The following is a 57,671-nucleotide window of genomic DNA, read 5'->3' on the forward strand; positions in this document are numbered from 1 at the left end:
CTGCATACCCCAGTATCAGCGCCTGTGGTGCACAGCCAAGCAACCACCGCGACCAGCAAGCAAGACGACGTTGCGCCCGCTGCAAAAATGCAAATCCGTGATTTAAACTTCCATTACGGCGATTTTCACGCGCTAAAAAACATCTCTATCGACATTCCAGACCGCAAAGTGACCGCGTTTATCGGACCATCAGGCTGCGGCAAATCAACCCTGCTGCGTACCTTTAACCGCATGTATGACCTATACCCCAACATGCGCGCGGATGGGCAAATCATCCTTGATGGACAAAATATTCTGGACAAGTCGGTCGATGTGAACTTGCTGCGCGCTCGCGTCGGCATGGTGTTCCAAAAGCCAACGCCATTCCCGATGTCTATCTTTGACAACGTTGCCTTTGGTGTACGTCTGTACGAAAAGATGTCCAAAGCCGAGCTTGCCGAGCGCGTCGAATGGGCACTTAAAAAAGCAGCGCTATGGGATGAGGTCAAAGACAAGCTAAACGCTTCAGGGCTGTCACTCTCAGGCGGTCAGCAGCAGCGTCTGTGTATCGCGCGCGGCGTGGCGACCAAGCCTGAAGTGCTGCTACTCGATGAACCAACCTCAGCACTTGATCCCATCTCAACAGGCGCGATTGAAGACTTGATTGAAGACTTAAAACAAGACTACACCATCGCCATTGTGACGCACAACATGCAGCAAGCGGCGCGTATCTCTGACTACACCGCGTATATGTATCTGGGCGATATGGTTGAGATTGGCAAGACCGACCAAGTCTTTACCAATCCCACTCAGCAAGCCACCGAAGACTACATCACAGGACGCTACGGCTAAGCTGCCTTTTGCATGACCGATGCCGCCACTTTTGCGGCATCTTTTTTGTCTTATTATTGCCTTGTAAGGACACCGTTATGCCGCATCAAATGGCGCATACCTCGCGCAGCTTTGACCATGATTTAAAAGAAACCACCAGCCTGTTTTTGGCGATGGGTGCGCTTGTCGGCGAGCAAGTGGCACACGCTATGCGCGCCTTGATAGAGGGCGACAGCATGCTTGCCAGCCAAGTGATTGAGCAAGACAGCCAAGTCAATCAGATGGAGATGCAGGTCGATGAGCATGTCTTGCTGCTGCTTGCGCGCCGTCAGCCTGCCGCGCGTGACCTGCGTTACGTGATGGCCATCAGTAAAGGCGTGGTCGATATCGAGCGCATCGGCGATGAGGCGACCAAAATCGCGCACATGGCAAAACAAGTGGCCGCCGACAATCACAACACTTACTGCCACCACGAGGTACAGCATCTGAGCAATCAGGTGCGCTTGATGCTACACAGTGCGCTGATGTCTTTTGAAAATCTGCAAGCGGAGCAGGCGTTTGAGGTGATGCGTGATGATGGTAGCGTCGATTTTGAATACCAATCGGCGGTACGCGCCTTGATGACGTATGTGATGGCAGACGCCCGCCAAGTCACACAAGTGATGAATCTGATGTGGGTACTGCGCGCGCTTGAGCGTATTGGCGACCATGCGCGCAACCTTGCCGAGTTGGTCATTTATATCAGTAGCGGCACCGATGTGCGCCACAGCGATTTTCATACCGTCAAGCAAGCGGTCGATGCTGCAAAAGACAGCTGAGCCAAGCAGCAAAAAAAAGGGTCTGCCAATGTGAGCAGACCCTTTTTTTAGGCGTTATTTGTTTTCAGGCGTCCACCCTTGTGGGCGCTCGTAGTCTTCGTTGTCCAAAAACTTATTGCGCTGCTCGGTCAAAAATTGCTTTGCCTCAGGGTCCATCATGCTCAGATGATTTTCATTAATCAGCATGGTTTGGTGCTCGAGCCACTCTTTCCACGCCTTGTCCGATACCGTGTCTTGCAGCTCTTGTCCCAACTTGTTGGGGAATGGGGGATAAGACATCTTGGGCAAATCTTGCTTGTATTTGCGACAAAAGACGGTGTTATTCTGTGGATTAAAGGTCTCCGCCATAATCTTCTCCTTCATAGACTCTAGTTATTATAAGGGGCACTTAGTGGTTACTTTACCTGATTCTCACAACAAAAACACCCGCAATATCGCGGGTGCTTGGATTGAGGCGGGCAATGGGGCAAGCCAATCGCCGCTATCGGTGGTGCGTATTACGCCTCTAGCGCATCGATACGGGCGTGCGCGCGCTCAATCGCTTGGCGTACTTGGTTCGGTGCTGTACCGCCCAAGTGGTCACGGGCAGCGAGTGAGCCTTCTAGCGTCAAGTAGTCAAACACATCATCACCAATCGCATCGCTGAACGATTGCAATTGCGCCAAAGACAAGTCGCTTAAATCAACGCCTTCTTGAATGCCAAGGGCAACGGCATTGCCAACGACTTCGTGTGCGTCACGGAACGCCACACCGCGGCGTACCAAGTAATCCGCCAAGTCGGTCGCCGTGGCGTAGCCTTTCATGGTCGCCTCGCGCATGCTGTCTTTGTTCGGTACGATGTTCGGCAGCATATCGGCGAACGCCAATAGCGAGCCTGTTAGCGTATCGACGCAGTCAAATAATGGCTCTTTGTCTTCTTGGTTGTCTTTATTGTACGCAAGCGGCTGGTTTTTCATCAGCGTCAGCAAGGTGGTCAACTGACCGAATACGCGCGCCGCCTTACCACGTACCAGCTCAGGCACGTCTGGGTTTTTCTTTTGCGGCATGATGGAGGAGCCGGTACAGAAGCGGTCAGGAATCTGTACAAAGTTAAACTGCGCGGACATCCATAGGATAATCTCTTCACTCATGCGCGACAGATGCATCATAAGGATAGATGCCGCAGCGGTGAACTCAATGGCAAAGTCACGGTCAGATACCGCGTCTAGTGAGTTTTGGCAAATGCCTTCAAAGCCGAGCAGTTCGGCGGTGATGGTGCGGTCGATAGGGAAGGTCGTGCCTGCCAGCGCCGCGCTGCCAAGAGGCATCTGATTGATACGGCGACGCGCGTCGATGAGGCGCTCAGTATCACGATAGAGCATCTCAAACCATGCCATCACGTGATGCCCAAAGCTCACAGGCTGTGCGGTTTGTAAATGGGTAAAGCCGGGCATGATGGTGTCGGTGTGCTGGGCAGCAAGACCGAGCAGACCCCGCTGCAAGCGGATGAGTAGCGCGATAATGTTGTCGGTCTCTTCGCGCAGCCATAGGCGGATGTCGGTCGCCACTTGGTCATTGCGGCTGCGTCCTGTATGCAGCTTTTTACCGACCGCACCGACGATGTCGGTAAGACGCGATTCGACGTTCATGTGTACGTCTTCTAGGGTCACGGACCAGTTAAACTCGCCTGCCTCAATCTCTGCCAAGACTTGTTTGAGACCATCAATAATGGTCGCAACGTCTTCTTCGCTCAAGATTTGGCATTCTTTTAGCATGGTCGCATGCGCGATAGAGCCTTCGATATCGTGACGGGCGAAACGCTGATCAAAGCCGACGGACGCGGTAAATGCGGCGACGAAGCTGTCGGTCGCCTCGCTAAAGCGTCCGCCCCACATTTGCTGACCGACCATGGTGCTGTTGTCTGTCGATGGGGTATTCATGCTAGAATCAGAGACACCTGAATTTTTATCTTGCTTGGGATTATTAGGATTTGAAGAAGTGGCATTCATATTGGTCTAATACAAGTCAAAAAAATAAGGGCTCCAGTATAGCAAAGGATGAGGTTGCCTTACTAGCTGAGCGCTTAGAGTTTTTTATACCTAGGCTCATGCAGATGATGTCACCTTGGCAGTGGCTGTTGTACCTGTTTTTTTGGTCCTTGTTTGTCACCGTGATTGACCGCCACGACCTTGACACGTGGATGCAGTTCTTGACGCGCTTTTCAGGTCGCGTGGTCAAAAACGTGTTAACCGTCATCCCAGCCGCCTATTTGATTGATTACCTGCGTCCCACTTTTAAGCACATGAGCAGCATCAAAGCGAGCTTAAGCGTGCTCTTTATCTTTACGCTGAGCTCCGCCTTCTGGGTGACTGTGGTCATGCTGATGATGATCAATCTGGGGCTGATGGTTTATGACCGTGCGGACTTTATATTAAATGTCTGTTTGATGATGGTGATTACCGGCGGTTTTGCTTTTGTGTTTTTGCTGTATTTTATGCGTCGCCACCGCGAGATGATGGCGCTGAAGCAATCGTTTGAGCAAAAGCTGGCCGCCCAAAATGACTTGATTAAAGCGCGTATTGCGCCGCACTTTTTTTTCAACACTATCAATAGCCTGAACTCCCTAATCGAGTCCGACCCGCCCAAGGCCGCCGAGCTGCTACAAGACATCTCCGCCTTATTTCGCGCAAGCTTTAGCGGCATTCATGAAATCAGTTTTGAAGAAGAGATTGCCTTGTGTGAGCATTACTTGGCTATTGAGTCGAGTCGCCTGTCTGAAAAGCTGGTGGTGCATTGGCAGTTGCCTGATGATGAGGTGATGTACGACATGGTCATCACCGCATTGACCTTGCAAGGGGTGCTCGAAAAAATGCTCTCCAACGTGGTCGAGGTGACCACCGAGACGATTGTGATTGATATCAAAGCGGTTTGGGAGCAGCACCATGTGCGCGTCACCGTCACCGTCACCCTCCCGAACAAAACCTTTATTGTGCTACACGACTTGCGCCAGCGGCTCGATTTTAGAATCCAAGCCGAGCGCTTGCAGGCATATTTTGGTGAAACTGCCGACATCACCAGCACCGTCAATCGCGAAAATATTGTCACCAGCATTCATTATCCCTTACAAGATGTAGGGTTATGACGGGGTTGTGACTGGGACGTTTGTTAAGAAAATATCAATTTTTGAGCACAATTGATGACCGTCGTCTGCTATATATACCGCTGAGCCAGATAATGGTATATTTTTTGCTGCACTGGTTGCTAGTTATAGAAACATTAAATTATATTGATTAACTCAATATTTACTTGCTTTAATGAAATAGCACTCATTAGCAAATAAGCACCTGATACCCCTTATTGTGCTGTTGCCTGACGCCACTGAAGCAATGTCAAGACGTGAATATAAAAGACATTGCAAAAAATTGTCGTACAATGTGCAGATATCTGTTCATGATGATATATACAATTGCGCTTTATTTGGTAAAGTAGGAAAGACAAAAGCCCATAAGGTTGATTAAAAGAGCCGAAACGTATTTCGGTAGGCTGTAACAGAGGAATTTACATGCGGATTGTAATTTGTGATGATGAGCCACTTGCGCGCGAGCGTTTGGTCAGAATTGTACAAGAATCAGGTCACGAAGTGGTTGCCCAAGCCACAACGGGTGCTGAAGCGGTAAGTGTGGTCAAGGCAAAGCAGCCCGATGTGATTTTACTCGACATCAGAATGCCTGAAATGGATGGGGTACGCTGCGCTCAGGCGCTCAACGACCTTGAGCATCCGCCTGCGGTGATTTTTGTTACCGCTTATGACCATTACGCCATTGCTGCATTTAAGGCGAATGCGATTGGCTATTTGCTCAAGCCCGCCAATAAAGACGAGCTGATTGAAGCTTTGGGCAAAGCCAAAAATCTAAACGCGGCGCAGCTGAACGAGATTCGTAAGCTCGAAGACCCAACCGCGCGTCCGATTCGTGAGCATATTGCGGCGCGTACCCATCGCGGCGTGGAGCTGATTAGCCTAAAAGACGTGTTTTATTTTACGGCCGATCAAAAGTACGTCAAAGTACGCCACAAAGACGGCATCGTCTTGATTGACGATACCCTAAAAGAGCTGGAGCAAGAGTTCGGTGAGCGCTTATTCCGTGTCCACCGCAATGCCATTATTAATCTGAGCTATTTAGATTACCTAGAAACGGTCGACACAGGTCAATATCAGGTGCGTTTTAAAGGCATTAATGAGACGCTTGCAGTCAGCCGTCGCCACTTGCCTGCGCTGCGTGATAAGATACAAAACATGTAATGCACGCTAGCTCGGGCGCATCTGTACATATCATCTACCCCTTATTTATGCTTAAATAGGGGTATTTTTTTGCATCTGTGTTGAGCACCATTATTGAGGTCAGTTATGAGTACCCCACCAAAGCCTGCGATTGATACATTAACCATTGCAACCCGTCAAAGTCCCTTGGCCTTATGGCAAGCGGAGCATATTCGCGAGCGTTTGCTGGCGCTGTATCCGACGCTTAACATTGAGCTGCTCAAAATCGTCACTAAGGGTGACAAAATTTTGGACACCCCTTTGGCAAAAATTGGCGGTAAGGGCTTGTTTGTCAAAGAACTTGAGCAGGCCATGTACGCGCATGAAGCGGATATCGCTGTACACTCCTTAAAAGACGTGCCCATGCAGCTGCCAGATGGCTTGATGCTCGGTGCGTATTGCACGCGCGCCGCACCGACTGATGCGTTTGTCTCAAACACCTACGACAGTCTTGACGCGCTGCCAGAGGGCGCAGTGGTGGGCACCTCAAGCCTACGCCGTCAGTGCCAATTAAAGCACCACCGCCCAGACTTACAGATTAAGACCTTACGCGGCAATGTGGGCACGCGCCTTGGCAAGCTTGATGCTGGCGAGTACGATGCCATTATTCTTGCCACCAGTGGGCTAAAACGCATTGGACTCGAAGCGCGTATTCGCGGCGAGCTGGATATCGATATCTGCTTGCCTGCGGTCGGTCAAGGCGCACTTGCTATTGAGTGTCGCAGTGATGACGACGACGTATTGGCGCTGCTTGAGCCGTTAAATGATGCCCATGCGCGTCTGCGTCTGATGGCTGAGCGTGCGCTGAACCGTCATTTAGAAGGCGGCTGCCAAGTCCCAATTGCGGCCTTTGCTGTACTCGACACCACGGTGCCTGAAGGCGACAGCCAAGCGCCGCAAACTGAGTTGTGGCTGCGCGGACGTGTGGGCGAGGCGGACGGTAGCGTACTGCTAAAAGCAGAAGCGCGCACGGTCGTAAGCGGCTCGCAGGCGCAAATGGAGGCGCAAGCCAATGCGCTGGGCATTACGGTGGCAGAGCAACTGCTGTCGCAAGGGGCGCAAGAGATCTTAAGTGCGCTGAGCGACGACTAGACTGTCTGTGCAAAGGTACATACGCTCATGACAGCCGCTATCAGCCCGCCTGTATTGATTAACACCCGCCCCACTGCGCGTGCGGCGTCTTTGAGTGCTTACTTGCGCGCGCGTGCGGTTGAGGTGGCGGAGATACCCATGCTGACGCTCACGCCGTGTAGCATCACAGCAGAAGAGCACGGCTATTTAGCGCAGTGGCAGGCGGGGGTGTATCAGGCACTGGTGGTCATCAGCCCAACGGCAGCGGCATACGGTCTGGCGGCGCTGCGTGAGCGCTCAGCGGAAGCGCCCTGTCAAGCTCATGTGATTGCGGTGGGTAAGCGGACGTATACCGTACTTCAACAAGCGGACATGCTGCCCACAGACACGCTCACCATGCCTGCTATCAGCAGCAATGAAGGGCTGATTGCGATGCCTGAGATTGCGCAGTTGTCAGCAGGCGCGCGGGTGCTGATATGGCGTGGTCATGGCGGCAGACGGCTGCTGGTTGAGCATCTACACGCTCGCGGAATACAGGTTGACAGCATCGCGTGGTACGCGCGCACGATGCCTACCAGCGCCCAAGCGCACTATCGCGCATGGCAGGCGCAGTATGTCGCGCGTCATGGCAGTAAAGCCGCAACCCGCGCCCCGTGGGTACTGATCAGTAGTGGCGCCGCTTTTGAGCATTGGGTACATACGCTCAGTCACAATGTGCCAACGCAAACGGATGCGCCTGTGTTTGGGCAGCGGCTGACCGACTTTCGCTACATCGTGCTTGGGACGCGTCTGACACAACTGCTGACAGAGCAGCAGCTCGTTTGCGTCACAGTAGAGGCGCTCGACCCACCGCTGATTTACGATGCGATGCAGCAGACCACTGCCTAGAGCTAAGGCAGTATGATTTTATCTTGGCGCTATCTGTGATTCATAGATAGGCTTCACAGACTCATTAATGGTGCAGCTTTATGTCTACGCAGTCAGATTCTTCTCAAACCCCATCAGCGGGGCAGCAGCGCCGACAGGCGACCAGTCTGCTGCTGTGGCTACAGTGGCTGGTGCTGCTGGTTTTGCTGATCGCGGTGGTGTGGCTGTACGTCAGCCAGCAGCGCTTTGAGCGCAAGATGCAAGACCGCTTACAAAGCAATGAGCAAGTGGTCGGGCGTTTAAACGATATGGACGATCGTCTGTTCGCCATCAGTCAAGCCGCCGCGCCAGCACCAAGCGCAGCGCCCAACAACCAAGCCCAAAATCAGCTCGCCTTGCTGCGTATCCAAATCAAAGCAGTCGATAGCCTGCTGCTTGACAATGACTATGCCTCTGCGGTTGAGCTTTTGCGCGGATTACAGTGGCAGCTGTCGCAAGGCAGCAATGAGATTGCCCCTGCCTTGACCATCGTGCTGCGCCAAAGCTTGAGCAAAGACATCGAGCGCCTGCAAGCCAAAGCTGCACAGCCGAGCCCTTGGCAGCTACAAAACCTTGCCATTCAAAACCTGCAGCGCTATCTGTACGCGCACAAAACCAAAATTCGAGACGGCAATCGCACGACCGTGCAGCCGCTTAGCGCGCGCGAGCTGGTCGTCTCTGAGGTGATTATGACGCTTAATCTAGCGATGCAGTCGAGCAATATGCACCAAAAAGACCAGCTTATCAGTCATCTGACCCAAGCCCGCGAGCAGCTAAAAGTGCTGGTGGACAGTCAGCCGCGCCAGCCTGATGCTAAGGATAAAGATAAAGACGCCTCGACAGAGAATGCACCTTCTACCGCGAGCAATCTGTCTGCCTTACCCGCGCCGCAAAGCTTTTCAGACGTGCAGCGCAGCATTGATGTGTTGATTGCTGCCGCGCCGACACCGACGCCTTTATTTACCAATCAAGTATTGGCAGAGCCAAAACGCTAAGATAATGCGCGCAGTGGGTTTGATGATGTCAAGGTCAAGGTTTTGCATCGCCGCTGACGGCGGTTGTACGTGATGATAGAGACAATTTTTTTATTGATCAGATACCATGAGGTTTTGCCATGTCTGCACCCAATGCCACACCCAGCACGCCTGACGCGCTACACGACTATCCTGTGATACACACGCAGCTTATGCAGTGGGGCGAGATGGATGCGTTCAATCATCTAAACAACGTGGTCTACTACCGTTATGCCGAGTCGGCACGTATCGCCTATTTGCAGGCGCTCGGTATGTTTGATGGCAGTATGGTCACCGTGCTGGCACAGTCGAGCTGTCAATATATGCGCCCTGTTACCTATCCTGATACACTACTGATTGGTGTGCGCTGTCAGCGCTTGGGCACGACCAGCATCACGATGGGTTATAGCTATTACAGCACAGCGCAGCAAGCGATTGTCGCCACTGCTGAAGCGGTGGTGGTTCGTCTGGACAGCAACGCCGCGCACAAGCTGCCGTGGTCAGATGACGAGCGCCAAGCGGTAATAGAGTTAGAACGCAGCGTCGGGCATGCGCCTGATATCGCTTGATATTTAATTTAGGTCGTAAAAAAACCCATCATCACGATGGGTTTTTTATGTGTACGCACTGAACAGCGATAAACGTAGCGTATGGTTTACGCGTCATCGCTTGGCGCGGCGACCGACTCCACCACGTTCAGCTCAAAGCCTGATAGGGCATGAAACTTCATGGGTGAGGACAGCAGACGCATATCACGGATACCAAGATGACGCAAAATCTGTGCGCCCACACCGATGCTGCGGTACGGCTGCTGGCTGATGGTGGTCAGTGACTGGTTGTTTGCCGCACGCTCGAGCGCATCGCCCAAGTCTACAGGCTCATTGCTGGCAATCCAGACCAGCGCGCCACGGGGTGACTGGCTGATTTCTTTAAGCGCTGATTGGACGCTCCAGCCGCCGCGCCCTGTGGCATCGCTCTTGGCAGCGAACAGGTCACGCAGCGGATGAAAACCATGTACGCGCACGGTGCTCACGCCTTCGGTGACATCGCCTTTGACCAATGCCAAATGCGTCTCGTCCGCACCGAACTCGCGGAAGCGGTGCAAGGTAAAGGTACCGTACTCGGTGTCAAAGGGCTTGGCATCGACTTCTTCGATGGTCTGCTCATTGGCAATGCGGTAATTGATCAAATCGCTAATCGTACCGATTTTTAGGTTATGCTCTTTGGCAAATACTTCAAGGTCAGGGCGGCGAGCCATGGTGCCGTCGGCATTGATAATCTCAACGAGTACCGAGGCAGGCTCAAGACCCGCAAGACGCGCCAAGTCGCAGCCCGCTTCGGTATGACCTGCGCGGTGCAGTACGCCGCCGTTACGCGCTACGATGGGGAAGATGTGCCCTGGCTGTACCACATCGCTCGCTTTCGCGGTCGCCGAGACAGCCGCTTGAATGGTACGCGCACGGTCGGCCGCCGAGATGCCCGTCGTCACGCCTTCGGCCGCTTCAATCGATACGGTAAAGTTAGTGCTGAATTTGGCTTCGTTGCGATCAGACATCAGCGGCAATTCAAGCTGGCGTGCGCGTGCTTCTGATAGGGTCAAGCACACCAAGCCGCGCGCATGAGTAATCATAAAGTTGATATCGTCAGGGCGTACGTGTGTGGCGGCCATGATCAGGTCGCCTTCATTCTCGCGGTCTTCATCATCCATAAAGATGACCATCTTGCCTGCGCGGATGTCATCTAAAATCTCAGGAATGGTATTTAAAGTCATAGTTATCTCAGTCATTTATGATGCATGGTGATGCATTATGGGTTATCTGCAATCAGCCTGTCCGCTGTGCATGCCCACCGCGCTTTTATAGGCACAAGCGCTGATGCGTCATGGGTGGCACATACGAAAAATGGTGATATACAGGCATGCGGTTATTCTAACGATTTTTTTGAGGTTTTGCTGTAGTGTCCGTCTACCTTATGGTCGATTCGTCTGTTTGCGGTGCGTATCAGAACGCCCCGCCTGCCGTCGCCTGAGCTGCTACCTGTTTTAATGCCGTTTTTTGAGCCAATGCATGAATTTTTTGCTGTGCTGCTCGCGCTGATTGTCCGCATACTCATAAAACCGTGTGCCTGCCAGATTTTCAGGCAAGTACGCTTGCGGGTGGTAGTGATGCGGATGGTCATGCGGGTAGATATAGCCTTGACCATAGCCTTGCTGGCGCATCAGTTTGGTCGTGCCATTACGCAGATGCATCGGCACAGGTGACGCGTCTTTTTCAGCGAGTGCCATGGCAGCATTGATGGCTTTGTAGGTGCTGTTGCTTTTGGCACTGGTCGCCAAATACACCACCACTTGCCCCAAGATAATACGCGCCTCGGGCATGCCGATAGACTGTACGCTACGCAGCGCTGCATCGGCAAGCAGTAAGGCATTGGGGTTGGCATTGCCAATATCTTCACTGGCAGCGATCACCAAGCGCCGCGCGATAAAGTCCGCAGGCTCACCCGCCACCAACATCCGCGCCATCCAATACAGCGCCGCATCAGGGTCTGAGCCGCGAATCGACTTAATCATGGCTGAGACGATGTTGTAATGCTGCTCGCCATCTTTATCGTATTTGATGAGCGCACTTTGCGCCACGCTGCTGACCAGCGGGTCATCAATGGTCAGCGTGCCCTTACTGCGATCGGCTGTTTGCACCGCGATTTCTAGGATATTGAGCGCTTTACGCGCATCGCCATGTGCCAAGTCCGCGATGGTGTCCGAGGCTTTGAGGTTAATATCAAGGGTTTTAAGTATGTTGTCCTCAAGTGTCGCCCGCTCGAGCAATTTAGCGATTTGACCGTGTGTCAAAGGTTCCAAGCGATAGGTCTGGCAGCGAGAGAGCAGGGCATTATTGATACTAAAAGAGGGGTTTTCTGTGGTCGCCCCAATTAAGGTAATGTCGCCTGCTTCGACCGCCCCAAGCAAGGCATCTTGTTGACCCTTATTAAAGCGGTGTATCTCATCAATAAACACCACAGGTGCCGATAGGCTCAGCGTGTCTTTGCTCTCTAACACCTCGCGCAGCTGCTTGACGCCTGTGGTCAATGCCGATAAAGAATGAAACGGACGATTGACCGCATCGGCAAGCAGCATGGCAATGGTCGTTTTGCCAACGCCTGCCTCACCATGCAAAATGATGGAAGGCAAGTGTCCATGCTCGACCAGACGGCGCAGCGGTGCGCCCTTTGACAACAAATGGCGCTGACCAATCACCGCATCCAGAGTCTTTGGGCGCATTCGTTGGGCAAGGGGTATATCGGTAGGCGAAACAGCAGGCATAACATCCTCAAGCGCGTGGTCAGGGGCTGACCATCATAAAAACAACGTGTTTGGTATTCGATAAGCGGTAGCTTGCATAAGACGGGCGATATCCAGTTATCAACTCAAGGATACCATGCGCCTTATCATAGACAGTCGGCTGACTACGTGCAATTAATGGTTGCCATCCATCCGTAAATCAATAGATGTCCGCTAGGGTAGCGCAGCTGTAGCAAAAAGCCACCTGACAAATGTAGGAATTGTGTCCATACATCAGTGCTGCGTGAGGGATAGCAGCGCAATCCTGATGGCGTGCTGCTAAAATAAGCGCATCATTTTATTGGTTCATTGTTTATATCACTTAGGAGCGTATGTATGCTTAAAGAACGTCTGCGTATAGCCCGTATCAGCGACGCCCTCACTCTACGCGCGCGGCATCATGCATGGCGCTATCCGCAATCGCGCGCCTTGAGCGCAGGTGAGCGCGCGCTTGCACAATCGGTGTTCGGCGATGCGCTACAGCTCGATGACATCCGTCTAAAAACCACATGGTGGGTGCTGAAAAACTACGCCGTCAGTCCAAACGGCAACATTTACTTTCACCCTGATGACTGGACAGTCGACTTTAGCAAAAAGCCCTTGTTGACCCAAAGCTGGTTGATTCACGAACTCACCCACGTGTGGCAATATCAGCACGGCATCAAGGTCATACGCGGGGCGCTGCGTAGCCGCCGCTACAGCTACCAGCTGCTACCGAACAAGCCTTTTTTATCCTATGGGGTAGAGCAGCAGGCACGTATGGTGCAAGATTATTTTATCTTATCAAAGCGCAAGCAAAACTGTGACGCGCTCAGGGCTTGTATTCCATTTTTAAACACAAATATAGATACTTAACCCCAACGTGCAAAATGTTTTGAGTTGTTAAGCCTACATTTACAGTAGGACATGCAATCACTACTAACGAGATGCGATAAGGCAACAGCGCCGCGCTATACTCAACTGATTGATTGGTCGCCCCCTTTGGCTGCTAGAGATTGCCAAGACACGTCGTGACGACTACCGACCATCCGCTGTAGCACATTTTGACGCCTTGATTTGACTCACCAATAGGAGCTGCGCTGTGATGTTTACCCACTCGACCTCGATGCCTGACCATACGGCAACCACCCGCCGTAAAAAACGCCTGCTGTATACCGCCATGCTTTCAGGGGTCTTGTCACTCAGCGCCTGCCAACAGCAAACCGAGCCTGCGCCCACGCCTGAGAGTGACACCAGCGCAGAAGATACCGCTGCCAAGCCCATGACCCCAAGTGAGTCCGCCGCCGCGCGTATCGAAGCGTTTCAGCCGCGCTATGTGATGCAAAAACAAGCCTTACAGCGCCGCTTGCAGGCAGAGTATGAGTCACTACAGGCAGCCGATGCGACAGGCACACCAAGCCCAACCAGCAATCAAGAGGCAAGCGATACCGCACCGAACGCTACTGCGGACAACACATCAGCCGCTGACGCATCAAGCACCGAAGCGCCAGCCGCTGACGCACAAACCGACAGCACCAGCGCACAAGCGATTGCACAAACTGCCGATACCAATGCTGCCGTCAGCAGTGACAGCGACGCAGAAACTATAGATGCAGAAGACATCAATACCAGCGTTGAAGCGGGTGAGCGCGACTTGGCGGTACTACAAAAGGTCACCCTTGAACCTCGCGCCCCTGAGCAGCTCGCGGAGACTGACATCATCGAGCAGTATCAAGACGCGATGAAAGCGCTATACGCGCCTGCCGATACCCCGCTCACCGCCGCGCAGATGAACACCTTGCTGAATATTGCCTCTTTGGTGCCCAGCCTATTTGAGCATACCGAGATTGCCGACAGACTGGTATTAAAAAGCCCCGCGCTGGCGCGGTTGGTGGTACAGCATCAGGTATGGCAACAGATCGAAGCGCAGCAAGCCATCGACATGCAAAATATGAAAAAAGCGCAGCAAGCAGAGTTTGAAACCTTAATGGAAAAGTTCAACAGCACCATCAAAGACTACGATGAGCAGATTGAAAAATACGAGCAGACGCTAAAGAGCTACCAGCAAGAATAACGCTGGCAGGCGCGCGTTGCTATAAAACAAACACGCACAAAAAATCCCGCACATGGCGGGATTTTTTATTATATGCAGTACTTATTTGCGGTCTTCGATGTTTACGAAGTCGCGACGCGTCTCGCCAGTATAGAGCTGACGTGGACGACCGATGCTAAACGGTGCGCTGTGCATCTCAAGCCAATGGCTGATCCAGCCTGCAGCACGTGCCAAAGAGAAGATGACCGTGAACATTGAGGTTGGGATACCGATGGCTTTTAGGATGATACCTGAATAGAAATCCACGTTCGGATACAGTTTACGCTCGATGAAGTACGGGTCTTCTAGCGCAATTTGCTCAAGTTTCATTGCAAGCTCAAGCTTAGGATCGTCGATACCTAGGGCTTCTAGTACTTCATCACAAGTCTCTTTCATGACTTGCGCGCGTGGGTCGAAGTTTTTGTAGACACGGTGACCAAAGCCCATCAGTTTGACTTCACGGCGTTTTACTTTTTCCATGAATTCTGGCACATTTTCGACCGTACCGATTTCATCGAGCATTTTTAGTACCGCTTCGTTCGCGCCACCGTGCGATGGTCCCCACAATGCCGCGATACCCGCTGCGATACACGCGTAAGGGTTGGCACCTGTTGAGCCTGCCAAACGTACGGTTGACGTTGAGGCGTTTTGCTCATGGTCTGCATGCAAGGTAAAGATGCGGTCCATGGCTTTGGCGATGACTGGATTAACTTTATAGTCCACATCCGCAGGGGTCGCAAACATCATGTACAAGAAGTTCTCAGCGTAATTAAAGTCATTACGTGGGTACATGAACGGCTCGCCTTGTGAGTACTTATAGCTCATCGCAGCAAGGGTTGGCATTTTGGCGATTAGACGGATGGCCGTGATTTCGCGGTGCAGCTCTTCACTGACGTCAAGCCCTTCGTGATAGAACGCAGACAATGCGCCGACCACACCGACCATGATGGCCATAGGATGCGCGTCGCGGCGGAAGCCTTCAAAGAACTTACGCAGCTGATCGTGTACCGCGGTGTGCTTGCCAACTTTTTTATAAAAATCGTCTTTTTGTTCTTGATTGGGCAAGTCGCCATGCAATAGCGCGTAGCAGACTTCAAGGTATTCTGCGTTTTTAGCCAATTGGTCAATCGGGTAACCACGGTGTAGCAGCTCGCCTTTGCCACCATCGATATAGGTGATTTTTGATTCAACAGGGGCGGTGACCTTAAAGCCTGGGTCATATGACCAGTAGCCTGCTTCTTGGAAGGCGCTGGCGTCAAGCACAGGGCGTCCTAGCGTACCGTGCATGACAGGAAGGTCGTATTCTTTGTCATCTACAACCAATTTTGCATTGTTATCAGCCATGAATTGTTCTCCATTTATTGTAGCTGGTTAAACCATAACGCTTGTTTGAACGTTTTTTAACGTTGCCGTTCATCCAAAAAAGAAAGAATGAACATAAATTTGACAGTTATTAGAGTGAAATCATATTAGCAGCTATCGTGCTTGATTTGAAAAAAGTTTTGGCAGGGGGTACTGCAAATCCTTGATAAATAGGGCACTGACAGATTAAGTCATTTGTATCAAAATATGTATTACCTCTCATTTAGTAAATAAATACCAAATGGGTGAGCATCACTAAAATTTGTATAGCATAATTTAAGCCATGCCGACCAAAACAAGCGTGCTGACGCCTGCTATAGCGTCGTTTGTCAAAATAGCGGGCAAATTAACAAAACATACCCGCAAATCGGGTTATAATTATCACTATCTTGGCAAAACGTGAGCCATTATATTGCTGGCACCTGCCTAATTGTTGAAATTTACATGATATTCATTATTTAGTGGATAAATTTGTAATTACTTCTCAGTCATTTTATAATTAGTGCAATTTGACTGATATTAGCTTCGCTACATTTGCGGTATGTTCAGGCAAACCGATTGATCACACAAAGCATTGACTTATATTTTGTTACGTTTGCAGGGTTAGTCTGAGATTTATCGATAGGTGAAATGCAGGCGTGGCAACGGCTTCTCTGGTAGCGTTTATTGCGACCGTTTGTTTCTGACGACGCTGTGTTGTCTTTTTTTTACCCATGATTTTGCTTGATGGCTACCCATATCGTGTAGAAATGGGGTTATTGTCGTCGGCTCATGTCAAGAAAAGGACAGATAACGACCAGACAGAGGCTGCTTGATACGGCTGGTGCTCACGACCTATTCGCCCTTTTCATACCCCAAATTTAGCGCAAACTAAGCCAAGTCAGCTAGCTCTTCCTTATTTTATCCGTCTCGTGTAGCACTATGGGTGCGGCAGCAATTGCCATACCGCTCATCCGTCGTTACAGGAGTATAACCGCAAAAAGGATGCCCGCTGTGAAAAGCAACCGACCTATTAATCTATCTATGAGCCAAGTGATTAGCGTCAATGCAAAATCACCGATCGCGATTGCCTCTATTTTGCATCGCATCTCTGGCATTATTTTATTTTTACTTATCCCTGTCATGCTGTGGCTACTACAGACCTCTTTGGCGTCGCCTGAGAGCTTTGCTACCGTGTTTGACAATATCCTAGTGCGCTTTTTGGCGTGGGTGTTTGTTGCCGCCATTGCTTATCACTTTGTGATGGGTATGAAGCACTTGTTTGCTGATATGGGAATGAACGAGGAGCTTAAATCTGGTCGTACTGCGGCTGTGGTGAGCTTTGTGATTGCAGCGATTTTAATTGTCGCGTCATTTGTTTGGGTGATGTTCTAATGATTAAAAATGATTCAGGAATCAAAAGCGCCACAGGTCTTACCGGTTCAGGCTCGCGTGACTGGATTGTACAGCGTATCAGTGCGGTCGTCTTGGCGGTCTATAGCGTGGTTATGCTGGGCTTTTTCTTAACGCATGGCAACGTCGGCTTTGCTGAGTGGTCAGGCTTTATGAACAGTCTGCCGATGCGCTTGTTTAGCCTGGTGGCGATTATCGCGCTTGCCGGTCACGCGTGGGTTGGTATGTGGACGGTATTCACCGACTACATCACCACCAGCAAGCTGGGTGCAAAGGCATCAGGTCTGCGCTTGGTATTGCAGGCGCTGATGATTATTGCCATTTTTGTTTATCTGTTCTGGGGCATTATGATTTTTTGGGGCAATGGCTTTGCCGCACCAGTCGTATAATCTCAAAACAGCGCATGTTTTATCTTTTTCAGCGACACCTGTAGCGGCGCGCGATAACGTCTATCGCCGCCTTGCAGTCAAGCTACCATAAAGTCATCATCAGCACCACACATGGTCGGCGCGTTTGGTATGATGGCTATGCACATTTCAGTAAGTGGTTGCAAGACTTTGATAATATGGCTGTTTTTATTGTTTATTCAGCGTACAATAGAGAAGGCCGATAGGCGCAGCACCAAAGCCTTGTATTTACTTAACAAGCATTAGGAAAACCGTAATGGCGACAAAACAAGATAATACCATCAGCAACATCAAAACCCTCAACTATGATGCCGTCATCGTTGGTGGTGGCGGTTCAGGTATGCGTGCCTCATTACAGCTCGCAGAAGCGGGTATGAATGTTGCGGTGATTACCAAAGTATTCCCAACGCGCTCGCACACCGTAGCGGCTCAGGGCGGTATTGGTGCCAGTCTTGGTAATATGAGTAATGACAACTGGCACTTTCACTTTTATGACACCGTAAAAGGTTCAGATTGGCTCGGCGACCAAGACGCAATTGAGTACATGTGCCGCGAAGCACCAAAAGTGGTGTATGAGCTTGAGCACATGGGCATGCCGTTTGACCGTAACGAAGACGGCACTATTTATCAGCGTCCGTTTGGTGGTCACACCTCAAACTATGGCGAAAAAGCGGTACAACGCGCGTGTGCTGCAGCTGACCGTACAGGTCACGCGCTACTACACACCTTGTACCAAAAGAACCTACAACAAGGCACGCAGTTCTTTATCGAATGGATTGCGCTTGATTTGATTAAAGACGCCGATGGCAACATCAATGGTGTTGTGGCGATTGAGCAAGAAACTGGCACTGTGGCTGTCTTCCAATCACCCATCACGGTGCTTGCTACTGGTGGTGCTGGTCGTATCTTTGCCGCTTCAACCAACGCCTATATTAATACAGGCGACGGTATTGGCATGGCGGTACGTGCAGGCATTCCACTCCAAGACATGGAATTTTGGCAATTCCACCCAACGGGTGTGGCGGGTGCAGGCGTACTGCTGACCGAAGGTTGCCGCGGTGAAGGCGCAATTCTACGTAACAAAGACGGCGAAGCCTTTATGGAGCGTTACGCGCCGACCGTAAAAGACTTGGCACCTCGTGACCTCGTATCACGCTCAATGGACCAAGAAATCAAAGAAGGTCGCGGCTGTGGACCAAATGGCGAATACATCGTGATGGATATGACCCACCTAGGCGTTGAGACCATCATGAAGCGTCTGCCATCGGTATTTGAGATTGGCAAAAACTTCGCCAACGTGGACATCACCAAAGAGCCGATTCCAGTGATTCCAACCATTCACTATATGATGGGCGGTATCCCGACCAACATTCACGGTCAGGTGGTGATGCCAGATCTAGAAGCGGGTACGGATGAAGAAGGTCTGTACGCGCACGGCAACGTCGTCAAAGGTCTATACGCGATTGGTGAATGTGCGTGCGTCAGTGTCCACGGTGCCAACCGTTTGGGTACCAACTCACTGCTTGACTTGGTGGTCTTTGGTCGCGCTGCGGGCAAACACATCGTTGATGAATACCATCAAAATGACCACACGTACAAGCCGTTAGATCCGCATGTACTTGACTACACAGTCGGTCGTTTGAACAAGCTACAACAGTCTACTGAAGGCTATAACGCTCAAGACGTGGCGGATGAGATTCGCGCGACCATGCAAAAGCATGCCAGCGTATTCCGTACCCAAGCCTTGATGGACGAAGGGGTTGAAAAAATCCTAGCACTTGAAGAAAAAGTGAACAACATCCACTTGGCGGACAAGTCACAAGTCTTTAACACCGCGCGTATTGAAGCCTTAGAAGTGGACAACCTATACGAAGTTGCCAAAGCGACCATGATTTCAGCCGCTCACCGTCACGAAAGCCGTGGCGCGCACAGCGTTCTTGATTATGACCGCCCAGGCGATGATGATTATGCACCAAACGGTCGTAACGACCATGAATGGATGAAGCATACACTGTGGTACTCTGAAGGCAACCGTATTATTTATAAGCCTGTACGTAAGAGTCCATTGACTGTAGATTACATCGAGCCTAAAGTTCGCGTCTACTAATCCTAGACTCCGTACGACAACGCTTAATCGTTTTATCCTTTATTTTTTACCAAACAGGTGATTGCCAGCGATAGATGCCCACCCAGCGATGCTTATTTTATCTGCTGGGACGGCATGTCTCCATTATCCGCCCGCAAATCACCTATGTGTGGAGTTTAGCATTATGAGCCGAGGTACTCGCACCATCGAACTTTATCGCTACGATCCTGATAAGGACGCAGCGCCACGTATGCAAACGTATACGATTGAGTTGTTAGACTCTGATCGTATGTTGCTTGACGTACTACTACGCCTCAAAAAAGAAGATGAGACCATCACATTCCGCCGCTCTTGCCGTGAAGGCATCTGTGGTTCAGATGGCATGAACATCAATGGCAAAAACGGCTTGGCATGTTTGATTAACATGAACACCTTGCCTGAAAAAATCACCATCCGTCCGCTACCAGGATTGCCTGTGGTACGTGACTTGGTGGTCGATATGAACCAGTTTTACGAGCAGTATGAAAAGGTACATCCATACCTAATCAACGACCAGCCAGCGCCGCCAACCGAGCGTTTGCAGTCGCCAGCTGAGCGTGAAAAGCTAAACGGTCTGTATGAATGTATCTTATGTGCTTGCTGTTCAACCAGCTGCCCATCATTTTGGTGGAACCCTGATAAGTTCCTAGGGCCATCAGCACTGCTGCATGCGTATCGCTTTGTCGCTGACAGCCGTGATGGCGACACCCAAGCACGTTTGGCACGTCTTGACGACCCGTTCAGCCTATTCCGCTGCCGCGGTATCATGAACTGTGTGTCTGTATGTCCAAAAGGCTTGAACCCAACACAAGCGATTGGTCATCTACGCAACATGCTGATTGATATGGCGGGTTAAGGACGTGATGTCTTGATGCCATAGAAACACCGCCAACTGTGGGCGGTGTTTTTTTGTATATATCAACACCCGCATGATGGACATTAAAGGCTAAGATAATGGCTTTATAGTCGCCATTATTGACGGGTGTCGCCCTTGTACATAGCGGCCAATAGGCGCACAATAGGCATCGATTCGCGCTCAAGCAATGCCCGATTTTTTTGTATATAAACGCGCTTCTGATAAGAATTAGCAACATTGAACGGGCAAACAGGGTGTAAAACCGAAAATACAAAAATGCTATGATGGCAGCTGTTTTAAGCCATCATAAAGCCGTCTGTCATACAAGGTGCAGCGCGGGGTGAAACGGGTCTAAACGCCCGTCACTATCAAGCAAGTACCCTATATAAAGATTGGCTGGTTAAATACCCATTATTGGATAAACAAACTGTATTAGCACTCATATACATGTTATAATTGATAGCAGTGTATGTTCGGTACAGACAACAGCGTTTGTCGATTAATCGATGAGTACCATCGCTGTGATTGGGGCAGATTTGCGTCAATCTTATGAGAGGTCGGTATAGACGTTTTGGTCGTTAAGTGGTCATATAAAGCCTTTAGCATGATTGATATGGATAAAGGTGGGTGAACCAACAGCGGCCAATAGCCATATACTGTGCTGGTCAGCACTCGATGGTTTGGTATTACTAAGCACGATGTTACGATTAGTATCATTGGTATTTTTAGAAACTCGTATTCAAGGTTATACGTTGATTGGTATGCATGCCTGACATACGATGGATTACACAACGACAAGCTTGATTCCATTCATTTATCTATCAAATAGACGATTATTATGAATAGTAAACCTAAAGATTCAGCTCATACTGAACTTGCAGCTGACAATGCCCTCTATATTGAATCCCTTTACGAACAATTTTTAACCGACCCAAACAGCGTCGATGCCACATGGCAGCAGTATTTTGAGCAGTATCAATCTGCCAATGATGCCAAGCACAACGCCATTAAAGATCAGTTTTTGTTGCTTGCCCGCAATCAAACGGCAAACAAAGGCACCATCGTGGTCGAAGGCAATAACAACGGCCACTGCGTTGACCCAAAACAAATGGGCGTGCAAAAGCTCATCTCGGCGTACCGTCGCCGTGGTCATCGCCGCGCACAGCTTGATCCCCTCCAGTTGACCCCTCGCGCTGATATCGAAGACTTGACCTTGGCTTTTCACGGTCTGTCAGAGAGCGATCTTGATACCGTATTCCCAACCAGTGATTTGAACATTGGCAAATCAGAAGCCAGCTTGCGCGAGATTATCGAAATCTTAGAGCGCGTATACTGCGGCAACATCGGTGTTGAGTACATGCATGTCAATACCAGTGAAGAAAAACGCTGGATGGAGCGCTATCTTGAGACCAATCACGGTCATATCAAATTCGATCAAGAAAAACGTCTGTCTATCCTTGAGCGCTTAACTGCCGCTGAAGGTCTAGAGAAGTACCTTGCACGTAAGTACACAGGGGTAAAACGTTTTGGTCTAGAAGGTGGCGAGAGCTTTATCCCTGCGGTGAATGAAATCATTCAGCGTGCGGGTGGCTATGGCACCAAAGAGATGGTTATCGGTATGGCGCACCGTGGTCGCCTAAACCTATTGGTAAACATTTTGGGTAAAAACCCAGCCGACCTGTTCGATGAGTTCGATGGCAAAGTACAGCCAGAAAAAGGTTCAGGCGATGTAAAATACCACAACGGCTACTCATCAAACGTGATGACCCCAGGTGGTGAAGCGCATTTGGCCTTGGCATTTAACCCATCGCATCTTGAGATTGTCTCTCCTGTACTCGAAGGCTCAGTCCGCGCGCGCCAAGTTCGCCGCAATGACACCACAGGCAATATGGTATTGCCAATCGTGGTGCATGGTGATGCAGCATTCGCAGGTCAAGGCGTGGTACAAGAAACTTTCCAGATGTCACAGACCCGCGCGTACACCACAGGCGGTACTGTACACATCGTTATTAACAACCAAGTGGGCTTTACCACCAGTCGCCAAGAAGACGCGCGCTCTACAGAATACTGTACTGATGTGGCAAAAATGGTGCACGCGCCTATTTTGCACGTGAACGGCGACAACCCAGAAGCGGTGGTCTTTGCCTCACAGCTTGCGCTTGATTATCGTCACGAGTTTGGCAAAGACATCGTCATCGACTTGTTCTGCTACCGCCGTAATGGTCACAACGAAGCCGATGAGCCATCAGCAACCCAGCCGCTGATGTATGCGGTCATCAAAAAGCTGCCAACCACACGCGCACTATACGCGCAAAAGCTGATTGCTGAAGGTGTGCTGACTAAAGAAGTCGAAACCGAATACGAAGACAACTATCGTGAGTCACTTGACCGCGGTGAGTATGTGGTCAACTCGCTCGTCCTTGAGCCAAACAGCAACCTATATGTCAATTGGAAGCCTTATCTGGGTCACGACCTTGTCGATGACTGGGATACAGGCGTTGATATCGAAAAGCTAAAAGCATACGGCCGCCGTATGGCAGAAGTTCCTGAAGGCTACAAATTGCAGCGTCAGGTACAAAAAGTCGTCGAGCAGCGCCTTGCCATGCAAACAGGCGAAGAGCCGCTCAACTGGGGCGCGGCAGAAACGCTAGCCTATGCCTCATTGGTGGATAACGATGACACGCTTGTGCGCATCACGGGTGAAGACGTGGGTCGTGGTACTTTCTCGCATCGCCATACAGAGCTGTATAACACAGCCGATGGCAGCATGTACGTACCGCTTGCGCACCTAAGCGACACCCAAGCGCGCTTTGCTACTTACAACTCATTGTTGTCAGAAGAAGCGGTTCTCGCGTTTGAATATGGCTACGCGACCACCGTGCCAAACGCATTGGTCGTTTGGGAAGCGCAGTTTGGTGACTTCGTCAACGGCGCACAGGTCGTCATCGATCAGTTTATCTCAAGTGGCGAGACCAAGTGGCAGCGCGTTTGTGGTCTGACCATGCTCTTGCCACACGGCTTTGAAGGTCAAGGCCCTGAGCACTCATCAGCGCGTCTTGAGCGTTTCTTACAGCTGTGTGCTGAAGACAACATGCAAGTCATCACCCCAACCACGCCTGCGCAGATTTTCCATGCCTTGCGTCGTCAGGCAGTACGTCCAATCCGTAAGCCATTGATTGTGATGTCACCAAAGAGCTTGCTACGTCACAAACTGGCAACCTCAACGCTTGATGAGCTGGCGAATGGTAAGTTTGAAACCGTATTGCCTGAGATCGATACGCACAATGCTGACGCTATCACGCGTCTGGTGGTCTGTGGCGGTAAGGTATACTATGACCTACTAGAGCAGCGCCGTGCATTGGGCCTTGATCACGTGGCGATTGTACGTGTTGAGCAGCTATACCCACTACCAGAAGCGCGCCTAAACGCTGAGATTGCAAAATACAGCAATCTTGAAGAAATCGTTTGGACGCAAGAAGAGCCGCTCAACCAAGGCGCTTGGTACTACCTCGCTCCTGAGATGTATCGTCTGGTAAGCGATCACGCCACTGCTGCCAAATTGCTAAAACCTGTTGCACGTCCAGCCAGTGCTGCACCTGCGACAGGCTCAGCAAAACTGCACGTCCAACAGCAGCAAGCATTGATTGCTGGTGGTCTTGGTATTGAAGTCAGTCAACTTGCACAATAACATTCACTTATTCAGGTGATGATGGTTTGCCGATAATGACTGCGCTAAAGGGTATTTGTATTGTTATGCCCTTTAGCTGTTATCAACCGTCTATCACAACTTATAATAAATAGCGGTATCCAAATCCAAGGAGTATATCGATGGCTGAGATTAAAGCCCCCGTTTTTCCAGAGTCAGTTGCCGATGGCACCATCGTTGAGTGGCACGTAACTGAAGGTCAACAAGTTAGCCGTGACGAGCTATTAGCTGAAATCGAAACGGATAAAGTGGTATTAGAAGTGGTTGCCCCAGACAATGGCGTTGTCACCAAAATCGTAAAGCAAGTCGATGACACCGTTGAGTCAGACGAGCTGATTGCTGAATTTGAAGCGGGTGCAACCGCTGGTGAAAGCGCAGCGCCTGCCGTTGATACTGACCAGCCAGCAGCCCCAGTACAGCCAAAACAAGCGGCTGACGGTGGCGAGCCTGAGCAAGCCCCAGTTGGCAATGAAGACGATCATAAAGATCAAAGCCCAGCGGTCAGAAAAGCGGCCAAAGAAAGTGGCGTTGATCCAAAGAATGTCGAAGGCAGCGGCCGCGGCGGTCGTGTGACCAAGTCTGACATGGCAAACCCAACGCTAAAATCTGACAGCAGCATCACAACTGACAGTGGTCGTCCTGTTGCAGAAGCTGTGGGCGAGCGTAGCGAAAAACGCGTACCAATGACCCGCTTGCGTAAGCGTGTTGCTGAGCGTCTATTGTCAGCGACTCAAGAAACTGCGATGTTGACCACGTTTAACGAAGTCAACATGAAGCCTTTGATGGACATGCGCGCCAAATACAAAGACAAGTTTGAAAAGCGTCATGGCGTACGTCTAGGCTTTATGTCATTGTTCGTAAAAGCGGCGACAGAAGCGCTAAAACGCTTCCCAGCAGTGAACGCGTCACTAGACGGTGACGACATCGTATACCACGGCTTCTACGACATCGGCGTTGCCGTATCGTCAGACCGCGGCTTGGTTGTTCCTGTACTTCGTGACACCGATCGCATGAGCATGGCTGATGTTGAAGGCACCATCCGTCAGTTCGGTAAAAAAGCACAAGAAGGTAAGCTTGGTCTAGAAGACATGACTGGCGGCACGTTCACCATCTCAAACGGTGGCGTATTTGGTTCACTCATGTCAACGCCCATCCTAAACCCACCACAAACCGCTATCTTGGGCATGCACGCTATCAACGATCGCCCAATGGCAGTCGATGGTAAAGTTGAAATCTTGCCAATGATGTACTTGGCATTGTCTTATGACCACCGTATGATTGATGGCAAAGAAGCAGTACAGTTCCTTGTCACCATCAAAGAGTTGGTCGAAGACCCAGCCATGTTGCTGCTTGACCTATAAGGGGATAAGCTTGTATCGGTCGTGACTGATACAAGCTTTTTAGCTTAGGCGGCATCTGTGTTTTTTACCAGCTGCTGCCAACAAGCTGCTGCGTTTTTACACTTTAAATAGACCGCATTGGTCACTGTTAAAAACCAGCGCTCTCATACACAACAGACAAAAAATGGATACGTATTATGAAAGAAAATTATGATTTGGTCGTCATCGGCGGCGGTCCTGGTGGTTATGAAGCGGCTATCCGTGGTGCACAGCTGGGCATGAGCGTGGCGTGTATCGAAAAGCGTCTATACAAAGGCGAGCCAGCACTTGGCGGTACTTGTTTGAACGTCGGCTGTATCCCATCAAAAGCGTTGCTTGACAGCTCACACCGTTATGAAGCCACCAAGCACGAGCTTGGCGAGCACGGCATCAGCACAGGCGATGTGGCCATCGACATCGAGCAAATGATTGCGCGTAAAGAAGGCATCGTTAAGCAATTGACTGGCGGTGTTGCCGCGCTACTAAAAGGCAACGGCGTAGACTGGCTACAAGGCTGGGGTACCCTCGTTGACGGTAAAGGCGCGGACAAGCAAATCAAATTCACCGCCCTAAGTGATGAGAGTGAAACCACCATCACTGCCAAAAACGTCATCCTAGCGGCAGGCTCAGTGCCTATCGAGATTCCAGTAGCGAAGACGGACGGCGAGCGTATCGTTGATTCAACAGGCGCGCTAGACTTCACTGAAGTACCTAAGCGTCTTGGCATCATCGGTGCAGGCGTTATCGGTCTTGAGCTTGGTTCAGTATGGCGTCGTCTGGGCGCAGAAGTGGTGGTCTATGAAGCACTACCAACCTTCCTTGCGGCGGCAGACAAAGACGTTGCCAAAGAAGCAAGCAAACTGCTGAAAAAACAAGGTCTAGACATCCGTGTTGACACCAAAGTAACCAACGCTGAAGTGCAAGGCGACGAAGTGGTTGTGACCAGCGAATACAAAGGTGATTCAGTAGAAACCCGTTTTGACAAGCTGATCGTTTGTGTCGGTCGCCGTGCTTACTCAGAAAAACTACTTGGCGAAAACAGTGGTCTACAATTGACTGAGCGCGGCTTGGTTGATGTTGATGACCAATGCAAAACCAACCTAGACGGCGTCTACGCGATTGGTGACTTGGTACGTGGTCCAATGCTTGCGCACAAAGCGATGGAAGAAGGCATGATGGCGGTTGAGCGCATTCATGGCGAAAAAGCACAAGTCAACTATGACACCATCATCAATGTCATCTATACCCACCCTGAGATTGCATGGGTAGGTATGACAGAGCAAGAAGCGGCGGAAGCGGGTTATGAAGTCAAAACAGGCTCATTTAACCTAGCTGCTAACGGTCGTGCGCTTGCGCAAAGCGAAGCACAAGGCTCTATCAAAGTCGTTGCCGATGCAAAAACCGATCGTCTACTAGGCATGCATGCCGTATCTGTTGGCGCAGGCGACATCGTGCACCAAGGCATGATTGCGATGGAATTTGTCTCAAGCATCGAAGACTTGCAGCTCATGACATTCGCGCATCCAACCGTATCTGAAGCGGTACACGAAGCGGCATTGTCAGCAGATGGTCGTGCGATTCACGCGATTCAGCGCAAAAAACGCAAATAAGGTATTATCCATAACGGGCGGTGATGTCAGGCTGGTATTTAAAGCACGGGCATCATCGCTATGTTGTGCGCGTCCCTGTGTTGGGCGCATCGTTCCACTTTTCTTAATGGTAAATAACAAAGGATACAATCAATGAATTTACATGAGTATCAAGCCAAAGAGCTACTAAAAAGCTATGGTCTGCCAATTCAAGAAGGCATCATTGCCCACAATGGCGAAGAAGCTGCAGAAGCATTTGACAAAACCCCAACCGACATCGCTGTTATCAAAGCACAGGTGCATGCTGGTGGTCGTGGTAAAGCGGGTGGCGTAAAGCTGGTTAAAACTCGTGAAGAAGCCAAGCAAGTGGCTGAAGAACTTATCGGCACCAACCTTGTGACTTACCAAACAGACGCAGAAGGTCAGCCTGTAAACTTCGTATTGGTTGCAGAAGACATGTACCCAGTACAAACTGAATTGTACCTTGGCGCCGTTGTTGACCGTTCTTCACGTCGTGTGACGTTCATGGCGTCAACCGAAGGCGGCGTTGAGATTGAAAAAGTTGCTGAAGAAACCCCAGAAAAAATCTTCAAAGTCATCGTTGATCCATTGGTTGGCTTACAGCCATACCAAGCGCGCGAAGTGGCGTTCAAACTGGGTCTTGAAGGCAAGCAAATCAACCAGTTTGTAAAAATTATGACTGGCGCGTATCAAGCATTCGTTGAAAATGACTTTGCGCTGTTTGAAATCAACCCACTAGCAGTACGTGAAAACGGCGAAATCGTTTGTGTTGACGGCAAAATCGGCATCGACTCAAACGCCCTATACCGCTTGCCAAAAGTAGCGGCGCTACGCGACAAGTCACAAGAAAACGATCGTGAGCTAAAAGCGTCTGAATTTGACCTCAACTATGTTGCGCTAGAAGGCAACATCGGCTGTATGGTTAACGGTGCAGGTCTTGCTATGGCGACCATGGACATCATCAAACTGTACGGCGGCAAGCCAGCCAACTTCCTAGACGTAGGCGGCGGGGCGACTAAAGATCGCGTTGTTGAAGCCTTCAAAATCATTCTTGAAGACAGCAGCGTTGAAGGCGTTTTGATTAACATCTTCGGTGGTATCGTACGTTGTGACATGATTGCAGAAGCCATCATTGCAGCGGTTAAAGAAGTTGACGTGCAAGTGCCTGTGGTTGTTCGCCTAGAAGGTAACAACGCTGAAAAAGGCGCACAGATCCTAGAAGAATCAGGTCTAAAACTGATCTCAGCACAAGGTCTGTCTGACGCTGCTCAAAAAATTGTCGACGCTGTACAAGCGTAATTGCCCCGATGTGATGGCGATGTGCCCTTTATTGGTACAGCCATCACAAGACAACCGAATACAAGGAAAACATAATGAGTGTATTAATTGATAAAGATACCAAAGTATTGGTACAAGGTTTTACTGGTAAAAACGGTACGTTCCACTCTGAGCAAGCCATCGAATACGGCACCAAAGTGGTTGGCGGTGTTACCCCAGGTAAAGGCGGTCAGACGCACCTAGGCTTGCCAGTATTTAACACCATGAGCGAAGCCATGGAAGCGACACAAGCTGATGCTTCTGTAATCTACGTACCAGCACCTTTCGTTCTTGACTCAATCATCGAAGCGGTTGACGCAGGCGTGAAGCTGATCGTGGTTATCACCGAAGGTGTACCAACCATCGATATGCTAAAAGCCAAGCGCTACATCGAAGAAGCGGGCGACGTGCGTATGGTCGGTCCAAACTGCCCAGGCGTTATCACCCCAGGTCAGTGCAAAATCGGCATCATGCCAGGTCACATCCACTTGCCAGGTAAAGTGGGCGTTATCTCTCGCTCTGGTACCCTAACGTATGAAGCGGTTGCTCAGACCACCAAGCTAGGCTTTGGTCAGTCAACCTGTATCGGTATCGGTGGTGACCCAATCCCAGGCATGAACCAAATCGACGCACTAAAACTGTTCCAAGAAGACCCACAAACCGAAGCCATCATCCTAATCGGTGAAATCGGTGGTACGGCTGAAGAAGAAGCAGCAGCCTACATCAAAGAAAACGTTACCAAGCCTGTTGTTGGCTACATCGCTGGTGTGACTGCACCTGCTGGTAAGCGTATGGGTCACGCTGGTGCGATCATCTCTGGTGGTCAAGGTACTGCTGAAGACAAGTTTAAAGCCTTTGAAGATGCGGGCATCGCGTACACCCGCGACCCATCAAAAATCGGCGAAAAACTAAAAGAAGTTACCGGTTGGTAATCTCTGGCAGTTTCTAGACTGTAGCGTAGATAAGTGCGCTGCACTTGTGCTACACAAAAGACACTTCTGTTATGAAGTGTCTTTTTTTTTGCTGCTATACTGAGGACTTTGTGATTTTTAGAACCGCAAACAACACACTATTCAACGAATAATAATGAGGTAGATATGACGACGGTAACGCACGCAGTGATTCCTGTGGCAGGCTTTGGCACGCGGATGCTGCCGCTATCCAAATCGGTGCCCAAAGAGCTGTTGCCACTGGGTAATCGTCCTGCCATTCACTATGTGGTAGAAGAGGCGATTGCCGCAGGGATTAAGCATATTGTGCTCGTCGGTCATGCGCAAAAAAGCGCGATTGAAAACTACTTTGATATTAATGCCGAACTAGACACCCAGCTGCGGCAAAAAGGCAAAGACGATCTTGCCGACAGCTTAAATTGGCTGCCTGAAGATGTGAGCATCTCAGTGATTCGTCAAGGCAAACCGCTGGGACTGGGACACGCGGTATTGGCTGCGCGTCCGATTGTGGGCACCCATAACTTTGCTGTGCTACTGCCTGATGTGGTGCTTGATCCATTCACCACCGATATGCAGACCGACAATTTGGCTTATATGCTTGGGCAGTTTGCTAAGGATGGGCAGTCACAGATTTTGGTGGACAAGGTTGCGGACAGTGAGGTGCACAAATACGGTATCGCACGCTTAAGCGAAGACAGCAAGGTGTTAAAAACAGAAAAAGAGGTAGGCAACCAGTCGTTTAACGTGGCAGGCTTTGTGGAAAAGCCCGCGCTTGCGGACGCGCCATCGCGCTTGGCCGTGGTGGGGCGCTATGTGTTTGACCAGCAGATTTTTGATTATTTGGCAAACACAACAGCCTCGGTTGGCGGTGAGATTCAGCTAACCGATGCTATTGATGCGCTGATTGCCACTCAAGGCGTGCAGGTGACCACCATGCGAGGCGCAAGCTATGACGCAGGTGACATGCATTCATATATGCAGGCATTTATCTATTTTGCCAAACAGCAACTGGGTGATGCAGACTGATATGGCACAGAGTACGCACCCTTACCGACAAGCGCGTGCTTCAGCCGCGTGGCAAACCCTACAAGACTTGGCCAAACGCCCATGGCCGCTTGAGGCGCTGTTCGCCACAGACACGATGCGGGCTGAGCGTTTTTGTGCCAAGGCGCCGTCATTGTATATGGACTATAGCAAGCAGTGTATCAATGATGAGGTGTTGCAGGCGCTGCTTGATTTGGCGGACAGCTGCGATTTGCAAGCACGTATCGATGCCCTGCTGAGCGGTGAGAAGGTCAATACTAGTGAGCAACGTCCTGCCTTGCACACCGCCTTGCGTCTGCCTAAAACTGCCAACCTCACGATAGCAGATACAGATGTGGTACAGGATGTACAAGAGAGCCTTGCGCAAGTCGAGCACTTAGCAACACGTATCCGCGAAGGCACGTGGCGTGGTTTTTCGGGTAAGGCCATTACCGATGTGGTCAATATCGGTGTGGGCGGCTCGGATTTGGGACCCTTGATGGTGACCTCAGCGCTAGAAGACTGGGCAGATACGGATATTGCGGTACATTTTGTGTCCAATATGGATGGCAGTCAGCTGGACAATGTATTAAAGCGACTCAATCCTGAGACCACCGTATTCATTATCTCGTCCAAATCGTTTTCTACTGTAGATACCTTATCCAATGCCCAAACGGCGCGTACATGGCTGTTTGCTGCTGCAAAAACGCGACTTGGCAGTGATGACAGTGTGCTACGGCGGCATTTTATTGGTATCTCTACCCATGCTGCACGTATGAGCGCATGGGGCATTCATCCTGAAAATCAGTTGAAGTTTTGGGAGTGGGTTGGTGGACGCTTTTCACTGTGGTCGGCCATTGGGCTGACGGTAGCGATCCGTATCGGTATGGACAATTTTCGTGAGCTGCTGGCGGGTGCGCACAGTATGGATACGCATTTTGCCACGACACCTTTTGCCAATAACTTACCTGTACTGCTTGGTCTGCTTGCGGTATGGAACAGCAGCTTTTTAGACATTCATGCACATACCGTATTGCCTTATGATGGGCGCTTGCATGCGCTGCCAAGCTATCTGACGCAGCTTGAGATGGAGAGTAATGGTAAGTCTGTGACGCACCAAGGTCAGACCATCGACCACAATACGTGCCCAATATTGTGGGGCGAGATTGGCTCAAACGCGCAGCACGCCTTTTATCAGCTGCTGCATCAGGGCACTCAGCAGGTATCGTGCGACTTTATTGCGTGCGTCGCGCATTACTGCAGTACCGCAGCCAGTCGCAGCCTACAGCAGCAGCATCAACTGGCGCTTGCCAACTGCTTGGCACAAAGCCGCGTTTTGGCTTTTGGCAATGCCAGCGAAGACAAAGACAGTGACGCAGACCGTCACAAACACTATCGCGGCAATCAGCCGTCGACCACGCTACTGCTGGATGCACTCACCCCCTATAGTCTAGGCGCCTTAATTGCACTGTATGAGCACAAGGTCTATGTGATGGCGAGCATTTGGGATGTGAACCCTTTTGACCAATGGGGCGTGGAGATGGGCAAAGCGGTCGCCACCTCAGTATATGGGGTACTGGCTGAGCGTGCGCCTGCCGACTTTGATGCCTCAACCAATGCGCTGTTACAGCACATTCAGCAGTATCAAGCACAAACGATGCCTACAGCAGAAAGATACAGCGAGGAGTAACGACATGACTGAGGAGATGGTACTGCCAAGTGCGGCATGCGTACTGATTGGGCATGGTATCGAAGCCATCACCAGCGCTGTGGTGCTGGCAAGTCTTGGCCATCGCGTGCATTTGTATGCCGACAGCAAGCAGCTTGAGAGTCAGCTACAGCAGTATGCGTTTGAACACCATTTACAAGCCCTATGGCAAATGTATTATGGGCAAGCACTGATTGTCTGTAAGCCGCTGCCTGTAGCACCTGAGCAGGTACTACAGGCTTATGAGGTAACCGCCAGCAATCGCAGCATACCGACCATGACAGTAAGTTTGTACTGGTTGTTTTTGGACAATATCGCGAGCGTTTGGTCGGATGCGGCATGGATTGCCGCGTTCAATCGCAGCAATCAAGCGCAATGCCCTGTGGTATTGAGCGGTATTCAACCGATTGGCAGTGTGGCTCGGCATGCGGATGCGTTGCAGCGCGCGTGGGTGTACTATGTGCCGTTTGTATTTTTACAAGATGGCGAGGCTTTTGGCTCAATGTTGGCACCTAAGCTTTGGCTGCTGGGTGAAAAGACCGCTGACAGCCGTCACCATTTGACGCCATTATTGCCCTTAATGCAGCATGCGCGCGCGTGCCATACGGCGGATATTGCTACGATTGAGTTTGCGCGTAGCAGTATCATGACCATGCTCGCCACTCGCGTGAGCTTTATGAATGAGATGTCGCGTCTCGCTGATGGACTTGGCGTTGATATTGACAATGTCGGACGTATTATGGGGCTAGATACGCGGGTTGGTAGCAGCTACTTGCAGGCGGGTTGGGGCTTTGGTGGACATACGCTACCGACCGAGCTGCGTACCATGCAACAATTTGCCACGCATCACGGCATTGACACGCCGTTGTTGTGCGCGACCGACCATATCAATACTGACCAAAAAGAGCTGATATTTCGCAAGTTTTGGCAATATTTTGATGGTTTTATTGAAAATAAAACCGTGCTGATTTGGGGCGGCAGTTATAAATCAGGCTCAGGACGTACCGCAGGTTCGGCCATTCATCCGCTGCTGCATCTGCTTTGGTCATACAACATCACCACCTTGGTATATGCTGATAAAGCGCGTGGCGCGCTGTGGCAGACATACGCGCATCAGCCGTTACTAACCTTGATTGACAGTCCCTATGACACGCTCGATGTGCAGGCAGTCTTTATCGTTAATGCACTGACTGAGCAGGTGGACATTGCTCGCTTAAACCACTATGCCATGCCGATTTTTGATGCGCAGAATCTGTTTACCCCTGCGCAGATTGCCCAGCTGACGGGTGACTATGTTGGCATCGGACGACGCAAGGACAGCACCTCGCACTAACTGCTGTCCGTTACGCCTTGTGATGCATTTATGCCGCGTGCGCGCCTTGGCTGGTAAGCCAGTCTTGTAAATGGGTGATTTTTTCAGCCAACAAGCTTTGGTCGCCACGGGTTTCAATGTTAAGACGTACCAAAGGCTCGGTGTTTGATGCGCGTAAGTTAAAGCGCCACGCGCCAAAATCCATGCTCAGCCCATCTAAGGTGTTGACCTCTGGCGACTGCTCGGCAAAATGTGCCGCGATATTGTCAATAAGCGCGGGTGCATCGGTGTGGGTCAAGCGAAAATTCAACTCGCCTGAGCTGGGGTAAGCGCTGATGTAATCATCAACCAATTCTGACAGGGGTTTTTGTGTGGTGGAGAGCAGCTCGGCGGTCAATAACCACGGAATCATGCCGCTGTCGCAATAGCAAAAATCACGGAAATAATGGTGCGCCGACATCTCGCCACCATAGACGGCTTTTGACTCACGCATCACTTGTTTAATAAAAGAATGCCCCGATTTGCTCATCGCGGCTTGCCCAGCATGCGCTTTAATGACCGCTTCGGTGTTATACAGCACCCGTGGGTCGTAGACGATGGTTTCGCTTGGGTATTTGTTTAAAAACGCTTGCGCGAGCATACCCACCACGTAGCTGCCATCGATAAAGCGTGCGTTTTCATCAAAGAAAAAACAGCGGTCAAAATCGCCATCAAAGGCAATGCCCATATCAGCATCGTGCGCGAGTACCGCCTCTTGGGTGGCGACACGGTTGGCAATAATCATCGGATTGGGGATGCCGTTTGGGAAGCTGCCATCGGGCGTGTGATGCATGGTGATAATCTCAAGTGGCGCACCTGCCGCTTGCAACGCCTCAATAAGCTTATCCACCACAGGAGCTGCGCTGCCGTTGCCTGAATTGATGACCAGTTTTAGCGGACGCATTTTTTTAGTATCGATAAAGCTCATGAGCTTTTGGATGTAGGCGCTTTTGTCGGTATTGGTACGTTTTTGTCCGCGTGCGCTGGCGGTGAATTCGCCTGATTCCGCCAAGGCTTGAATCTCAGCAAGTCCTTCATCGCTGCTCAATGGCTTGGACTGCTCGCGTACCAGTTTTAGCCCATTATAATTGATCGGGTTATGACTGGCAGTCACTTCAATCCCGCCAAGTGCCTGCATATGACTGGTGGCAAAATATACCTCTTCAGTGCCCGTCATACCAATATCAAGCACGTCCATACCTGCATCCATGATGCCTGCCATTGTCGCTGCGGCAAGCTCGCTGCTTGACTCCCGAATGTCGTAACCGACCACTACAATAGGCTGTAGGCTCTGCCATACTGACGCGTCACCTTGAGCATCATCATTGTTTTGATGGTCCAAAAACCGCGCACGCAGAATCTGGGCAAAGGCGCGCCCGATACGATAGGCAATATCAGCATCTAAAGTAACGCCTAGCTCACCGCGCACATCGTACGCTTTGAAACAGCTTATGGTGATGGGTGAAAAATCACTGGGGTCACGCGGGGCGGGGACAACAGAAGAATCAGACATACAAACAAAACTCCAAAGAATCGATAAATAAAAGACGCATCGTGATTGCGCGCTTGACGCAAAAGGCAAGAGACCCCCGTCCCTCTGCATTCGATGATACACTATCTTTATTCTATTTGCGTTACGGTCTGTCCGCCGTGATGCCGTCACCGATGCTAGGATATATTCATGTCAAATTCTGCTGTTACCCCTTATTTTAAAACTGCTCACGCGCCAGCGCCTGCGGTTGGTACACCGCCTGCCAGTGGTCAAATGTCTGACCTGATTGCGCTGATGGCGCGTCTGCGCATTGATTGTCCGTGGGACAAAAAACAAGACAATCACAGCCTGATTCCTTATGCATTAGAGGAAGTCTACGAGCTGGTTGATGCCATCCAAGACAACGATGATGAAGACATCGCAGGTGAGCTGGGCGATGTTTTATTGCAAGTGGTGTTTCATTGTCAGCTGTACGCCGAGCAGGGACGTTTTGATTTTAAGGACGTCGTACAAACCTTGCAAGAAAAGCTGATACGCCGTCATCCGCACGTCTTTGATGCCGAAAACTTGCCTGACAAAGACGCAGTCAAAGCGCGCTGGGATGAAATCAAAGCCATGGAGCAGGCGGCGCGCGCCAAACGCGGCAAACCAAGACGCACGCTGGATGCGACCAAAGCAGGCAGCGCCTTAATGCAAGCGCAAGACATGCAAAAACAAGCGTCCAAGCTGGGCTTTGATTGGGACGGTGTGGCAGGCGCAGTAGAAAAATTGGATGAAGAAATCGATGAGCTAAAAGCGCTGATACCTGCTGATGATAAGACAGACACCTTAAGCGCAGACACCCGCCGCGCGCTCGAAAAAGAACTGGGCGACTGCTTTTTTGCCCTCGTCAATGTAGCGCGCAAGCTCGACTTTGATGCCGAAGCCGCCGCGCTGACCTGCGTGCATAAGTTCAAATCGCGCTTTTCTCATATTGAAACCCAGCTTACGGCCAAAGGCAGCTCAGTTGCAGCGAGCAACTTGGCGGAGATGGAAGCCTTGTGGCAAGACGCCAAACGCCATGAATAGCACATCTGTATGGTGGGTATGGCTACTGGTGCTGTTTGGCATAAGCAGTGCGGCAAACGCGCGAACGCCGCCGCTGTGCTACGCCGATGCAAAAAGCGCCTATAAAGCCATGACCACGCAAGCGCAAAAGCAAGCAATAAGCCTAGAGAGCCAGCCTATCAACATCAACCGCGCAAGCGAAGCGGAGCTGACCACCTTGCAAGGCATTGGCAGCAGTAAAGCGCGCGCCATCATCTTATACCGTGAGATGTTTGGCGGTTTTGCTAAGCCTGAGGACATCACCAAAGTCAAAGGCATTGGCGATGCCACTTTTACCAAAAACCGCGCACGCATACGCGTTACCGATTAGCCCGATGGCGCATAAGGTAGCGCCCAGCATTGGCCGCTTGAGGGCATTTGTACGCCGTTTGACCCTCCGCTGACAAAATAGCCACGAACATCGCGTCATAACACCCCAAGCGCCTGCAAAATTTGTTAAACTAGCAGGTACATTTGCTTCATGAATACCGTGTTTGTGAGGGATGTCAAGAGTACCGGCAAGGAGTATGTGCATGGCCGAGCGTGCCGCCAAGCAGTTAGAACTGAACAAATCTGAATTACCCAATTCTATCATTGAAGTTATCGCTACCCTGTCTCGCGCAGGTTTTGACGCTTATATCGTCGGCGGTGGTGTCCGTGATACCTTATTGGGTCTGCGCCCCAAAGATTTTGATGCCGTTACCGACGCCAAACCACACGAAGTCAAAGACGTGTTTGGCAAGCGCTGCCGCGTCATCGGTCGCCGCTTTCAACTGGCGCATGTGTATTCAGGACGTGACTTGATTGAAGTGGCGACGTTTCGTGCGCCGCCAACCAATGACGCGCACACCACCCAAGAGGGAATGCTGATACGTGACAATGTCTGGGGCGATATTAAGCAAGACTTTGCCCGTCGCGACTTTTCCATTAATGCGCTGTATTACCAGCCATTAAAAGGCATCGTGCATGATTTTTGTGGTGCGGTCGATGACATCAACAGCAAAACCTTGCGCTTGCTGGGTGATGCCCCTGTGCGTATCGAAGAAGACCCTGTGCGTCTACTGCGCGCACTGCGCTTTAAGGCCAAGCTGGGTTTTGACTTTGATGACGCGCTTGCCGCGCAGTTTCATGATGACAACTGGGCGCTGCTTGACCAAATATCGCCGCATCGCTTGTATGATGAATCGCAAAAAATGTTCACAGGCGGCTACTTGGTACCGCTATTGCCGCTGCTTTTTGAGTCAGGCGCGATTGAGCATTTGATTATCTATCCGCCAAGCGAGCCAACCGCACTGGTGCAGCAAGTGGCGGTCAATACCGACAAGCGCATTGGTGCAGGCAAAAGCATTAACCCTGCCTTTTTTTATGCCGCGCTTTTGTGGGACAACTACCTGTATCAGTTAGACAAATTTAAAAAGCGCAACATGCCTTTTGCCGATGCACAAATGCAAGCGGCGAGCAAAGTCATTGACCGTCAGCGTATCAAAACCGCCATTCCAAAATTCGCTGAGCAGTTTATCCGCGACATTTGGCTGCTACAGCCTAAGCTCTCCGCGCCGCGCAGCAAGCAGATTGTCCAGCTTGCCGAGCACCCACGTTTTCGCGCTGGTTTTGACTTTTTACTCTTGCGTGAAGAGTGCGGCGACAGCCACCCGTTGGCAGAATCGACCAATGGCATGGGCGCATGGTGGCAGCATTACCAAACGCTCTCAGAAGACGAGCAGCAAGCAGCGATTGCCAACTTTGATGACAGCATTCGCCGTGGTTCGCATAAGCGCAGCCGCAATCGCAAGCGCCAAAAAGACGCCATACCGTCACCAGTACAGTCGGTCAGCGTAGAGACGCCGCAAAAGCGCGGCAACGCGACACGTGGCTCAAAACGTGCGCGCTCGCAGCAAAACAAGCAAGACACGCACGAGCTACAACAGCTCCAGCAGCTGTCACTTGCCAATCATGACAGCGCTCAAGACGCGAGCAATCGCCCGCAGCCTTTGTTCGTGGCCAATAAAACCCCTGTCGTGCCAAAATTGCAGCGGCAAACGAGCGCACGCGTAGCGCCACCTGTCAAAGACAAAGAAGCATTTGCTGATAAAAAAGTAGCGCCTAAAAAAGCGGACTCTACAAAAGCTGCGCCCAAAGTCGTTGCAAAAGCGCCAAAACCTGCGCCCGATACGCTGCCGCCAGTAGTGGCACAGACGCCAAAAGAGGCGGGCAATAGCCAAACGCCTATCCCTGCCAAGCGTCGCCGCCGTGCCTTGTCGCTAACACAAGCGCCTGCGCCTAAGACACAAGACGAAGCGCCCAAGCAGGCAGCAGAAGACGCGCCAGCAAATACGCCGACCACACCTGATGCGCCTGCCATGCATGCCGCAGATATTGACGTGCCAAAAACCCGCCGTAAGCGCAGCAGTCGTAAAGACAATACGCCAAACGCAGGTAACGCGGATACGCAGCATGATGCACAAGGCAGCACGCAAAGCGCGACCACGGCCAATAAGCCCTCTGACCAAGCGCCAAACAAGCCAAGCCGTCAAGCAAAAAACAGCGATACCAGCAACAGTAACGGCAGTAGCGATGCACCCGCTACCAAAAAGACCCGCAAAAAAGCTGTCGTGAGCGCTGAGCACAGTAGTGCCCAAGACAAAGGGCCTATCCCTGCCAAGCGTCGCCGCCGTGCAGCAACGAGTACTGAGCAAGGTTAAACTGAGGACACGCGTATGACGCACACCACGACCCCAGTAGCAGAAGCGCCGTGGGTAACGGCTTATATCGGACTTGGCAGCAACTTAAGCAATGCGCTTGGCACACCGACCGAGCACATTCAGCGGGCGGTGGTGGCGTTTGCCGCGCATCCGCATATTCGTGCGGTGGTCGCCTCGTCGCTGTACCAATCTGTACCGATGGGGCCACAAGACCAGCCTGATTTTATCAATGCTGCGCTGCGCCTTGAGACCACCTTGTCTCCGCTGACACTGCTTGATTACTGTCAGCTGCTCGAGCAGCAAGCCGCGCGTGTGCGTGAGCGCCGTTGGGGCGAGCGCAGTTTGGATGTGGACATCTTGCTGTATGCTGAGCAGCAGATTGACGAGCCGCGTTTGACTGTGCCGCACTGCGGTTTGCATGAGCGTAATTTTGTGCTGCTGCCTTTAACTGAGCTTGGCGCGCAGGCGCTGATTGATGGCAAGCCACTTGCCGATCATCCGCTTGCCAATGATTGGCAAGGCATCAAACGCTTAGCCACAGAGGTATAGCGCTTCTTAGCATGAGCGCTTGCGCCAAAGAGCACAAGCGGTGACACAACGCACGATACTGAGTAGATTATGACGACACTATCGACCCTCAATAATTTTAAAAAAAACGGCACCAAATTTACGTGCTTGACCTGTTATGACGCCATGTTTGCGCGCATGATGGACAATGCCGAGATTGACAGCATTTTGATTGGTGACAGCCTTGGTATGGTGGTGCAGGGGCACAGCTCAACCGTTCCTGTGACGGTAGCCGATATGGCGTACCACACCGCCAATGTGGCACGCAGCAATCAGCACGCGCTGATTATTGCTGACCTGCCGTTTATGAGTTACAGCACACTTGAGGACGCCATCAACAACAGCCGCACTTTGATGCAAGCAGGCGCGCATGTGGTCAAATTAGAAGGTGGCGCAGCGCTGTGCAATATCGTCAGCACCCTTGCCAAAGCAGGCACGCCAAGCTGCGTACATCTTGGCTTAACGCCGCAGTCGGTCAATGTCTTTGGCGGTTATAAAGTCCAAGGACGCGCTGAAGACGCCGCTGCGCTGCTACTTCAAGATGCCAAAGCAGTTGCTGAAGCAGGCGCGGCGCTTTTGGTACTCGAATGCGTGCCAGCAGCACTTGCCAAAGCCGTCACCGAGGCGGTAGCGATTCCCGTTATTGGTATCGGTGCAGGCGCGGACACAGATGGGCAGGTGTTGGTAATGCACGATATGCTCGGGCTGCGTCATGGGCGCGTGCCGCGTTTTGTCCATGACTTTTTGACCGATGACAACAACCGCGAGCGCAGCATCGAAGGCGCGTTTCGTCTGTATCAAGAGCAGGTGCGCGCTGGCGAGTTTCCGCGCGCTGAGCACCAGTTTGATTAACCCTTAGAGACATAGTGTGGGCGTGCGTGTCATGCCTTGTGATGAATCTGTTTAATGAGCCTTATAATGCCAACGACGTTTTCTACCATCTCAGCGCTGCGAGCTGCCCTACACCCCATGCGCTCGCATCAGCGTATCGCCCTTGTACCAACGATGGGCAACCTACACGAAGGACATATAGAGCTGGTCAATATTGCCAAGCAATATGCCGATATTGTGGTGGTCAGTATTTTTGTTAATCCCACACAGTTTGGGGTCGGTGAGGATTTTGACAGCTACCCGCGCACGCTAGACGCCGATGTCGAAAAACTTGCGCAAGCGGGGGCAGATTTTGTGTTCGCCCCAGAGGTGGCGGAGATGTACCCGATATTGCCGCTGGCAACCTCAGTGCGCGCAGGTGACATCACCGCTGAGCTGTGCGGACGCTCACGCCCCACGCATTTTGATGGGGTGGGCATTGTGGTGTCCAAGCTGTTTAACATCGTACAGCCTGATGTCGCGGTTTTTGGACAAAAGGACTATCAGCAGCTGGCGATTATCAAGCAGTTGGTCATTGATTTGAGTTATCCTGTGCATATCATCTCCGCGCCCATCATTCGTGCGCCCGATGGTTTGGCATTGTCCTCGCGCAATCAATATCTAAACACCGATGAGCGTACGCGCGCGCCCAAACTGCACGCCACATTGCAGCAGCTTGCCACCGAGCTGCAAAATAATGCGCCACTCACCAAGGACAACTTGGTATCCGCCATCACGCAAGCCGCCGAGCGCTTGAATGAAGCAGGGTTTGAGATTGATTATTTAGAAGTGCGTACCCAAGCCTTGCAGCCTGTATTTGCCGAAGAGCGTTCTGAGTCAGACAGCGACACTGACCCCAAAGTCTTGGTAATTTTGGCTGCGGCGTGGCTTGGTCGTGCTCGTTTGTTGGACAATATCGTGGTCACACTGCACTGACCGTACATCACGCACGCCTTTGGTCATCAGCGATTGTTGATGACTGTGACAAACACGCACAAGGACAGGTCATGGATAAGGTCAACCCGCAGCATGCTATGCCAAGCGACAACGATAGCGACATGCACAGCGATACGGACATCAGTATCTTGGTGGTGTCGGGGCGTTCAGGCTCTGGTAAGACCTCTGCGCTGAACACGTTAGAAGACTTTGGCTATTACACCATTGATAACTTGCCGCTGGCACTGGTGCCTGAAGTGGCCGCCAAGCTGATTAACGACAGCGGCATTCACCGCATTGCGCTTGGCGTGGATATTCGCTCGCCGCGCGCCGATTTGAGCAAGTTTGGCGCGATTCGTGATACGCTAGAGCAGACGCATGGCAAGCAAGCGGTGCGCGTGGTGTATGTGACCGCGCAAGAGAGCATCTTGGTGGCGCGGTTTAACGCCACCCGCCGCGTGCACCCACTCATGAGCGGCGACAATGAACACGCCATGTACAATCTGCCAGGCGCGATTAAAAAAGAGATTGAACTGTTAGAGCCTATCGCCAGCCGCGCTGACATCAAGATTGACACCAGCAAGCTCAATATTCATGAGCTTAAAGAGTGCCTGCGTGACCGTTTGGGCGTCGCCAATAAGATTGTCGTCAACCTATTGTCCTTTGGCTTTAAATACGGCAGTCCCATCGATGCCGATTTTGTCTTTGACGTGCGTATCTTGCCCAATCCGCATTGGAACCCGCAGCTGCGCGGCTCAACAGGAATGGATGCAGAGGTGGCAACCTTTTTTGCCGACTATCCTGAAGTGGCGGAAATGAGCGATGACATCGGCGTGTTTTTAGCGCGCTGGTTGCCCGAATTTTTATTGAACAATCGCCACACCGTCACGGTCGCTATTGGCTGTACAGGTGGCAAGCACCGCTCGGTATTTATCACCGAAGCGCTAGCAGGCTATCTGAGCACCAAGCTGCCAGCGGAGATGATGATATCCGCCAAACACCGTGAAAAGCATCGCTGGTAAGCCAGTGCTGCGTTTAATGCCACAAAATACAGAGAACAGATATGATTGATTGGTCAGAACACGACATGCGCGTCTCGCGTACCGAGCTCAAAAAAGCCCACGAGCGCTTGCAGCTGCTTTCCGTGCCACTGGCTGAGCTGTCCAAAAAACAGCTCAAAAAAATCCCCGCCAGTGATTATTTCATGGCAGAGCTGATGGCACTGGCTGAGCTTACCAGTGCCAATGCCCGCAATCGCCAAATCAAGCGCGTGGGCAAGCTGATGAGTGAAGAAGACCGTCATGCGCTGGTCAATGCCTTGTTTAACATCGTGTTCGCGCGCGAGCAGGTTTCCAAAATCGAAAGCTGGTATGGGCGTCTGAACATCAATGACGAAGGCACCATGAAGCAGTTTACCAAGCAGTACAAAGCCTCAGAGCGCAACAGCTTGTATCAGCTGCTGTTGTGGATTGAGTACGCCAAGCACTTGCAAGATGACGAGCTGCTACAAGAGTCTGAAGCCGATTTGATGAGCTATATTCGTGAAGTGGCGCTGCTGTCACAGCTCAAATAACGCCCTGAGCGCGGTTTTGCCGTAGGCAAAAAAAAGCCAAACGTGATGTTTGGCTTTTTTACGTGTATAAGCGTCTGCGTTTGTGGCGCGCTTATTTTTTCTCAGCGCGGGCTTTGTCGACCAAATAATCCACCACTTTGGCGACTTTTGCGTCTTCACCAGTGACTACGTATTTGCCTTGTACCACAACGGCAGGAACGCCTGAGAGCTGATAGCGTTTCGCGCCTGCTTGTGAGCGACCGATTTTGGTGCCGACAGCAAATGAGTTGTATAGGCTGTTGAATTTCTTAGCGTCTACGCCTTGTGATGCATACCACTTGCTGAGTGACTTTTGGTCAAACAGTTTTTGGTTGCCTTTGTGGATGGCGTCGAACAGCTTGTCATGGGTTTTGTCTTCATAGCCGAGCAGCTGGGCGGCGTAAAAACCACGCGCATTGGCTTCCCAAACAGGGTTTAGCGCTGCTGGGGTTTTAAAGAACGCCACGTCTTTGTCTTTGGTCTTCGCCCATTTTTCCATGTGCGGGTTGAGCTTGTTACAATGAGGGCAGCCGTACCAGAAAAATTCGCGTACGATAATGGCGTCGCCGCTGATATTCTCAGGATTGTCTAATACACGGTAATCTTTTCCTGCAACATAATCGGCGGCTTGTGCACCCATGCTAGATAGCCCAATAGCACACGCCAAGCTGGTCAATGCGATGACACGTTTCATACGGTTTCCTTGGAAATAAATATGCGGATAAAAATACAACGCATAAATGATAAAGGGTTCATGATAATCTGTATATAGTAACGTAAAATAATGCCAATCGCACACCTGATTCTTAAGGAACGGTTGTAATGCTGTGAGCCATTATTGAGAAAATCTAACTACAGCGCAAGCATCACCATAGTGTCATAAAGACACAATTGGTGACGATGTGTTTACGACAAAGCGGCTATGCGCGTGCTAACATGAAGCGCGTGAACGCGCCTGATAATGACAATAAAGGAACCCTCTATGAGCCAAGCCCATGACGTATCATCTGCCAACGTCGACCCAAGCGAAGTCAATAAATTTAACAAATTGGCAAGTGAATGGTGGGACGATAAAGGGGCATTTGCCACCTTGCATCAAATCAATCCCCTGCGCCTAAACTGGATAGAAGAAAACATCAAACGCGGCTATCAATCGGCAGACAAGCAAAAAACAGCCGCACAAGGGCTGGTGGGCAAACGCGTATTGGATGTGGGCTGTGGCGGCGGCATCTTGGCAGAATCTATGGCTCGCCGCGGCGCGGACGTCACTGGCATCGACCTTGGCGAAGAAAACCTAAAAGCAGCAAGCCTCCATGCAGAGCAATCCGAGCTGACCGACACCTTGCGCTATCAGCACATTGCCATTGAAGCGCTGGCGAAGACGCATAAAGAAGCGTTTGACGTCGTTACGTGTATGGAAATGCTCGAGCACGTGCCTGACCCAAGCGCCATCGTACAGGCGTGCTACGAGCTGCTCGCGCCAGGCGGCGTGTGCGTGATGTCGACCATCAACCGCAATCCAAAATCGTATCTGTTCGCCATTATCGGTGCTGAATACGTACTGCGCTTGCTTGACCGCGGCACGCATGACTATGTCAAATTCATTACCCCAGCCGAGCTTGATAAAATGAGTATTGACGCAGGCTTTGCCCGTCAGGACTTGATCGGCCTGCATTACAACCCCCTAACCAAGCGCTATTGGCTCGCTCAAAATGTCGATGTCAATTATATGCTCGCGGTATACAAGCCGCTCAGCGCCAATAGTTAATCGTTAATAATATGAAGAGCCTTTGTTATGAGCCAATTTGTAAAAGCTGTGTTGTTTGATTTGGATGGCACTTTGATTGACACTGCCGCCGATTTTGTACGCATCATTAACACCATGAGTCAACAAAATGGTTGGCAAGTCCCGCCAGAGGCGCAAATCCGTGAGCAAGTCTCAGCGGGTGCGTCTGCGATGGTCAAGCTGATGCTGGAGCACAATCAGCAGCTAGCGCTCACCGATGAGATGCTACAGACCTACCGCGAGCAGTTTTTGGCGGATTATGCCGCAGACATCTGTGTGGACAGCCAGTTGTTTGCCACGCTTGATGAAGCGCTTGCGCGTTTAGAGCTGAACAACATCCCATGGGGCATCGTCACCAATAAGCCGCGCCACCTTGCCAATGCACTGCTCGAAGCGATGGAACTCGATAGCCGCTGTGCGGTGCTCGTTTGTCCTGAAGACGTCTCGCGCAGCAAGCCTGACCCTGAGCCGATGTATATGGCGCTCGAAAAACTGGGCATCCCGCGCGGTGCGGCAGCCAGCGTGCTTTACGCAGGCGACCACGTGCGTGATATCGAAGCAGGCAACGCGGCAGGCATGACCACCATTTTGGCAGCTTACGGCTACATTCCGCCTGAAGATCAAAGCAGCCTTAAAAAATGGGGTGCCGACCACATCGTGGAGACGCCTGAAGCCTTGAGTAAGTTATTGGCATCCAACCAATTTGAATACCTATAACCCCCTCTGCATCGCGCCTGTCTGTCCTGATGGGCGCCTTTCGTTTTCGTTTTTATTATTCATAAAATTTGTAGTGAGAATCTCATGAGTGACCAACCCAACACCGCATCACAACCGACCGCCAGTGCGCTCAGTCACGACGACATCCGTCAATTTGTGCCAAGTGACCACTGTCTGGATGGCAAAATCATCTTGGTGACGGGTGCGGGCGATGGTATCGGACGCATTGCAGCGCTGACCTACGCGCGCTATGGCGCAACCGTGCTGCTGCTTGGGCGTACCATGAGCAAACTCGAAGCAGTATACGATGAGATTGAAAGCGCGGGTGGCAAACAGCCTGCCATGCTGCCGATGAATCTCGAAGGTGCCAGCTATGCAGAAATGCAGCAGCTTGAGCGCTTGATTGATAAAGAAGTCGGGCAGTTGGACGGCATTTTGCACAATGCAGGTATTCTGGGCACGCTTACGCCGCTTGAGATGTACGACGTCGATACTTTTGATAAGGTGATGAAAGTCAACTTTCATGCCACCTTTATGCTGACCCAAGCGCTATTGCCACTATTAAAAAGCGCAAAAAACGGCTCGGTGGTCTTTACCAGCAGCACGGTCGGCACGCACCCGCGCGCATTTTGGGGCGCGTATGCCTTATCCAAGCAAGCGGTCGAAGGCATGAGCGATATCTTTACTCAAGAGACGCAAAACACCACCAACCTGCGCTTTAACTGCATCAACCCAGGTGCGACGCGTACCAATATGCGCGCCCACGCCTATCCTGGCGAAAACCCCATGAGCCTAAAAACGCCTGAAGAGATTATGCCAGGTTATGTGTGCCTCATGAGCGATGCCAGTATCGGTACGCGCGGGCAAGTGGTCGCTTTGCAGCCTAAAGACTAAACCCTCACCGCCTGATTGAAATCGCCCTCAGCTGCCCCCATCTATTTGTTCTAAAAGCAATTATTAGCCAAATAGAATAAAATAAGGAATAATTATGGCAGGTGGTTGGGCGCGCGATGGCGCAGAACACGAACAAATGGATGCCACCGTCAATGACGCACTAGAGCGTGCCAGACGGTCAATGCCAAAAGGCGAAAGCCGAGAGTTTTGTGATGAATGCGGCGAGCCGATTCCAAAGGCGCGGCGCGAGGCAGTGCCTGGGGTCCAGCACTGTATCGGCTGCCAAGTCGAGCTGGAAAAAGACGCGCAAGCTGCTGAGATATACAATCGGCGCGGCAGTAAAGACAGCCAGTTGCGTTGATAGCGTTCAATGTGAATAGCGTAGCATCAGGCGTAAAGCTAAAGTTTAAGATGGACTAGGCAAAACCAAATCCATCAGCGCCGTATCATAAGGCGTCCAGTCGATAGGGGTTTTCCCACGGCTGGGCGCTTTTTTATGCGCGTTATTTTCTTGGTTGGTATCATCTACAGAGACGGACAATATCACCTCAAGGCGGTTGTCCGCTTGCGGCGTGGTAGTGCGCATGGATAAGCTGTCAGGGGTGAAGTTCAGCTGTTGCCAGCCTGTATTGGTACGCACCACGCCTTTTATGCGCTGCCAGTCGGGTAGGGCGAGCAGCCAATCTTGCAACGCATTGCCGTCAAATTGCCAGTCGCTTGGCAAGCGCCAACCTGAAATCAACACGCCCTCTTGCATGTCATGGTAGCGATAGGGCAGTGTCTCGGTGTCTGTACCGTCGGCTGTTGGCGTATTCATCGTCACTTGCTGCGGCGACTGTAAACCAAAGCGCTGTACATGCTGCGTTTGTTGCCCAATCAGATGGCTGGGTGTGTTTAACAGCTCTGACAGTGCCGCTGACGTCTGCTTTTGCTCAGCGTCATCATGACTGTCCCAAATCAGCCGCGCATTGGCATTGAGCGTCTGTATCCAAGCTGCCAGCGCTTCGCGTTCGTCATCATCCAATGCCTCATAGCGATTGACCAGCACCACATCAGCAGCTTTAATGTGGGCGCAGTAGCCGTCATGCTCGCGGTATTTTGGCTGCTGCCACTGTCCCGCGTGCAGTACGGTCATCACCGCGCGCATGGATAGCGTATTTTTCCAGTGCGGCTCGCTCAATTGCTGGGTCAATACTTTGGGGTGCGCCAGTCCCGTCGGCTCAATCAACAAGCGCTCGGGACGATGCTCGGCAAGCAGGCGCATAATGGCAATCTGAAGCGGCAGCTGGCTGGTGCAGCAGATACAGCCGCCGCTGACTTCACGAATGGCAATAGCCTTATCTGCCGCCGCGCCATCGACCAGTGCCCCATCAATACCAATGCGCCCAAACTCATTGATTAGCAGCGCCCAGCGCGCATCAGGCACTTTGGTGGCGAGTAGGCGATTCATCAGTGTGGTTTTACCCGCACCCAAAAACCCTGTCACCAAGGTGCAGGGTATATTGTGAATCGGTAATGATGGTGTCATAACGGCAGACCTAGCGGCATGGATAAGACAGATTAGCCAACCAGCCCCTTATGGCGCTGGTGTTGCAGTCGGCTCGCTATCGGCATCCGACTCGTCAGGGACGAACACATAGCCCACGCCCCATACGGTCTGGATATAGCGCGCTTGTGATGGATTGTCTTCAATCAAGCGGCGCAGGCGCGACACTTGCACATCAATAGAGCGCTCCATTGCACCCCATTCGCGTCCGCGAGCAAGGTTCATCAGCTTATCGCGGGTCAATGGCTCGCGTGGGTGCTGCACGAGTGCTTTTAATACCGAAAACTCACCTGTGGTCAAGGTCACCACGTTGCCTTCGCGTTTGAGCGTGCGCGTGGACAAGTCCAGCGTCCAAGGACCAAACTCAACCACTTCTAGCTGATAGCTTGGCGCGCCTGGCAGCTCACGATTTTGACGGCGCAGTACCGCTTTAATACGTGCCAACAGCTCTTTTGGGTTAAAAGGCTTGGGCAAATAGTCGTCCGCACCCGCCTCAAGACCTGCGATACGGTCAGCATCGCCACCTTTTGCGGTCAGCATAATGATTGGAATGTCGCCATTGTCTTCGCGCAGGCGCTTACAGATGCTGATGCCATCTTCGCCAGGCAGCATCAAATCGAGCACAATCAGAGAAAACAGCTCGCGCTGGATTAATTTGTCCATTTGGCTGGCATCATGCGCGGTACGCACCACAAAGCCATCGTCTTCCAAAAAACGCTGCAACAGTGAGCGCAAACGGGCGTCATCATCAACCACCAAAATACGCTGCGTCATAGTATCGGTATTATCAGTCATGCAAACAGTCCTTTAATAAGCGTTATTATTGTTCAAGGTTATGCATCGGTTTGGTGTAATGGTTATCTTTAAACCAAGCATGGTCAAAACAAATCAACACAAGAATATAACCCCTCACCTTTAGTGTATAAGATTGCATCATTAAATGCATCACCTGCATACACAATTGCTGTATGGGTTTGTTTAAAAGCCCTGTCAAATCAGTCACTACGCGCCGATTTTGTAAAAAAAGCCGTATAAAATCATCAGCGTATAAAAAGGATTTTTATTCATGCAGCTTTTGTTATAATGCCAAACTACATTTTAAAGCGATTGATACGGATATGAGTAGCACTGATACCCAACAGCCTTCAGAAGCCCAAGCCGCAACGCAGGGTTTAGATGCAACCACACACGCGAATATTCATAATAAATTGGCTCGCGCGCTTGGCATTAAGACTGCTCAAGTTGATGCGTTCGTCCAAATGTATGACGAGGGCGCAACCGTGCCTTTTATCGCGCGTTATCGTAAAGAAAAGACCCAAAATCTGGATGACACACAGCTGCGTGCGCTCGAAAAAGCACTGGTCTATGAGCGTGACATGGCCGTACGCCGCGCCAAAATCACTGAATTGCTGCGCGCTCAAGGCAACCTGACCGATGCCCTGCAAGACCGTATCGACAACGCCGAATCGAAACTTGAGCTCGAAGACATCTATCTGCCATACCGCCCGCGCCGCCGCTCATTGGCCGCCAAAGCCCGCGCCGCTGGCTTACAAGTGGTCGCAGATGCGCTGCAAAACCAAGCCATTACGCCAACCGACGCACTTGCCGATTATCAGCTGCCTGCTGAGATTGTCGATGACAGCGGCAATGTGATTGAGGTGGACTTTAGCGACGCGGACAAACAGCTGGCGGGCGCAGAAGCCATCATCATTGATGAGTGGACGCAGTCGCTAGAGCTACTCGATACCTTGCGCACCAGCTTTGCCAAAACGGCAAGCATCGTCTCAAGTGTCGCAAGCGATGAAAAACGTGAAGTCGGCGAGAAGTTCAAAGACTACTTTGAGCACAGCGAAAGCCTTGCCAAACTGCCCAATCATCGTCTGCTCGCCATGCTACGCGGTCGTCAAGAAAACGTCTTGGCGCTCAAAATCGAAGGCGAAGATGCGCCGTTTATCGAGCGTATTACCCAGCATTTTGATATCGACAGCACCACGCCTGATGCGCGCCGCACCTTCTTATTGGACGCCGCCAACCGTTTATGGAAAGAAAAATGGCGTCCGCACATCGAGCACCGTCTATTGACCGAAAAGCGCCTCGTCGCTGAAGCCGATGCCATTGACGTGTTCGCGAGCAACCTTGAGCACCTGCTCATGAGCGCGCCAGCAGGCAGCAAAGTCATCCTTGGCGTCGACCCTGGTATCCGTCACGGCGTAAAAATGGCGCTGATTAACGCGCAAGGTCACGTGATGAGCGACAGTGAAGACAAGCCTGTGGTCGCAACCGTCTATCCGTTCGCCCCTGACAACAAAATGACAGAAGCCAAAGCGGTCATTAAAGACTTGCTGACCACCTATAATGTCGATTTAATCGCCATCGGTAATGGCACTGCCAGCCGCGAAACGGACGCGATGATTAAAGAGATTTTAAGCAGTGACAGCGCCATTCAAGCAACTGCTGTCATCGTCAATGAATCAGGCGCATCGGTCTATTCTGCCAGTGAGCTTGCCAGCGATGAGCTTACGGGACTGGACGTGTCGGTACGTGGCGCGGTCTCTATCGCCCGCCGCTTGCAAGACCCATTATCTGAGCTCGTCAAGGTAGACCCAAAAGCCATCGGCGTTGGACAATATCAGCACGACGTCAACCAAAACCAATTGGCAGACCGTCTTGATAAAGTCACTCAAGACAGCGTGAATGCGGTCGGTGTGGACGTGAATACCGCAAGTCCTGCTATCCTAGCGCACATCGCAGGTCTAAACCGCAATGTGGCACAGCAAATCGTCAACTACCGTCAAGAACATGGCGCGTTTGCCAGCCGTGAAGCGCTCAAAAACGTGCCGCGCTTTGGCGCAAAAACCTTTGAACAGGCGGCAGGCTTTTTACGCGTACGTGACGGCGACAATCCTTTGGATGCCACAGGCGTGCATCCTGAGAGCTACGCCCTCGTTGACAGCATGCTTACGCAGTTGGACAAAACCTTGCCAGACGTGCTTGGCAATCAAGCGGCATTAGATGGCATTGACACCAGTACGATTGAAAACAGTGATGGCAATGTCAGCCTACGCGCCATTGTCTCAGAGCTTGCCAAGCCTGCACACGACCCGCGTCCTGAGTTTAAAACCGCCAGCTTCCGCGATGATGTGAACAGCATCAAAGACTTGCAAGAAGGTATGGTGCTCGAAGGCGTCGTGACCAACGTGACCGCCTTTGGTTGTTTTGTTGATGTTGGCGTACACCAAGATGGCTTGGTACACATCTCGCAGATGGCAAATGACTTCGTCGCTGACCCTATGAACCGTGTCAAACCGGGTGATATCGTCTCAGTACGCGTCATCTCGATTGATGAAGCGCGCGGACGTATTGGCTTTAGCATGAAGCCTGAAGGCGAGGGCAAACCTGCCAAAAAAGATACTGCCAAAACCGAGCGCACGCCGCGCCCACGTCGCAATAACAGTGGTAGTGGCAGTAGTGCCAATAATGACGGCGCACAAAACAAACGCCGCAGCAGCAATGAGCGTGGTAAGCGTAAAGAGCAAGGCGCGTCAAAATCGCCACGCAATAATGCCGCTGAGCAAAAGCCCGCCGCCAACAAAATCGGCACTTTTGGCGCACTGCTACAAGAAGCGGGCGTGACCAAAGGTAAATAATGCGTCAAGCATTTTAAAAAACGCAGACACTAAAAAAGGCAGCTCATGGGCTGCCTTTTTTATTGCTAGAAACAGAGTCAATCCGTATCAAGCACGTTCTTCATCACGCATTAGCGCACTGAAAAGCGGCGCGTTTCGTTGAATTCTACTTCTGCAGGCTGCGTGGCAAGCAGCTCACCGCGCTTGTCTTTTTTCTTTTCTTGTAAAGTAATCGGTACTGGCGTGCTGCGCTGGTCAGCAGGGGTCACGTTGCCTGCTTGCATTTCACCCTCTAATAATGGCTCATTGCTCTCAGTCATCGCTTGTTGACGCGCCATGGCTTGTTGTTGTGCCATCGCTTGATCTTCGGCAGCCATACGCGCTTGCGCCGCGGCTCGATCAGCTACTGCCATTTTTGCACGTGCTTGTGTACTCATTTGCTCTGTACGTGCTTTTTCTGCCATTTGCACTTGGGCAGGCTCAGCCATTTCCATGTCATCGTCCATGGCCATCTCGCTGTCCATTTCCGCATTCATGGTCATATTGGCACTGGCATCGACATCTTCATCAATCTCAACGCGACCAGGCTGGGTGGCTACAAGCTCGCCGTCTTCATCCATCATTTGCTGTTGTAAGGTGTTTTGTGCAGGGGCAGTGCGCATATCTGCGGGCATGATGTCCGCTTGGTTGGCAGGTGCTGCGGTGGCCAGACTTGGGATGGCAATAGCAGCCGTCATCATAATAGATAGGGGTAACTTACGGTTTTTCATACAAAATCCTCCAAATAGACGGTAGGGTAGCTAGGCGATATGCCCACTTATGAGGTTATTAATATAAAAACATAAGGCACACGCATAGCGGGTCAATGTTAACCATCATCAGACTAACAGCACAGACGTGCAGTTTTCAGTAGTGAAAGATTGACCAGCGTCACGGTTTTGTCTGTCTGTGTGCGATTCGCGCAATACTCTGTTATGACTTAGTAAGCAGAGCGAGGGTTAAGAAAAATACCGTTAGTCGGTAAATGCTTCGTTTTATCTTTGACTTTAAAAAAAGTTAAGCTATATCTATGATATCTAAGCTTTTTAGTTTGCCTAAACAATTTGCTAAATAACTTCATTTACTATATACACACCGAATCGCAGACAGAATAACGCACACAATGAAACACAATATCAAGGACTTATGCTTTATGGGCAGTATGTGTTATCTGTATAAATAATTACGCGTCAAGCACATGAAAGCTCAAACCCGCATGCGCCTCTAAACGCTCAATCAACGCCTCACCCATAGCGCTCGCAGGTGTCCAAAACCCACCGCCTACGTCTGATTTGGGTACGTCTAGCAAGCACAGTGCCGATTGCGCCAGCATACGTGCGGTACTGCCATAGCCTGGGTCTTTATCGCCTGTGACTTCGGTCGTCAGTGTCTTACCAGCCGCCGTCTGCCCAAAAAAGCGCAAGGTATAATGCCCTGCTTCTTGTGCATCTTTCGATGGACCGCTGCCTGCTTTGGGCAAGATATGCTTGGATAAAAAGTCACGACTGCGCGCAAAGCTCAGCGCGGTGGTCAGACCGAGCAGTCCTGCGCTCATGCCATAGCTTTGCACTTGACCTTTTATCCCATCTGCCATCCATGTCGCCTCGTCATATAAAAAGTCGCGACCATAGGCATAGTCTTGTAGTTGGTTGCTGCGATGCACCACGCGGGTATTGATGCTCGCCATCACAAATGGCGCAACCCAATGCTCGTGCTCATGGTCATAGCGCGGCTTAGTGACGTTTTGCTGCTTGATGCTTGGCGGGTTGGCATCGTTGTTCAGCAAATACGGATTGCCAAGTTGGCGGCGGCGCTTGGGGTCTTTACTGGCTTCGGCAAATAGTGTGGTCATCGACGCAATCGTTCCGCCTGAGATGCCACCTTTGGCCTCGACCACACGCATCTGGATCTGCTGACAGACCGCGCCGAATGCCTCCTTTGCGCGCGCTTGGGTAAAATATACGCCCAAATCAGAGGGAGTCGAATCAAAACCGCAGCAATGGACGATGCGTGCGCCGCTTTCTTTGGCAGTATCACCGTGCGCATCCATCATGTCTTTAATAAATAATGTCTCACCCGTCAGATCGATATAGTCCGTGCCGTGTTCTGCACACGCCGCGACCAAAGGCGCACCATAACGCAAATAAGGGCCGACGGTTGAGATAATCAGGCGCGTCTGCTTGACCATAGTGGCAAGTGAATCGGTATCGTTGCTATCGGCGATGATGATATCGGTCGCTGTCTGTAATGTCTGCTGCAACTTTTTGAGGTTATCGGCATCACGCCCCGCTAGCGCAATACGCGCCTTGCTATCAGGCTGCGCGGTTAAAAACGCTGACAAATAGCGCGCGGTAATCTGCCCGACAAAACTGGTCGCACCATACAGCACCACATCGTAGCGCGCCTCGTGCGTTTTGTTTTGCGGCTCGGTTTTCTCGCTTGTATGGGCAGTCGTCGATGAGGTCATAACATGCTCTTTTTATTGATTATCGGCATGATGCGGGCGTGTTGCTCAAGTATAGCAGCACTACCACAATCGAAGCAGCTAGGGATATGGCGCAGTCACAAAACTGACCATAACACTGTCAATAGGACTACATAGCTTACACAACGTGGCGTGATTTTTACCAAAAGGAACGTTGTTTTTAAAAAAAGGTTGCTACTCTATAAGCATAAAGCAAAATGAAAAAAACGAACGTTATTAAGCCCTTTGCCGATAGATAATTTGATATATCACGGCGCATGTTTTAAACATCTAAGCTTAATGACCCACACCCTATTAATAAAAGGACGTTTTTAAAACGTCAATAACAACAACGATACCGTCAGCATGATAAAACCATTTACAACCACTGCTGACCACATCATTTAAGGAGAATACTATGTTTCGCTGGGCTATTATCTTCGCCGTTATCGCATTAATCGCAAGTTTGTTAGGATTTGGTGGCGTTGCCGGCTTATCAGCCAACCTTGCTTATATTTTCCTAGCCGTTGCGGTCATCTTGTTCATTGTGGCCTTTGTTAGCCGCAAAATGTAAGTTGTCAAAAGACTTACTTATGACGGTTACCCAAGTACACATCTATCTGAGTCGCCGTCAGTGATAAAAAAAACGTCCTACAGTTAGGACGTTTTTTTTATGGTTTTTATAAAGAAACGCTTACGCGAGCAAAATCAGCCTGCTGTTGTTTCTTTGTTGCGTGAGCTGATGATATATTCCATGCGCTTTGCTAAGCGAATATCGTGGCTGGTGATACCGCCCGTGTCGTGTGTCATCAGGCGCACTTCAACCACGTTATAGATATTGCGCCATTCAGGATGATGCTCTAAGGCTTCGGCATAAAAGGCGGCCTGCGTCATAAAGCTCATAGCTTCGATAAAATCGCCAAAATGATACGTCTTAACGATGCTGTTGCCATCGCGCTGCCAGCCTGCCAAATCTTCTAACTGCAAATCTACTTGTTTGTCCGATAAGCTACTCATAACAGGTTTCCTTTTTTTAATTATCATTGACGATGAACATGACCAAAGGTGACAGAATCAGATATAAAATCAAATGGTGGGGGCGGGTCGTCCTTGTATTGGGGTGCATAGCACTTTGATAAGGATGGTTCATAATGAATGCAATGCATCAATGATGAACCATCAACATGACCAAATCAGGGGCAAAAAGCGATCGATTACCGATAAAAAAACCTACAACTAATCAAAGCGCATGGTGACGATAATGAAAACATCATCAAAGCGCTAGTGATTACCAATAGGTAGGGTCGTTTGCTAAAAAGTACCGAGCAACGATACACGCCGCGCTTATTTGGTCAAATCTTTATACTCAGGGTGTTTTTCAATATATGATGCCACAAATGGGCACTGAGGAACGACTTTTTTATTCTCACTTCGGGCATAGTCGAGCGCATGCGCCACAAGGGCTGAGCCGATACCGCGTCCACCAATCGCGTCAGGCACGATGGTGTGGTCATAAACCAAGCGCTCGCCTTGAATCTGATAGCTGATATAGGCAAGCGTGCCATCGACTTCGGTCTCAAAACGGTGCTTGTTTAGGTTGTGCGTGATATCAAGGACGGTGTTGTCCGCTTGGTCTTGGGTCTGTGATGATGCAGTAGACATAAAAATTCCTATGGGTTATTGATTGTTTATTGTGCGTTATGACGGATGCGGCTTTGATTATCGTTATTTTTGCCGCGCAGTAATCATTATGGAGACAAAGTAGACAAATTTCTAGTTATAATGCGTTGCTTCTGGTAACGATAGTTAGCCCATATGTTGATGCTGAGCAAGTATTCTTACCCAAGATGTGAGGTGTGCACGGTAGCGCCATGCTTTGGTCAAAGCTGCCGCGCCATATAAGTGGACAGGACATTAAAAGGTATGAATCGATTGCTAAAGCGCGCAATATCGCGGCATTGCTTGCAGCGCCCCCGCCACAATGCGATAATGAAGCACAATTTTTTATCCTGATAATCGGCGCAGGCTATAGCTCTTTATGCGTCTGCCTTTTTTTATCTGACATCATTTAGCGGAGTGCTAATGGCACAATATATCTACACGATGAACAACGTGTCAAAACTTGTTCCACCCAAGCGTGAGATTTTAAAAAACATTAACCTATCGTTTTTTCCTGGCGCCAAAATCGGTGTCCTAGGTATCAACGGCGCGGGTAAATCAACCTTGCTACGCATCATGGCGGGCGTCGATACCGAGTATACGGGTGAAGCACGCGCACAAACGGGCACCAAAGTGGGCTATCTGCCACAGGAGCCGCAGCTTGATGAAAGCAAAGATGTGCGCGGTAATGTCGAAGACGGTATGCGTGAAGCGCTAGACGCGCTGGCACGTCTGGACGAAATCTACGCCGAATACGCATTGCCTGATGCCGATTTTGACAAACTTGCTGAAGAGCAGGGCAAAATGGAAGACATCATCCAGTCGTGGGACGCGCACAACCTAAACACCCAGCTTGAAAAAGCGGCTGACGCCCTGCGCCTGCCAGCTTGGGATGCGGATGTCAGCAAACTGTCTGGTGGTGAAAAACGCCGCGTGGCGCTGTGCCGCCTATTGCTATCGCGTCCTGATATGCTGCTCCTTGACGAACCGACCAACCATTTGGACGCCGAATCGGTTGCGTGGCTTGAGCTGTTCTTACAAAACTACAGCGGTACTATCGTTGCCATTACCCACGATCGCTACTTCCTTGACAACGTGGCGGAGTGGATTTTGGAGCTGGACCGCGGGCATGGCTATCCTTACGAGGGCAACTATACCGAGTGGCTAGAGCAAAAGAACAAGCGTCTAGAGCAGCAGCAAAAGCAAGAAGAATCGTTTGCCAAAGCGCTGAAAAAAGAGCTTGAGTGGATTCGTAAAAACCAAAAAGGTCAACAAGCCAAGTCAAAGTCACGTGTCCAGCGTTTTGAAGAGCTGAACTCAAAAGAGTTCCAGCAGCGTAACGAAACGGCGGAAATCTATATTCCACCTGGTCCACGTCTGGGCAACAAGGTTATCGAAGTCAACAACATCTCAAAGTCATTTGATGATCGCTTGCTTTATGAAGACCTCAGCTTTAACGTCCCTGCGGGCGCCATCGTTGGTATCATTGGTCCAAACGGTGCGGGTAAAACCACGCTGTTCAACATGATTACGGGCAAAGACGAGCCGAACACTGGCTCGGTTGACCTTGGTGAGAGCGTCAAAGTCGCTTATGTTGGTCAGGTACGCGACAACCTAGACGACAGCAAAACTGTCTGGGAAGAAGTGTCAGACGGTCTGGACATGATTACCGTCGGTGACTACACCACACCAAGCCGCGCTTATATCGGTCGCTTTAACTTTAAAGGGCAAGACCAGCAAAAACGTGTCGGTCAGCTCTCAGGTGGTGAGCGTAACCGCTTGCAACTGGCAAAAACCCTAAAGCAAGGCGCGAACGTACTGCTGCTCGATGAGCCCTCGAACGACTTGGACGTCGAAACCTTGCGTGCGCTAGAGGACGCGATTCAGGTATTCCCAGGCACCGTGATGGTCGTATCGCATGACCGCTGGTTCCTTGACCGTATCGCCACGCATATTTTGGCGTTTGAAGAAGAAGGTCCAATCTGGTTTGACGGTAACTATTCAGAGTTTGAAACCTACCGCAAAAAGCAGTTGGGCGCGGACGCAGGTCCAAAACGTATGAAGTATAAGAAAATCAGCAAGGCGTAATCGTCTGCTTTGATGCTTAAATAAAAAAGACCGCTTGTGATAAGCGGTCTTTTTTTTATTTATAAGACAATAGCCATGCTTTTTTATAAGCAGGGTTGC

General features: G+C 50.9%; 50 protein-coding genes. 37 read left to right on the forward strand and 13 right to left on the reverse strand.

What is annotated here, in order from left to right:
• Positions 1-87 precede the first annotated feature (87 nt).
• Both pstB and phoU read left to right on the forward strand, forming a co-directional pair.
• Complete coding sequence (pstB, locus tag JMW05_RS06795; protein WP_227691551.1) at positions 88-831, forward strand: phosphate ABC transporter ATP-binding protein PstB; 744 nt, start codon at positions 88-90, stop codon at positions 829-831.
• 77 nt (positions 832-908) lie between these two features.
• On the forward strand, positions 909-1,628 hold the full coding sequence (gene phoU, locus JMW05_RS06800) for a phosphate signaling complex protein PhoU (RefSeq protein ID WP_201504571.1): 720 nt from the start codon (positions 909-911) through the stop codon (positions 1,626-1,628).
• A gap of 54 nt (positions 1,629-1,682) precedes the next feature.
• Here phoU and JMW05_RS06805 read toward each other — a convergent pair whose 3' ends face one another.
• Both JMW05_RS06805 and argH read right to left on the reverse strand, forming a co-directional pair.
• A complete protein-coding gene (locus tag JMW05_RS06805; protein ID WP_201504572.1) occupies positions 1,683-1,976 on the reverse strand; it encodes an oxidative damage protection protein in 294 nt (97 codons plus the stop codon).
• 149 nt (positions 1,977-2,125) lie between these two features.
• The gene (gene argH, locus JMW05_RS06810) at positions 2,126-3,616 is read right to left on the reverse strand and encodes an argininosuccinate lyase (RefSeq protein ID WP_406947459.1); all 1,491 of its coding nucleotides are present in this window, start codon (positions 3,614-3,616) and stop codon (positions 2,126-2,128) included.
• A 104-nt stretch (positions 3,617-3,720) separates the two neighbouring features.
• Here argH and JMW05_RS06815 point away from each other — a divergent pair, with 104 nt between their 5' ends.
• From JMW05_RS06815 to JMW05_RS06840, 6 genes are all read left to right on the forward strand, one after another.
• Complete coding sequence (locus tag JMW05_RS06815; protein ID WP_227691468.1) at positions 3,721-4,749, forward strand: histidine kinase; 1,029 nt, start codon at positions 3,721-3,723, stop codon at positions 4,747-4,749.
• A 420-nt stretch (positions 4,750-5,169) separates the two neighbouring features.
• Positions 5,170-5,907, forward strand: coding sequence for a LytR/AlgR family response regulator transcription factor (locus JMW05_RS06820; RefSeq protein ID WP_201504574.1), 738 nt, complete (start codon positions 5,170-5,172; stop codon positions 5,905-5,907).
• A gap of 105 nt (positions 5,908-6,012) precedes the next feature.
• Complete coding sequence (gene hemC, locus JMW05_RS06825; protein ID WP_201504575.1) at positions 6,013-7,017, forward strand: hydroxymethylbilane synthase; 1,005 nt, start codon at positions 6,013-6,015, stop codon at positions 7,015-7,017.
• Between the two features lie 27 nt (positions 7,018-7,044).
• The gene (locus JMW05_RS06830; RefSeq protein WP_201504576.1) at positions 7,045-7,884 is read left to right on the forward strand and encodes a uroporphyrinogen-III synthase; all 840 of its coding nucleotides are present in this window, start codon (positions 7,045-7,047) and stop codon (positions 7,882-7,884) included.
• 80 nt (positions 7,885-7,964) lie between these two features.
• Positions 7,965-8,897: a hypothetical protein gene (locus JMW05_RS06835; RefSeq protein ID WP_201504577.1), complete on the forward strand. Its 933-nt coding sequence runs from the start codon at positions 7,965-7,967 to the stop codon at positions 8,895-8,897.
• Between the two features lie 119 nt (positions 8,898-9,016).
• A complete protein-coding gene (locus JMW05_RS06840; protein WP_201504578.1) occupies positions 9,017-9,484 on the forward strand; it encodes an acyl-CoA thioesterase in 468 nt (155 codons plus the stop codon).
• 86 nt (positions 9,485-9,570) lie between these two features.
• Here JMW05_RS06840 and ribB read toward each other — a convergent pair whose 3' ends face one another.
• Both ribB and JMW05_RS06850 read right to left on the reverse strand, forming a co-directional pair.
• On the reverse strand, positions 9,571-10,686 hold the full coding sequence (gene ribB, locus JMW05_RS06845; RefSeq protein ID WP_201504579.1) for a 3,4-dihydroxy-2-butanone-4-phosphate synthase: 1,116 nt from the start codon (positions 10,684-10,686) through the stop codon (positions 9,571-9,573).
• A 270-nt stretch (positions 10,687-10,956) separates the two neighbouring features.
• Entirely contained in the window at positions 10,957-12,234 is a 1,278-nt protein-coding gene (locus JMW05_RS06850; protein WP_201504580.1) for a replication-associated recombination protein A, read from the reverse strand.
• A gap of 354 nt (positions 12,235-12,588) precedes the next feature.
• Here JMW05_RS06850 and JMW05_RS06855 point away from each other — a divergent pair, with 354 nt between their 5' ends.
• Complete coding sequence (locus JMW05_RS06855; RefSeq protein WP_227691469.1) at positions 12,589-13,107, forward strand: type IV secretion protein Rhs; 519 nt, start codon at positions 12,589-12,591, stop codon at positions 13,105-13,107.
• A gap of 229 nt (positions 13,108-13,336) precedes the next feature.
• Positions 13,337-14,305 (forward strand): hypothetical protein, encoded by a 969-nt coding sequence (locus tag JMW05_RS06860; protein ID WP_406947475.1) that lies wholly within the window; start codon positions 13,337-13,339, stop codon positions 14,303-14,305.
• Between the two features lie 81 nt (positions 14,306-14,386).
• Here JMW05_RS06860 and gltA read toward each other — a convergent pair whose 3' ends face one another.
• Positions 14,387-15,667, reverse strand: a complete 1,281-nt coding sequence (gltA, locus tag JMW05_RS06865) for a citrate synthase (RefSeq protein ID WP_201504582.1) — start codon at positions 15,665-15,667, stop codon at positions 14,387-14,389.
• A 1,002-nt stretch (positions 15,668-16,669) separates the two neighbouring features.
• Between gltA and sdhC the strand changes: the two genes are divergently transcribed.
• From sdhC to JMW05_RS06925, 12 genes are all read left to right on the forward strand, one after another.
• Complete coding sequence (gene sdhC / locus JMW05_RS06870) at positions 16,670-17,059, forward strand: succinate dehydrogenase, cytochrome b556 subunit (protein WP_201504583.1); 390 nt, start codon at positions 16,670-16,672, stop codon at positions 17,057-17,059.
• Between the two features lie 20 nt (positions 17,060-17,079).
• A complete protein-coding gene (gene sdhD / locus JMW05_RS06875; protein ID WP_227691553.1) occupies positions 17,080-17,466 on the forward strand; it encodes a succinate dehydrogenase, hydrophobic membrane anchor protein in 387 nt (128 codons plus the stop codon).
• A 274-nt stretch (positions 17,467-17,740) separates the two neighbouring features.
• A complete protein-coding gene (gene sdhA, locus JMW05_RS06880; protein ID WP_201504584.1) occupies positions 17,741-19,591 on the forward strand; it encodes a succinate dehydrogenase flavoprotein subunit in 1,851 nt (616 codons plus the stop codon).
• A gap of 163 nt (positions 19,592-19,754) precedes the next feature.
• Positions 19,755-20,465 (forward strand): succinate dehydrogenase iron-sulfur subunit, encoded by a 711-nt coding sequence (locus JMW05_RS06885; RefSeq protein WP_201504585.1) that lies wholly within the window; start codon positions 19,755-19,757, stop codon positions 20,463-20,465.
• A gap of 838 nt (positions 20,466-21,303) precedes the next feature.
• Positions 21,304-24,153, forward strand: coding sequence for a 2-oxoglutarate dehydrogenase E1 component (locus JMW05_RS06890; protein ID WP_201504586.1), 2,850 nt, complete (start codon positions 21,304-21,306; stop codon positions 24,151-24,153).
• 140 nt (positions 24,154-24,293) lie between these two features.
• Positions 24,294-25,532, forward strand: a complete 1,239-nt coding sequence (gene odhB / locus JMW05_RS06895; RefSeq protein WP_201504587.1) for a 2-oxoglutarate dehydrogenase complex dihydrolipoyllysine-residue succinyltransferase — start codon at positions 24,294-24,296, stop codon at positions 25,530-25,532.
• 176 nt (positions 25,533-25,708) lie between these two features.
• Positions 25,709-27,160, forward strand: coding sequence for a dihydrolipoyl dehydrogenase (gene lpdA / locus JMW05_RS06900; protein WP_201504588.1), 1,452 nt, complete (start codon positions 25,709-25,711; stop codon positions 27,158-27,160).
• Between the two features lie 132 nt (positions 27,161-27,292).
• The gene (gene sucC, locus JMW05_RS06905; RefSeq protein ID WP_201504589.1) at positions 27,293-28,459 is read left to right on the forward strand and encodes an ADP-forming succinate--CoA ligase subunit beta; all 1,167 of its coding nucleotides are present in this window, start codon (positions 27,293-27,295) and stop codon (positions 28,457-28,459) included.
• A gap of 74 nt (positions 28,460-28,533) precedes the next feature.
• The gene (sucD, locus tag JMW05_RS06910) at positions 28,534-29,409 is read left to right on the forward strand and encodes a succinate--CoA ligase subunit alpha (protein WP_199508661.1); all 876 of its coding nucleotides are present in this window, start codon (positions 28,534-28,536) and stop codon (positions 29,407-29,409) included.
• Positions 29,410-29,574: 165 nt separating this feature from the next.
• Entirely contained in the window at positions 29,575-30,453 is an 879-nt protein-coding gene (locus JMW05_RS06915; RefSeq protein ID WP_201504590.1) for a UTP--glucose-1-phosphate uridylyltransferase, read from the forward strand.
• Between the two features lies 1 nt (position 30,454).
• Positions 30,455-32,140 carry a glucose-6-phosphate isomerase gene (pgi, locus tag JMW05_RS06920; RefSeq protein ID WP_201504591.1) on the forward strand — a complete coding sequence of 562 codons (1,686 nt, stop codon included), beginning with the start codon at positions 30,455-30,457 and terminating at the stop codon, positions 32,138-32,140.
• Between the two features lie 4 nt (positions 32,141-32,144).
• Positions 32,145-33,491, forward strand: a complete 1,347-nt coding sequence (locus JMW05_RS06925; RefSeq protein WP_227691470.1) for a UDP-glucose/GDP-mannose dehydrogenase family protein — start codon at positions 32,145-32,147, stop codon at positions 33,489-33,491.
• A gap of 28 nt (positions 33,492-33,519) precedes the next feature.
• Here the strand turns inward: JMW05_RS06925 and JMW05_RS06930 are convergent, their stop codons facing one another.
• Positions 33,520-35,022, reverse strand: a complete 1,503-nt coding sequence (locus JMW05_RS06930) for a phosphohexomutase domain-containing protein (protein ID WP_201504593.1) — start codon at positions 35,020-35,022, stop codon at positions 33,520-33,522.
• Positions 35,023-35,274: 252 nt separating this feature from the next.
• Here JMW05_RS06930 and mazG point away from each other — a divergent pair, with 252 nt between their 5' ends.
• The 8 genes from mazG to yjgA all read left to right on the forward strand — a co-directional run bounded on the left by mazG (position 35,275) and on the right by yjgA (position 42,735).
• Positions 35,275-36,069 carry a nucleoside triphosphate pyrophosphohydrolase gene (mazG, locus tag JMW05_RS06935; RefSeq protein WP_265090609.1) on the forward strand — a complete coding sequence of 265 codons (795 nt, stop codon included), beginning with the start codon at positions 35,275-35,277 and terminating at the stop codon, positions 36,067-36,069.
• Positions 36,062-36,418 carry a ComEA family DNA-binding protein gene (locus JMW05_RS06940; protein ID WP_201504595.1) on the forward strand — a complete coding sequence of 119 codons (357 nt, stop codon included), beginning with the start codon at positions 36,062-36,064 and terminating at the stop codon, positions 36,416-36,418. Before mazG ends, JMW05_RS06940 begins: the two co-directional genes overlap by 8 nt.
• A gap of 202 nt (positions 36,419-36,620) precedes the next feature.
• Positions 36,621-38,789 carry a polynucleotide adenylyltransferase PcnB gene (gene pcnB, locus JMW05_RS06945; protein ID WP_201504596.1) on the forward strand — a complete coding sequence of 723 codons (2,169 nt, stop codon included), beginning with the start codon at positions 36,621-36,623 and terminating at the stop codon, positions 38,787-38,789.
• Between the two features lie 15 nt (positions 38,790-38,804).
• A complete protein-coding gene (gene folK, locus JMW05_RS06950; protein ID WP_201504597.1) occupies positions 38,805-39,338 on the forward strand; it encodes a 2-amino-4-hydroxy-6-hydroxymethyldihydropteridine diphosphokinase in 534 nt (177 codons plus the stop codon).
• Between the two features lie 69 nt (positions 39,339-39,407).
• Positions 39,408-40,208 (forward strand): 3-methyl-2-oxobutanoate hydroxymethyltransferase, encoded by an 801-nt coding sequence (gene panB, locus JMW05_RS06955; protein ID WP_201504598.1) that lies wholly within the window; start codon positions 39,408-39,410, stop codon positions 40,206-40,208.
• Between the two features lie 66 nt (positions 40,209-40,274).
• On the forward strand, positions 40,275-41,162 hold the full coding sequence (gene panC / locus JMW05_RS06960) for a pantoate--beta-alanine ligase (RefSeq protein WP_201504599.1): 888 nt from the start codon (positions 40,275-40,277) through the stop codon (positions 41,160-41,162).
• 122 nt (positions 41,163-41,284) lie between these two features.
• Positions 41,285-42,184, forward strand: a complete 900-nt coding sequence (gene rapZ, locus JMW05_RS06965) for an RNase adapter RapZ (RefSeq protein ID WP_201505561.1) — start codon at positions 41,285-41,287, stop codon at positions 42,182-42,184.
• Between the two features lie 41 nt (positions 42,185-42,225).
• Positions 42,226-42,735, forward strand: coding sequence for a ribosome biogenesis factor YjgA (gene yjgA, locus JMW05_RS06970; RefSeq protein WP_201504600.1), 510 nt, complete (start codon positions 42,226-42,228; stop codon positions 42,733-42,735).
• 91 nt (positions 42,736-42,826) lie between these two features.
• On the opposite strand, the gene JMW05_RS06975 is transcribed toward yjgA, so the two are convergent.
• A complete protein-coding gene (locus tag JMW05_RS06975) occupies positions 42,827-43,447 on the reverse strand; it encodes a thiol:disulfide interchange protein DsbA/DsbL (protein ID WP_201504601.1) in 621 nt (206 codons plus the stop codon).
• Positions 43,448-43,735: 288 nt separating this feature from the next.
• On the opposite strand from JMW05_RS06975, the gene ubiG reads away from it, so the two are divergent.
• The 4 genes from ubiG to JMW05_RS06995 all read left to right on the forward strand — a co-directional run bounded on the left by ubiG (position 43,736) and on the right by JMW05_RS06995 (position 46,511).
• Positions 43,736-44,521 (forward strand): bifunctional 2-polyprenyl-6-hydroxyphenol methylase/3-demethylubiquinol 3-O-methyltransferase UbiG, encoded by a 786-nt coding sequence (gene ubiG, locus JMW05_RS06980; RefSeq protein ID WP_201504602.1) that lies wholly within the window; start codon positions 43,736-43,738, stop codon positions 44,519-44,521.
• 27 nt (positions 44,522-44,548) lie between these two features.
• Positions 44,549-45,256, forward strand: a complete 708-nt coding sequence (locus JMW05_RS06985; RefSeq protein WP_201504603.1) for an HAD family hydrolase — start codon at positions 44,549-44,551, stop codon at positions 45,254-45,256.
• Between the two features lie 84 nt (positions 45,257-45,340).
• Positions 45,341-46,150, forward strand: coding sequence for a YciK family oxidoreductase (locus JMW05_RS06990; protein ID WP_201504604.1), 810 nt, complete (start codon positions 45,341-45,343; stop codon positions 46,148-46,150).
• 94 nt (positions 46,151-46,244) lie between these two features.
• Complete coding sequence (locus JMW05_RS06995; RefSeq protein ID WP_201504605.1) at positions 46,245-46,511, forward strand: DksA/TraR family C4-type zinc finger protein; 267 nt, start codon at positions 46,245-46,247, stop codon at positions 46,509-46,511.
• A gap of 45 nt (positions 46,512-46,556) precedes the next feature.
• Here the strand turns inward: JMW05_RS06995 and JMW05_RS07000 are convergent, their stop codons facing one another.
• Both JMW05_RS07000 and ompR read right to left on the reverse strand, forming a co-directional pair.
• Positions 46,557-47,678 carry a CobW family GTP-binding protein gene (locus JMW05_RS07000; protein WP_201504606.1) on the reverse strand — a complete coding sequence of 374 codons (1,122 nt, stop codon included), beginning with the start codon at positions 47,676-47,678 and terminating at the stop codon, positions 46,557-46,559.
• Between the two features lie 48 nt (positions 47,679-47,726).
• Positions 47,727-48,491 (reverse strand): osmolarity response regulator transcription factor OmpR, encoded by a 765-nt coding sequence (ompR, locus tag JMW05_RS07005; RefSeq protein WP_201504607.1) that lies wholly within the window; start codon positions 48,489-48,491, stop codon positions 47,727-47,729.
• 323 nt (positions 48,492-48,814) lie between these two features.
• Here ompR and JMW05_RS07010 point away from each other — a divergent pair, with 323 nt between their 5' ends.
• Entirely contained in the window at positions 48,815-51,343 is a 2,529-nt protein-coding gene (locus JMW05_RS07010; RefSeq protein ID WP_201504608.1) for a Tex family protein, read from the forward strand.
• A gap of 110 nt (positions 51,344-51,453) precedes the next feature.
• Here the strand turns inward: JMW05_RS07010 and JMW05_RS07015 are convergent, their stop codons facing one another.
• Both JMW05_RS07015 and JMW05_RS07020 read right to left on the reverse strand, forming a co-directional pair.
• Complete coding sequence (locus JMW05_RS07015) at positions 51,454-52,092, reverse strand: hypothetical protein (RefSeq protein ID WP_201504609.1); 639 nt, start codon at positions 52,090-52,092, stop codon at positions 51,454-51,456.
• A gap of 452 nt (positions 52,093-52,544) precedes the next feature.
• Positions 52,545-53,828: a saccharopine dehydrogenase family protein gene (locus tag JMW05_RS07020; protein WP_201504610.1), complete on the reverse strand. Its 1,284-nt coding sequence runs from the start codon at positions 53,826-53,828 to the stop codon at positions 52,545-52,547.
• Between the two features lie 415 nt (positions 53,829-54,243).
• Between JMW05_RS07020 and JMW05_RS07025 the strand changes: the two genes are divergently transcribed.
• Positions 54,244-54,399: a DUF1328 domain-containing protein gene (locus tag JMW05_RS07025; protein WP_199508637.1), complete on the forward strand. Its 156-nt coding sequence runs from the start codon at positions 54,244-54,246 to the stop codon at positions 54,397-54,399.
• Positions 54,400-54,533: 134 nt separating this feature from the next.
• Here JMW05_RS07025 and JMW05_RS07030 read toward each other — a convergent pair whose 3' ends face one another.
• Both JMW05_RS07030 and JMW05_RS07035 read right to left on the reverse strand, forming a co-directional pair.
• On the reverse strand, positions 54,534-54,842 hold the full coding sequence (locus JMW05_RS07030) for a 4a-hydroxytetrahydrobiopterin dehydratase (RefSeq protein WP_201504611.1): 309 nt from the start codon (positions 54,840-54,842) through the stop codon (positions 54,534-54,536).
• A 327-nt stretch (positions 54,843-55,169) separates the two neighbouring features.
• Positions 55,170-55,487 (reverse strand): GNAT family N-acetyltransferase, encoded by a 318-nt coding sequence (locus JMW05_RS07035; RefSeq protein WP_201504612.1) that lies wholly within the window; start codon positions 55,485-55,487, stop codon positions 55,170-55,172.
• Positions 55,488-55,907: 420 nt separating this feature from the next.
• Between JMW05_RS07035 and ettA the strand changes: the two genes are divergently transcribed.
• Positions 55,908-57,572, forward strand: a complete 1,665-nt coding sequence (gene ettA / locus JMW05_RS07040; protein WP_201504613.1) for an energy-dependent translational throttle protein EttA — start codon at positions 55,908-55,910, stop codon at positions 57,570-57,572.
• The last annotated feature ends 99 nt before the right edge of the window (positions 57,573-57,671 follow it).

The sequence above is a fragment of the Psychrobacter aestuarii genome (assembly GCF_904846035.1).
In the GTDB taxonomy this organism is placed as follows: Bacteria; Pseudomonadota; Gammaproteobacteria; order Pseudomonadales; family Moraxellaceae; genus Psychrobacter; species Psychrobacter aestuarii.

Bases quoted from the DNA above. Each gene is read 5' to 3' on its own strand.
- ompR (WP_201504607.1), bottom strand. From the start codon at position 48,491: ATGACTGATAATACCGATACTATGACGCAGCGTATTTTGGTGGTTGAT.
- JMW05_RS06835 (WP_201504577.1), top strand. From the start codon at position 7,965: ATGTCTACGCAGTCAGATTCTTCTCAAACCCCATCAGCGGGGCAGCAG.
- ribB (WP_201504579.1), bottom strand. From the start codon at position 10,686: ATGACTTTAAATACCATTCCTGAGATTTTAGATGACATCCGCGCAGGC.
- mazG (WP_265090609.1), top strand. From the start codon at position 35,275: ATGTCTGACCTGATTGCGCTGATGGCGCGTCTGCGCATTGATTGTCCG.
- JMW05_RS06815 (WP_227691468.1), top strand. From the start codon at position 3,721: ATGATGTCACCTTGGCAGTGGCTGTTGTACCTGTTTTTTTGGTCCTTG.
- pcnB (WP_201504596.1), top strand. From the start codon at position 36,621: ATGGCCGAGCGTGCCGCCAAGCAGTTAGAACTGAACAAATCTGAATTA.
- JMW05_RS07030 (WP_201504611.1), bottom strand. From the start codon at position 54,842: ATGAGTAGCTTATCGGACAAACAAGTAGATTTGCAGTTAGAAGATTTG.
- odhB (WP_201504587.1), top strand. From the start codon at position 24,294: ATGGCTGAGATTAAAGCCCCCGTTTTTCCAGAGTCAGTTGCCGATGGC.
- JMW05_RS06840 (WP_201504578.1), top strand. From the start codon at position 9,017: ATGTCTGCACCCAATGCCACACCCAGCACGCCTGACGCGCTACACGAC.
- JMW05_RS06860 (WP_406947475.1), top strand. From the start codon at position 13,337: ATGTTTACCCACTCGACCTCGATGCCTGACCATACGGCAACCACCCGC.
- yjgA (WP_201504600.1), top strand. From the start codon at position 42,226: ATGATTGATTGGTCAGAACACGACATGCGCGTCTCGCGTACCGAGCTC.
- JMW05_RS06915 (WP_201504590.1), top strand. From the start codon at position 29,575: ATGACGACGGTAACGCACGCAGTGATTCCTGTGGCAGGCTTTGGCACG.
- ubiG (WP_201504602.1), top strand. From the start codon at position 43,736: ATGAGCCAAGCCCATGACGTATCATCTGCCAACGTCGACCCAAGCGAA.
- sucC (WP_201504589.1), top strand. From the start codon at position 27,293: ATGAATTTACATGAGTATCAAGCCAAAGAGCTACTAAAAAGCTATGGT.
- JMW05_RS07000 (WP_201504606.1), bottom strand. From the start codon at position 47,678: ATGACACCATCATTACCGATTCACAATATACCCTGCACCTTGGTGACA.
- sucD (WP_199508661.1), top strand. From the start codon at position 28,534: ATGAGTGTATTAATTGATAAAGATACCAAAGTATTGGTACAAGGTTTT.
- JMW05_RS07015 (WP_201504609.1), bottom strand. From the start codon at position 52,092: ATGAAAAACCGTAAGTTACCCCTATCTATTATGATGACGGCTGCTATT.
- lpdA (WP_201504588.1), top strand. From the start codon at position 25,709: ATGAAAGAAAATTATGATTTGGTCGTCATCGGCGGCGGTCCTGGTGGT.
- phoU (WP_201504571.1), top strand. From the start codon at position 909: ATGCCGCATCAAATGGCGCATACCTCGCGCAGCTTTGACCATGATTTA.
- JMW05_RS06820 (WP_201504574.1), top strand. From the start codon at position 5,170: ATGCGGATTGTAATTTGTGATGATGAGCCACTTGCGCGCGAGCGTTTG.
- JMW05_RS07035 (WP_201504612.1), bottom strand. From the start codon at position 55,487: ATGTCTACTGCATCATCACAGACCCAAGACCAAGCGGACAACACCGTC.
- JMW05_RS06850 (WP_201504580.1), bottom strand. From the start codon at position 12,234: ATGCCTGCTGTTTCGCCTACCGATATACCCCTTGCCCAACGAATGCGC.
- JMW05_RS07010 (WP_201504608.1), top strand. From the start codon at position 48,815: ATGAGTAGCACTGATACCCAACAGCCTTCAGAAGCCCAAGCCGCAACG.
- pgi (WP_201504591.1), top strand. From the start codon at position 30,455: ATGGCACAGAGTACGCACCCTTACCGACAAGCGCGTGCTTCAGCCGCG.
- JMW05_RS06885 (WP_201504585.1), top strand. From the start codon at position 19,755: ATGAGCCGAGGTACTCGCACCATCGAACTTTATCGCTACGATCCTGAT.
- rapZ (WP_201505561.1), top strand. From the start codon at position 41,285: ATGCACAGCGATACGGACATCAGTATCTTGGTGGTGTCGGGGCGTTCA.
- sdhC (WP_201504583.1), top strand. From the start codon at position 16,670: ATGCCCGCTGTGAAAAGCAACCGACCTATTAATCTATCTATGAGCCAA.
- JMW05_RS06925 (WP_227691470.1), top strand. From the start codon at position 32,145: ATGACTGAGGAGATGGTACTGCCAAGTGCGGCATGCGTACTGATTGGG.
- gltA (WP_201504582.1), bottom strand. From the start codon at position 15,667: ATGGCTGATAACAATGCAAAATTGGTTGTAGATGACAAAGAATACGAC.
- JMW05_RS06990 (WP_201504604.1), top strand. From the start codon at position 45,341: ATGAGTGACCAACCCAACACCGCATCACAACCGACCGCCAGTGCGCTC.
- pstB (WP_227691551.1), top strand. From the start codon at position 88: ATGCAAATCCGTGATTTAAACTTCCATTACGGCGATTTTCACGCGCTA.
- argH (WP_406947459.1), bottom strand. From the start codon at position 3,616: ATGAATGCCACTTCTTCAAATCCTAATAATCCCAAGCAAGATAAAAAT.
- hemC (WP_201504575.1), top strand. From the start codon at position 6,013: ATGAGTACCCCACCAAAGCCTGCGATTGATACATTAACCATTGCAACC.
- JMW05_RS06855 (WP_227691469.1), top strand. From the start codon at position 12,589: ATGCTTAAAGAACGTCTGCGTATAGCCCGTATCAGCGACGCCCTCACT.
- JMW05_RS06930 (WP_201504593.1), bottom strand. From the start codon at position 35,022: ATGTCTGATTCTTCTGTTGTCCCCGCCCCGCGTGACCCCAGTGATTTT.
- JMW05_RS06890 (WP_201504586.1), top strand. From the start codon at position 21,304: ATGAATAGTAAACCTAAAGATTCAGCTCATACTGAACTTGCAGCTGAC.
- JMW05_RS06975 (WP_201504601.1), bottom strand. From the start codon at position 43,447: ATGAAACGTGTCATCGCATTGACCAGCTTGGCGTGTGCTATTGGGCTA.
- JMW05_RS06940 (WP_201504595.1), top strand. From the start codon at position 36,062: ATGAATAGCACATCTGTATGGTGGGTATGGCTACTGGTGCTGTTTGGC.
- JMW05_RS07020 (WP_201504610.1), bottom strand. From the start codon at position 53,828: ATGACCTCATCGACGACTGCCCATACAAGCGAGAAAACCGAGCCGCAA.
- JMW05_RS07025 (WP_199508637.1), top strand. From the start codon at position 54,244: ATGTTTCGCTGGGCTATTATCTTCGCCGTTATCGCATTAATCGCAAGT.
- panB (WP_201504598.1), top strand. From the start codon at position 39,408: ATGACGACACTATCGACCCTCAATAATTTTAAAAAAAACGGCACCAAA.
- JMW05_RS06995 (WP_201504605.1), top strand. From the start codon at position 46,245: ATGGCAGGTGGTTGGGCGCGCGATGGCGCAGAACACGAACAAATGGAT.
- sdhA (WP_201504584.1), top strand. From the start codon at position 17,741: ATGGCGACAAAACAAGATAATACCATCAGCAACATCAAAACCCTCAAC.
- JMW05_RS06985 (WP_201504603.1), top strand. From the start codon at position 44,549: ATGAGCCAATTTGTAAAAGCTGTGTTGTTTGATTTGGATGGCACTTTG.
- ettA (WP_201504613.1), top strand. From the start codon at position 55,908: ATGGCACAATATATCTACACGATGAACAACGTGTCAAAACTTGTTCCA.
- JMW05_RS06830 (WP_201504576.1), top strand. From the start codon at position 7,045: ATGACAGCCGCTATCAGCCCGCCTGTATTGATTAACACCCGCCCCACT.
- folK (WP_201504597.1), top strand. From the start codon at position 38,805: ATGACGCACACCACGACCCCAGTAGCAGAAGCGCCGTGGGTAACGGCT.
- JMW05_RS06805 (WP_201504572.1), bottom strand. From the start codon at position 1,976: ATGGCGGAGACCTTTAATCCACAGAATAACACCGTCTTTTGTCGCAAA.
- panC (WP_201504599.1), top strand. From the start codon at position 40,275: ATGCCAACGACGTTTTCTACCATCTCAGCGCTGCGAGCTGCCCTACAC.